56 protein-coding genes (1 of these 56 running past the window's edge) are annotated in these 56,174 nt (G+C 63.9%); 42 read left to right on the top strand and 14 right to left on the bottom strand.

Translation table 11 applies throughout. The features are described 5' to 3' along the window. From dapF to NKJ40_RS23535, 3 genes are all read right to left on the bottom strand, one after another. On the bottom strand, positions 1-475 hold the 5' portion of the coding sequence (gene dapF / locus NKJ40_RS23545; RefSeq protein WP_352468099.1) for a diaminopimelate epimerase. 410 nt of this gene lie to the left of the window's left edge; only the first 475 of its 885 coding nucleotides appear in the window; its start codon is at positions 473-475; its stop codon lies off the left edge, out of view. Positions 476-549: 74 nt separating this feature from the next. Further along, positions 550-711: a DUF1328 family protein gene (locus NKJ40_RS23540; protein ID WP_031195454.1), complete on the bottom strand. Its 162-nt coding sequence runs from the start codon at positions 709-711 to the stop codon at positions 550-552. A gap of 69 nt (positions 712-780) precedes the next feature. Continuing rightward, a complete protein-coding gene (locus tag NKJ40_RS23535) occupies positions 781-1,791 on the bottom strand; it encodes an MBL fold metallo-hydrolase (RefSeq protein WP_352468098.1) in 1,011 nt (336 codons plus the stop codon). A 305-nt stretch (positions 1,792-2,096) separates the two neighbouring features. Here NKJ40_RS23535 and NKJ40_RS23530 point away from each other — a divergent pair, with 305 nt between their 5' ends. Next, a complete protein-coding gene (locus tag NKJ40_RS23530) occupies positions 2,097-2,636 on the top strand; it encodes a protease inhibitor Inh/omp19 family protein (protein WP_352450179.1) in 540 nt (179 codons plus the stop codon). A 143-nt stretch (positions 2,637-2,779) separates the two neighbouring features. Next, on the top strand, positions 2,780-3,982 hold the full coding sequence (gene zapE, locus NKJ40_RS23525) for a cell division protein ZapE (RefSeq protein WP_352468096.1): 1,203 nt from the start codon (positions 2,780-2,782) through the stop codon (positions 3,980-3,982). 34 nt (positions 3,983-4,016) lie between these two features. Here zapE and NKJ40_RS23520 read toward each other — a convergent pair whose 3' ends face one another. After that, positions 4,017-4,445: a GNAT family N-acetyltransferase gene (locus NKJ40_RS23520; RefSeq protein WP_352468095.1), complete on the bottom strand. Its 429-nt coding sequence runs from the start codon at positions 4,443-4,445 to the stop codon at positions 4,017-4,019. A gap of 232 nt (positions 4,446-4,677) precedes the next feature. Between NKJ40_RS23520 and mdh the strand changes: the two genes are divergently transcribed. From mdh to lpdA, 9 genes are all read left to right on the top strand, one after another. Next, a complete protein-coding gene (mdh, locus tag NKJ40_RS23515; RefSeq protein WP_352468094.1) occupies positions 4,678-5,646 on the top strand; it encodes a malate dehydrogenase in 969 nt (322 codons plus the stop codon). A gap of 41 nt (positions 5,647-5,687) precedes the next feature. Continuing rightward, positions 5,688-6,881, top strand: coding sequence for an ADP-forming succinate--CoA ligase subunit beta (gene sucC, locus NKJ40_RS23510; RefSeq protein WP_352468093.1), 1,194 nt, complete (start codon positions 5,688-5,690; stop codon positions 6,879-6,881). A 4-nt stretch (positions 6,882-6,885) separates the two neighbouring features. Further along, entirely contained in the window at positions 6,886-7,257 is a 372-nt protein-coding gene (locus NKJ40_RS23505) for a cupin domain-containing protein (protein ID WP_352468092.1), read from the top strand. Positions 7,258-7,321: 64 nt separating this feature from the next. After that, positions 7,322-8,224: a succinate--CoA ligase subunit alpha gene (gene sucD / locus NKJ40_RS23500; RefSeq protein ID WP_352468091.1), complete on the top strand. Its 903-nt coding sequence runs from the start codon at positions 7,322-7,324 to the stop codon at positions 8,222-8,224. A gap of 126 nt (positions 8,225-8,350) precedes the next feature. Further along, complete coding sequence (locus NKJ40_RS23495) at positions 8,351-11,338, top strand: 2-oxoglutarate dehydrogenase E1 component (RefSeq protein ID WP_352468090.1); 2,988 nt, start codon at positions 8,351-8,353, stop codon at positions 11,336-11,338. A gap of 48 nt (positions 11,339-11,386) precedes the next feature. Beyond that, entirely contained in the window at positions 11,387-12,685 is a 1,299-nt protein-coding gene (gene odhB / locus NKJ40_RS23490; protein ID WP_352468089.1) for a 2-oxoglutarate dehydrogenase complex dihydrolipoyllysine-residue succinyltransferase, read from the top strand. 23 nt (positions 12,686-12,708) lie between these two features. Further along, the gene (locus NKJ40_RS23485; RefSeq protein WP_352468088.1) at positions 12,709-13,236 is read left to right on the top strand and encodes a hypothetical protein; all 528 of its coding nucleotides are present in this window, start codon (positions 12,709-12,711) and stop codon (positions 13,234-13,236) included. Next, positions 13,233-13,988: an SDR family oxidoreductase gene (locus tag NKJ40_RS23480; RefSeq protein WP_352468087.1), complete on the top strand. Its 756-nt coding sequence runs from the start codon at positions 13,233-13,235 to the stop codon at positions 13,986-13,988. Before NKJ40_RS23485 ends, NKJ40_RS23480 begins: the two co-directional genes overlap by 4 nt. Positions 13,989-14,006: 18 nt before the next feature. Further along, positions 14,007-15,413, top strand: a complete 1,407-nt coding sequence (gene lpdA / locus NKJ40_RS23475; protein WP_352468086.1) for a dihydrolipoyl dehydrogenase — start codon at positions 14,007-14,009, stop codon at positions 15,411-15,413. Between the two features lie 917 nt (positions 15,414-16,330). Here the strand turns inward: lpdA and NKJ40_RS23470 are convergent. Beyond that, entirely contained in the window at positions 16,331-17,398 is a 1,068-nt protein-coding gene (locus tag NKJ40_RS23470) for a TraB/GumN family protein (protein WP_352468085.1), read from the bottom strand. An 85-nt stretch (positions 17,399-17,483) separates the two neighbouring features. After that, positions 17,484-18,422, bottom strand: a complete 939-nt coding sequence (locus NKJ40_RS23465; protein WP_352468084.1) for a tyrosine recombinase XerC — start codon at positions 18,420-18,422, stop codon at positions 17,484-17,486. 115 nt (positions 18,423-18,537) lie between these two features. Here NKJ40_RS23465 and rimM point away from each other — a divergent pair, with 115 nt between their 5' ends. Beyond that, positions 18,538-19,137 carry a ribosome maturation factor RimM gene (gene rimM, locus NKJ40_RS23460; RefSeq protein WP_352468083.1) on the top strand — a complete coding sequence of 200 codons (600 nt, stop codon included), beginning with the start codon at positions 18,538-18,540 and terminating at the stop codon, positions 19,135-19,137. Then, entirely contained in the window at positions 19,134-19,832 is a 699-nt protein-coding gene (gene trmD, locus NKJ40_RS23455) for a tRNA (guanosine(37)-N1)-methyltransferase TrmD (RefSeq protein ID WP_352468082.1), read from the top strand. Before rimM ends, trmD begins: the two co-directional genes overlap by 4 nt. On the opposite strand, the gene NKJ40_RS23450 is transcribed toward trmD, so the two are convergent. Continuing rightward, positions 19,814-20,566, bottom strand: a complete 753-nt coding sequence (locus NKJ40_RS23450; RefSeq protein WP_352468081.1) for a sulfite exporter TauE/SafE family protein — start codon at positions 20,564-20,566, stop codon at positions 19,814-19,816. The genes trmD and NKJ40_RS23450 overlap by 19 nt on opposite strands. 369 nt (positions 20,567-20,935) lie before the next feature. Between NKJ40_RS23450 and rplS the strand changes: the two genes are divergently transcribed. The 5 genes from rplS (at position 20,936) to leuC (ending at position 25,954) form a co-directional block, all read left to right on the top strand. Continuing rightward, positions 20,936-21,475, top strand: a complete 540-nt coding sequence (rplS, locus tag NKJ40_RS23445; RefSeq protein WP_352468080.1) for a 50S ribosomal protein L19 — start codon at positions 20,936-20,938, stop codon at positions 21,473-21,475. Between the two features lie 265 nt (positions 21,476-21,740). Continuing rightward, positions 21,741-22,538: a transporter substrate-binding domain-containing protein gene (locus NKJ40_RS23440; RefSeq protein ID WP_352468079.1), complete on the top strand. Its 798-nt coding sequence runs from the start codon at positions 21,741-21,743 to the stop codon at positions 22,536-22,538. A gap of 258 nt (positions 22,539-22,796) precedes the next feature. Then, entirely contained in the window at positions 22,797-23,606 is an 810-nt protein-coding gene (locus NKJ40_RS23435) for an amino acid ABC transporter permease (RefSeq protein WP_352468078.1), read from the top strand. A gap of 52 nt (positions 23,607-23,658) precedes the next feature. Beyond that, on the top strand, positions 23,659-24,294 hold the full coding sequence (locus tag NKJ40_RS23430) for a class I SAM-dependent DNA methyltransferase (protein WP_352468077.1): 636 nt from the start codon (positions 23,659-23,661) through the stop codon (positions 24,292-24,294). A 250-nt stretch (positions 24,295-24,544) separates the two neighbouring features. Further along, positions 24,545-25,954, top strand: coding sequence for a 3-isopropylmalate dehydratase large subunit (leuC, locus tag NKJ40_RS23425; protein WP_352468076.1), 1,410 nt, complete (start codon positions 24,545-24,547; stop codon positions 25,952-25,954). A gap of 59 nt (positions 25,955-26,013) precedes the next feature. Here the strand turns inward: leuC and NKJ40_RS23420 are convergent, their stop codons facing one another. Further along, a complete protein-coding gene (locus NKJ40_RS23420; protein ID WP_352468075.1) occupies positions 26,014-26,325 on the bottom strand; it encodes a hypothetical protein in 312 nt (103 codons plus the stop codon). A gap of 161 nt (positions 26,326-26,486) precedes the next feature. Here NKJ40_RS23420 and NKJ40_RS23415 point away from each other — a divergent pair, with 161 nt between their 5' ends. Then, positions 26,487-27,683 (top strand): GGDEF domain-containing protein, encoded by a 1,197-nt coding sequence (locus NKJ40_RS23415; protein WP_352468074.1) that lies wholly within the window; start codon positions 26,487-26,489, stop codon positions 27,681-27,683. Positions 27,684-27,759: 76 nt separating this feature from the next. Further along, positions 27,760-28,980 carry a GGDEF domain-containing protein gene (locus tag NKJ40_RS23410; protein ID WP_352468073.1) on the top strand — a complete coding sequence of 407 codons (1,221 nt, stop codon included), beginning with the start codon at positions 27,760-27,762 and terminating at the stop codon, positions 28,978-28,980. Here the strand turns inward: NKJ40_RS23410 and NKJ40_RS23405 are convergent. Continuing rightward, entirely contained in the window at positions 28,964-29,323 is a 360-nt protein-coding gene (locus NKJ40_RS23405) for a hypothetical protein (RefSeq protein WP_352468072.1), read from the bottom strand. The two genes, NKJ40_RS23410 and NKJ40_RS23405, sit on opposite strands and share 17 nt — an antisense overlap. A 252-nt stretch (positions 29,324-29,575) precedes the next feature. Between NKJ40_RS23405 and NKJ40_RS23400 the strand changes: the two genes are divergently transcribed. The 7 genes from NKJ40_RS23400 (at position 29,576) to NKJ40_RS23370 (ending at position 35,285) form a co-directional block, all read left to right on the top strand. Beyond that, positions 29,576-29,956: a hypothetical protein gene (locus tag NKJ40_RS23400; protein ID WP_352468071.1), complete on the top strand. Its 381-nt coding sequence runs from the start codon at positions 29,576-29,578 to the stop codon at positions 29,954-29,956. A gap of 243 nt (positions 29,957-30,199) precedes the next feature. After that, a complete protein-coding gene (gene sdhC / locus NKJ40_RS23395; RefSeq protein WP_292663224.1) occupies positions 30,200-30,619 on the top strand; it encodes a succinate dehydrogenase, cytochrome b556 subunit in 420 nt (139 codons plus the stop codon). Position 30,620: 1 nt separating this feature from the next. After that, entirely contained in the window at positions 30,621-31,016 is a 396-nt protein-coding gene (sdhD, locus tag NKJ40_RS23390) for a succinate dehydrogenase, hydrophobic membrane anchor protein (RefSeq protein ID WP_352468070.1), read from the top strand. Between the two features lie 3 nt (positions 31,017-31,019). Next, positions 31,020-32,858 (top strand): succinate dehydrogenase flavoprotein subunit, encoded by a 1,839-nt coding sequence (gene sdhA / locus NKJ40_RS23385; protein ID WP_352468069.1) that lies wholly within the window; start codon positions 31,020-31,022, stop codon positions 32,856-32,858. Further along, positions 32,858-33,619: a suppressor of fused domain protein gene (locus NKJ40_RS23380; RefSeq protein ID WP_352468068.1), complete on the top strand. Its 762-nt coding sequence runs from the start codon at positions 32,858-32,860 to the stop codon at positions 33,617-33,619. The genes sdhA and NKJ40_RS23380 overlap by 1 nt, the downstream gene beginning before the upstream one ends. A 9-nt stretch (positions 33,620-33,628) precedes the next feature. Next, complete coding sequence (locus tag NKJ40_RS23375) at positions 33,629-34,408, top strand: succinate dehydrogenase iron-sulfur subunit (protein ID WP_352468067.1); 780 nt, start codon at positions 33,629-33,631, stop codon at positions 34,406-34,408. Positions 34,409-34,646: 238 nt separating this feature from the next. Then, entirely contained in the window at positions 34,647-35,285 is a 639-nt protein-coding gene (locus tag NKJ40_RS23370) for a YceH family protein (protein WP_352468066.1), read from the top strand. 211 nt (positions 35,286-35,496) lie between these two features. On the opposite strand, the gene NKJ40_RS23365 is transcribed toward NKJ40_RS23370, so the two are convergent. Continuing rightward, entirely contained in the window at positions 35,497-35,922 is a 426-nt protein-coding gene (locus NKJ40_RS23365) for an OsmC family protein (RefSeq protein ID WP_352468065.1), read from the bottom strand. 102 nt (positions 35,923-36,024) lie between these two features. Between NKJ40_RS23365 and NKJ40_RS23360 the strand changes: the two genes are divergently transcribed. The 4 genes from NKJ40_RS23360 to NKJ40_RS23345 all read left to right on the top strand — a co-directional run bounded on the left by NKJ40_RS23360 (position 36,025) and on the right by NKJ40_RS23345 (position 37,637). Further along, positions 36,025-36,378, top strand: coding sequence for a hypothetical protein (locus NKJ40_RS23360; RefSeq protein ID WP_352468064.1), 354 nt, complete (start codon positions 36,025-36,027; stop codon positions 36,376-36,378). Between the two features lie 2 nt (positions 36,379-36,380). Beyond that, positions 36,381-36,737 (top strand): YciI family protein, encoded by a 357-nt coding sequence (locus NKJ40_RS23355; protein WP_352468063.1) that lies wholly within the window; start codon positions 36,381-36,383, stop codon positions 36,735-36,737. Between the two features lie 128 nt (positions 36,738-36,865). Continuing rightward, on the top strand, positions 36,866-37,393 hold the full coding sequence (locus NKJ40_RS23350) for a hypothetical protein (RefSeq protein ID WP_352468062.1): 528 nt from the start codon (positions 36,866-36,868) through the stop codon (positions 37,391-37,393). Between the two features lie 76 nt (positions 37,394-37,469). After that, the gene (locus NKJ40_RS23345; protein ID WP_352468061.1) at positions 37,470-37,637 is read left to right on the top strand and encodes a hypothetical protein; all 168 of its coding nucleotides are present in this window, start codon (positions 37,470-37,472) and stop codon (positions 37,635-37,637) included. On the opposite strand, the gene NKJ40_RS23340 is transcribed toward NKJ40_RS23345, so the two are convergent. Continuing rightward, positions 37,614-38,858, bottom strand: a complete 1,245-nt coding sequence (locus NKJ40_RS23340; protein WP_352468103.1) for a ubiquinone biosynthesis hydroxylase — start codon at positions 38,856-38,858, stop codon at positions 37,614-37,616. The genes NKJ40_RS23345 and NKJ40_RS23340 overlap by 24 nt on opposite strands. Before the next feature lie 100 nt (positions 38,859-38,958). Between NKJ40_RS23340 and tesB the strand changes: the two genes are divergently transcribed. From tesB to NKJ40_RS23310, 6 genes are all read left to right on the top strand, one after another. After that, positions 38,959-39,834, top strand: a complete 876-nt coding sequence (gene tesB / locus NKJ40_RS23335; RefSeq protein WP_031212697.1) for an acyl-CoA thioesterase II — start codon at positions 38,959-38,961, stop codon at positions 39,832-39,834. A 219-nt stretch (positions 39,835-40,053) separates the two neighbouring features. Beyond that, entirely contained in the window at positions 40,054-40,392 is a 339-nt protein-coding gene (locus NKJ40_RS23330; protein ID WP_292664109.1) for a P-II family nitrogen regulator, read from the top strand. A 49-nt stretch (positions 40,393-40,441) separates the two neighbouring features. Beyond that, positions 40,442-41,764, top strand: a complete 1,323-nt coding sequence (locus tag NKJ40_RS23325) for an ammonium transporter (protein ID WP_292664120.1) — start codon at positions 40,442-40,444, stop codon at positions 41,762-41,764. Between the two features lie 508 nt (positions 41,765-42,272). Then, the gene (locus tag NKJ40_RS23320) at positions 42,273-44,921 is read left to right on the top strand and encodes an FtsK/SpoIIIE family DNA translocase (protein WP_352468060.1); all 2,649 of its coding nucleotides are present in this window, start codon (positions 42,273-42,275) and stop codon (positions 44,919-44,921) included. A gap of 130 nt (positions 44,922-45,051) precedes the next feature. Then, positions 45,052-45,735 carry an outer membrane lipoprotein carrier protein LolA gene (locus NKJ40_RS23315; protein ID WP_352468059.1) on the top strand — a complete coding sequence of 228 codons (684 nt, stop codon included), beginning with the start codon at positions 45,052-45,054 and terminating at the stop codon, positions 45,733-45,735. 322 nt (positions 45,736-46,057) lie between these two features. Next, positions 46,058-46,864, top strand: a complete 807-nt coding sequence (locus NKJ40_RS23310; RefSeq protein ID WP_352468058.1) for an exodeoxyribonuclease III — start codon at positions 46,058-46,060, stop codon at positions 46,862-46,864. 20 nt (positions 46,865-46,884) lie between these two features. Here the strand turns inward: NKJ40_RS23310 and NKJ40_RS23305 are convergent, their stop codons facing one another. The 3 genes from NKJ40_RS23305 to NKJ40_RS23295 are packed head-to-tail and all read right to left on the bottom strand — an operon-like array spanning position 46,885 to position 50,079. Next, positions 46,885-47,736, bottom strand: a complete 852-nt coding sequence (locus NKJ40_RS23305; RefSeq protein ID WP_352468057.1) for a TIGR01459 family HAD-type hydrolase — start codon at positions 47,734-47,736, stop codon at positions 46,885-46,887. Next, a complete protein-coding gene (locus NKJ40_RS23300; RefSeq protein ID WP_352468056.1) occupies positions 47,733-49,034 on the bottom strand; it encodes an FGGY-family carbohydrate kinase in 1,302 nt (433 codons plus the stop codon). Before NKJ40_RS23300 ends, NKJ40_RS23305 begins: the two co-directional genes overlap by 4 nt. 1 nt (position 49,035) lies before the next feature. Next, on the bottom strand, positions 49,036-50,079 hold the full coding sequence (locus NKJ40_RS23295; RefSeq protein WP_352468055.1) for a class II aldolase/adducin family protein: 1,044 nt from the start codon (positions 50,077-50,079) through the stop codon (positions 49,036-49,038). 228 nt (positions 50,080-50,307) lie between these two features. Here NKJ40_RS23295 and NKJ40_RS23290 point away from each other — a divergent pair, with 228 nt between their 5' ends. From NKJ40_RS23290 to NKJ40_RS23270, 5 genes are all read left to right on the top strand, one after another. Next, a complete protein-coding gene (locus tag NKJ40_RS23290; RefSeq protein ID WP_292663773.1) occupies positions 50,308-51,090 on the top strand; it encodes a DeoR/GlpR family DNA-binding transcription regulator in 783 nt (260 codons plus the stop codon). Further along, on the top strand, positions 51,087-52,466 hold the full coding sequence (locus tag NKJ40_RS23285; RefSeq protein ID WP_352468054.1) for an FGGY-family carbohydrate kinase: 1,380 nt from the start codon (positions 51,087-51,089) through the stop codon (positions 52,464-52,466). The genes NKJ40_RS23290 and NKJ40_RS23285 overlap by 4 nt, the downstream gene beginning before the upstream one ends. After that, positions 52,463-54,007, top strand: coding sequence for a sugar ABC transporter ATP-binding protein (locus tag NKJ40_RS23280; RefSeq protein ID WP_352468053.1), 1,545 nt, complete (start codon positions 52,463-52,465; stop codon positions 54,005-54,007). The genes NKJ40_RS23285 and NKJ40_RS23280 overlap by 4 nt, the downstream gene beginning before the upstream one ends. A gap of 20 nt (positions 54,008-54,027) precedes the next feature. Further along, a complete protein-coding gene (locus tag NKJ40_RS23275; protein WP_376705997.1) occupies positions 54,028-55,005 on the top strand; it encodes an ABC transporter permease subunit in 978 nt (325 codons plus the stop codon). 86 nt (positions 55,006-55,091) lie between these two features. Continuing rightward, positions 55,092-56,030, top strand: coding sequence for an ABC transporter substrate-binding protein (locus NKJ40_RS23270; RefSeq protein ID WP_352468051.1), 939 nt, complete (start codon positions 55,092-55,094; stop codon positions 56,028-56,030). The last annotated feature ends 144 nt before the right edge of the window (positions 56,031-56,174 follow it).

The following is a 56,174-nucleotide window of genomic DNA, read 5'->3' as shown; positions in this document are numbered from 1 at the left end:
CAACGGAAGGCGAATGCAGTACCGGCGCATCGATCGGGCCGATCTGCAGCTCGATCATGCGGGTGTCGCGAAACTCCTCGGCCAGCGGGATGTCCTGCCAGCCAAAGCGCGGCTTGCCCATGTCGACCGAGATCATTCCGTCGGCATGTTCCTCGGCATTGAGGATGCCGGCGACTGTTTCAAAGGCAAATGTCTTCTGGCCGGTCTCGGCCGCGAGCGCCCGGACGACGCAGCGCATGCCGTTGCCGCAGGCTTGCGCACTGGTTCCGTCGGAATTCAAGATGTCGATGAAAAAGGCGGTGCCCGGCGTCCTGGGGTCGTGGATCGCCATGATCTGGTCGAACCTGGTCGCCGCATCGGCATTAAGCGCGACGGCTGCCGCAGGCGTCACGCGATCGGCACGCCCACGCATATCGGCAACGATGATTTCGTTGCCGATGCCGTTCATCTTGGCGAAAGGGGCCGCGCTTGCCATCGATCGAAAGGTCTCTTGCCGGTTTGGCGCCTATATGGCGGATAGCGGCAGAAATTACCAGCGCGGCGTGATTTTCAAGTCACCGCGAAGACGCCAAGCACGATCAGCAGGAAGATGATCAGCACGATCCCGATGAGGATGCGCGCGCCGGTGGCGGCGGCTCCGGCCAGTGCCGGCATGCCGAGCAGGCTCGCCGCGGCCGCGATAATCAAAAGAATGATGATCCACCTGATCATGAGAGACACCTCGCAGCCGACAGGTTTGAACACCTACAAACGTCTATGTGACGCCTTAGGTTCCGCCGGCTAGACCGCCGGCACGTCCCAGACTTCGCCCGGCCGCAAGGCGCGAAAACGTTGCCGCGGCAGGCCGGCAGCATCGAGCGCTTCGCCGAGCTTTCTGGGCGGCTCGTCGATCGACTCGTTGGTGAGCCGGAACGTGCCCCAGTGACAGCCGGCGGCATAGGCGGCGTTGCACAAAAGCATGCCTTGCACCGCCTCTTCCGGATCCTGGTGATGAGGCGCCATGAACCAGCGCGGCTCGTAGGCGCCGATCGGCAGGATGGCGAGGCGGAAGCCGCCGTGCTTTTGCGCCATCAGCCGGTAATTGATGCCGCCGTGGAAGCCGGTGTCGCCAGCGAAATAGATCTTTGCGTCGGGTGTCTCGACGACGAAACCCGCCCACAGCGCCATGCGCCGGTCGCGAGTACCGCGGGCCGACCAGTGGTGCACCGGCTCGACATAGACGGTGACGCCATCGCCGATATCGACCCGGTCGCCCCAGTCATGCGCGGAAAGCCGCATATGGGGCACGGCAGAGCCGATGATCGTGTCGTTGCCGAGCGGCGTCAGCAGCAGCGGGTCGTGTCTTGTCTTCAGGCGCTTCAGCGTGGCGAGGTCGAGATGGTCGTAATGGTTGTGGCTGACCAGCACGAGGTCGATCGGCGGCAAATGCGAAAAGGCGATGCCCGGCGGATTGACGCGTTTCGGACCGGCGAAGGAGAGCGGCGAGACGCGTCGCGACCAGACCGGGTCGGTCAGGATGTTCAGGCCGGCTGTCTGGACGAGCAGCGAGGAATGACCGACCATGGTGAGGCGCAGCGCAGAACCATCAATGCGCTCGACCGGTCTTGCCGGTGGAAACGGGCTCGGATCCGCCGCCGGCCATTTCGAGCGCTCGCGGCTCAATTGCCATTTCAACAGATCGGCAAAGCGACCCGGCGGCCGTCCGTCGGGATTGAAGAACAAGGTGCCGTCGAAATGATCGCTGGGCGGCCCGCTGTAATAGCGGTTGGCGGCTCTCTTTCTCGCGGCCAAGAAATCGGCTCCCTGCAGTTTGCTGATCGCCAAGAGATAATGCCGGAGCCGGCCCGCGCAAGCATTTGAGGTGAACGCCAAGGTTTTGGCGCCGGTGCGCCGTATCGTATCGACCCGGAGGTGCCGGCCAACGGCCAAGGCGTAACGCAATTCAGGCAATGTGCATTTTGCGACAAATTTGCAACATTAGCGGCGCAAACCGTATTTTAACCATATCGGGTTGAAATTTCGCCACCTTCTCCATCTTGGTGAGGGGGACATTGCGCGGACGGCACCCCCCAGCCGGATCCGACGGAGGTTGAAGAATGAAATTTTCGAAAACCGGCCTGCTGGCCGTATCGCTGGCCGCGCTCGTTGCGAGCGGCTGTTCAACCTCACGGTTCACATCGATGGACGAGCAGCAGCCGGCGCCGCTGGAAGCTGCGCCCGCCGGCAAGGTGACCGCAAACCAGCTGCCGCCGCCGGCGACACCCGGCCCGGCCGATCCGTCGAAGTTCCCGACCGCGCCGCAGAACACCCAGGTCGCCTCGCTGCCGCCCGATGGGACGGCGCCGGCCGGTGCGGCCGACCTCACCGCCTCAAGCGTCGCCGGTGTGTGGAAGGCAAGCGTATCCGGCCAGAGCTGTCAGGTGGCGACGCCGCAGACCAAATTCGGATCGGGCTACCGCGCCGGACCGCTGCATTGCCCGGCGCCGCTCGACGGCATCAAATCTTGGAACGTCGCCGGCAAACAGCTGACGCTCTTTGACGAGAACGGCGGCACGCTGGCACGGCTCTATTCCTCGGGCGGCGAGAAATTCGACGGCCAGACTTCCAACGGCCTGCCGATCTCGCTTACAAGGTAAGAGAACGGCCCCCATTGTTACGCAATTCCGGACAGAAAACCGCTACACACTTTTCTTGGAATTGCTCTCTTTTGTTTTTTACGCAATTCCGGACAGAAAACCGCTACACACTTTTCTTGGAATTGCTCCGGACGACGTGACCGATGCATCTGCGTGACGGCCTCCAGACCCATGCGACCGTCAAGCAGCGCTACGACCATCTGGTCGAGACGGGCGCCATCGGGCGCGACCCGGCGCAGGAGCGGATCGCCGCTGCGCTCGACCGGCTGATCGACGAAATATCGGCCAAGCGGCTGGCGCATAAATCAAGCGCGCTGGGGTGGCTGTTCGCCCGCAAGCGCGAGGTGCACCAGGCGGTCAGGGGCCTCTATATCCATGGCGGCGTCGGCCGCGGCAAGACCATGCTGATGGACATGTTCTTCGAGCTGCTGCCGGCGCGGCGCAAGCGCCGGGTGCATTTCAACGACTTCATGGCCGACGTGCAGGACCGCATCCAGAAGCACCGGCAGGCTCGCAAGAACGGCACGGCCAAGGAGGACGACCCGATCCCGCCGGTGGCGCGCGCGCTGGCCGAGCAAGCCTGGGTGCTGTGCTTCGACGAGTTCTCCGTCACCGACATCGCCGATGCGATGATCTTGTCCAGGTTGTTTTCGGCGTTGTTTGCCAATGGCGTGGTGCTGGTCGCCACCTCCAATGTCGCGCCGCAGGATCTCTACCGCGACGGCCTGAACCGTCAGCTGTTTTTGCCGTTTGTCGCTATGCTGCAGCGCCACGCGCAGGTGCTGGCGCTTGACGCCGACAAGGATTACCGCCTCGACAAGCTCAGCCACATGCCGGTCTACATCACCCCCGCCGATGCCGCCGCTGACCATGCGCTCGACGACGCGTGGGCTGTGATGACGCATGGCAGGCCGACGGCCGAGACGATGCTGACGGTTAAGGGCCGGCACGTCGTAGTGCCGCGTGCTGCCGGCGAGGCGGCGCGGTTTTCCTTCGCCGATCTCTGCGAGAGGCCGCTCGGCGCCCGCGACTATCTTGCCATTGCCAGCCGCTTCTCGACCATCTTCATCGATCATGTGCCAGTGCTCGGCGAGGGCAAGCGCAACGAAGCCAAGCGCTTCATCCTGCTGGTCGATACGCTCTACGATCATCATGTACGGCTGGTGATGAGCGCCGCGGCACCGCCGGCGCAGCTCTATACGGCCAAGCGCGGCAACGAGGTCTTCGAGTTCGAGCGCACCGCATCGCGGCTGATCGAGATGCAGAGCCACGACTGGCTGGAGGACTGGGCGGAGAGGCAGAGGGCGCAGGGATCATCGACGGAGGCACGGCAGGCTCAGGCGTGAGGGATAGTACAGAAGGGGCCGCTGCCGCCGGCGCCTATAATCGATAAACATACATGACGAACCCCTCCGACGGCCCATGCGGCTCTTTTCGCGACTCGTAAAATTCGCGAGCGGCAACATTGTCCGGCTCGGTGCCGACCCACGCCTCCTCACAGCCATGCTCGCGACCGAGTGCGAACATGGCGCCGAGCATCCTCGTCGCAATGCCCTGGCGTTGAAAGGCCGGCGCCACGCCGATCTCGTCTATGTAGAGTTCGCTCACCTTGTCCGGGTGGCGGTGGACGACGGCTGCGCATTGGCCAACGACGATGCCGTCGGCGAGGGCTACGACCATGAAATGACCGGGCTCCGCGAGATAGGCGGAGAGCCGATCCGGCCTGACCGGCTCGTCGAAGACTTCGTCGGCAACCCGCATCACAAGGGCGTCATCGCCAAGAAACAGCCTTCTGATTTCCAGTGCCATTGTGTAGAATTCCTCTAGTCGGCTTCAGAACTTTTACATTTACGTAAGTCCCATTGTTTCTAACCGATTGAAATTACTCACTCCAAAATAATCGTTTGAATTTTTATGCGGCCGGGGCTATTGCGTGCGGCGAATTTCGCGGTTCCGCAGCATTCCGGCCTCTTCCTCCGACGCCGTCATCAAATCGTCAAGGATTTGGGCGCCGTCATAGTCAAAGGGAAAACATCCTGACATGGCACGCAACAAGATAGCGCTCATCGGCTCGGGCATGATCGGCGGCACCCTCGCCCACATGGTCGGCCTCAAGGATCTCGGCGACGTCGTGCTGTTCGATATCGCCGAAGGCATCCCGCAAGGCAAGGGGCTGGACATCGCGCAGTCGTCGCCGGTCGATGGGTTCGACTCCAGGCTGACCGGCGTCAACGACTATGCCGGCATCGAGGGCGCCGACGTCTGCATCGTCACCGCCGGCGTGCCGCGCAAGCCCGGCATGAGCCGCGACGATCTTCTGGGCATCAATCTGAAGGTGATGGAGCAGGTCGGCGCCGGCCTCAAGAAATACGCGCCGAAAGCCTTCGTCATCTGCATCACCAATCCGCTCGATGCCATGGTCTGGGCGCTGCAGAAGTTTTCCGGCCTGCCGAAGAGCCATGTCGTCGGCATGGCCGGCGTGCTCGACAGTTCGCGCTTTCGCTATTTCCTGGCCGAGGAATTCAAGGTCTCGGTCGAGGACGTCACCGCCTTCGTGCTCGGCGGCCACGGCGATTCCATGGTGCCGATGATCCGCTATTCGACGGTTGCCGGCATCCCGCTGCCCGACCTGATCAAGATGGGCTGGACCTCAAAGGAGCGGCTCGACCAGATCGTGCAGCGCACCCGCGACGGCGGCGCCGAGATCGTCGGCCTGCTCAAGACCGGCTCGGCCTTTTACGCGCCGGCCGCTTCGGCCATCGCCATGGCCGAAGCCTATCTCAAGGACAAGAAGCGGGTGCTGCCCTGTGCGGCGTATCTTTCGGGCCAATATGGCGTCAAGAACACCTATGTCGGCGTTCCCGTGGTGATCGGCGCCGGCGGCGTCGAGCGTATCATCGAGATCGAACTCGCGAAGAGCGAGCAGAAGATGTTCGACAGTTCGGTCGCAGCGGTGCAAGGCCTGTGCGATGCCTGCGTCAAGATCGCTCCGCATCTCGCCACCAAATAAGCCGGCAACCAAGCCCGCCAAGCAAGCTGGAGACATAGCGCATGAACATCCATGAATACCAGGGCAAGGCGCTGCTGAAGGGCTTTGGCGCACCGGTGGCCGAGGGCGTGCCGGTGTTCAAGGCGAGCGAGGCGGAAGCCGCCGCCAAGGCGCTGCCCGGCCCGCTCTATGTGGTCAAGAGCCAGATCCATGCCGGCGGCCGCGGCAAGGGCAAGTTCAGGGAGCTCGGCCCCGATGCCAAGGGCGGCGTCAGGCTGGCGAAGTCGGTGGCCGAGGTCGTCGCCAACGCCAAGGAGATGCTCGGCTATACGCTGGTCACAAAGCAGACCGGCCCGGCCGGCAAGCAGGTCAACCGGCTCTATATCGAGGACGGCGCCGACATCGAGCGCGAGCTCTATCTGTCGATCCTGGTCGACCGCTCGGTCGGGCGCGTCGCCTTCGTCGTCTCGACCGAGGGCGGCATGGACATCGAGGCGGTCGCCCACGACACGCCGGAAAAGATCGTTACCGTCGCCATCGACCCGGAAAAGGGCGTGACGGCCGACGATGTGAAGACGCTCAACGCCGCACTGAGGCTCGACGGCGACGCCGCCAAGGATGGCGCGACCCTGTTTCCGATCCTCTACAAGGCATTTGTCGAGAAGGACATGAGCCTGCTCGAGGTCAACCCGCTGATCGTCATGAAGAGCGGCCGGCTGCGCGTGCTCGACGCAAAAGTGTCGTTCGACAACAACGCGCTGTTCCGCCACCCGGACGTGCTCGAATTGCGCGACACCACCGAAGAGGACGAGAAGGAGATCGAGGCGTCGAAATACGACCTCGCCTATGTCGCGCTCGACGGCAATATCGGCTGCATGGTCAACGGCGCCGGCCTTGCCATGGCGACGATGGATATCATCAAGCTCTACGGCGCCGAGCCCGCCAACTTCCTCGATGTCGGCGGCGGCGCGTCCAAGGAAAAAGTGACGGCGGCGTTCAAGATCATCACCAAGGATCCGGCGGTCAAGGGCATTCTGATCAACATCTTCGGCGGCATCATGAAGTGCGATATCATCGCCGAGGGCGTTATCGCAGCGGTCAAGGAGGTCGGCCTGCAGGTGCCGCTGGTGGTGCGGCTGGAAGGCACCAATGCCGAGCTCGGCAAGAAGATCATCAACGACAGCGGGCTGAACGTCGTGTCGGCCGATGACCTCGATGATGCGGCTAAGAAGATCGTGGCGGCGGTGAAGGGCTGAGCCTGTGCCTCCGCATAAGATAAACCTCGTCGAGGCGGCCGATGCGAAGATCAAGAAGGTGTTCGATCCGCATATTGCCGGCGACGTCAACGATTCCCAGGTCAAGATCGCCAAGTTCGGCGACGTCTTCGACTGGCATGCGCACGACAATGAAGACGAGGCCTTCCTGGTGCTGCGCGGCCGCATCGCCATCGATTTCCGCGACGGCACGGTGGAGCTTTCCAGCGGCGAGTTCATCGTCGTGCCGCGCGCCGTCGAGCACCGGCCGCGCTCGCTGAGCGAAGAACCTGTGGTGTTGATGTTCGAGCCGGCGACGACGCTCAACACCGGCAATGCCAACAGCGACCTCACGGTCGCCGACCTCAAGCGATTGTGACCACGGCGGCTATGACCAAGAGCGCGCGGCCTTCCCCGATCAACGGTTTTTGAAAAGGACCACCATGTCCATTCTCGTCGACAAGAACACCAAGGTGCTGGTGCAGGGCCTGACCGGCAAGACCGGCACGTTCCATACCGAACAGGCGCTGGCCTACCACGGCACCAAGATGGTCGGCGGCATCCATCCCAAGAAGGGCGGGGAGACGTGGACCGGCGTCAAAGGCGAGAGCCTGCCGATCTTCGCGACGGTTGCCGAAGGCAAGGCAAAAACCGGCGCCAATGCTTCCGTCGTCTACGTGCCGCCGGCGGGTGCTGCCGAAGCGATCCTGGAAGCGATCGAGGCCGAGATCCCGCTGATCGTCTGCATCACCGAGGGCATACCGGTGATGGACATGATCAAGGTCAAGGCGAGGCTCGACCGCTCGAAATCGCGGCTGATCGGACCGAACTGCCCCGGCGTGCTGACCCCCGACGAATGCAAGATCGGCATCATGCCCGGCAACATCTTCCGCAAGGGCTCGGTCGGCGTTGTTTCGCGCTCGGGAACGCTTACCTATGAGGCGGTGTTCCAGACCACCAATGTCGGCCTCGGCCAGACCACCGCCGTCGGCATCGGCGGCGACCCGGTCAAAGGCACGGAGTTCATCGACGTGCTGGAGATGTTCCTCGCCGACGACGAGACCAAGTCGATCATCATGATCGGCGAGATCGGCGGATCGGCCGAGGAAGACGCCGCGCAGTTCCTCAAGGACGAGGCAAAGCGCGGCCGCAGCAAGCCGATGGCCGGCTTCATCGCCGGGCGCACCGCGCCGGCGGGCCGCACCATGGGCCATGCGGGCGCAGTCATCTCCGGCGGCAAGGGCGGCGCGGAAGACAAGATCGCGGCGATGGAATCGGCCGGCATCAAGGTTTCACCATCGCCGGCCCGGCTGGGTACGACCCTGGTCGAGGCGATCAAAGGTTAGGGGAGTAAGGGAGTACGGGAATAGGGGAGTCGGGAACAAGACGAGGGCATTTGCCCTACTCCCTTACTCCCCTATTCCCGTACTCCCCTCCAACAAAGGAGACGAAGCAAAGGCTTCGACAGTGACATGGCAAGACAAGATCAGGCCAACGACCAGTTTTCGCTTACCTCTTTCCTCTATGGCGGCAATGCCGATTATATCGACGCGCTCTATGCCGCCTATGAGGACGATCCCGCGTCGGTCGATCCCGAATGGCAGGACTTCTTCGCGGCACTGAAGGACGACGCCGGCGACGTGCGCAAGAATGCCAAGGGCGCGTCATGGGCCAAGCCCTCCTGGCCGATGCAGGCCAATGGCGAGCTTGTCTCGGCGCTGGACGGCAATTGGGGCCTGGTCGAAAAGCACATCGAAAAGAAGGTCAAGGACAGGGCGGTCGGCAACGGCGCAGCGCTTTCCGACGCCGACGTACATCAGGCGACGCGCGATTCCGTCCGCGCCATCATGATGATCCGCGCCTTCCGCATGCGCGGCCACCTGCACGCCAATCTCGATCCGCTCGGCATTGCCAAGCCGCTCGAGGATTATAACGAGCTGTCGCCGGAGAATTACGGCTTCACCGAAGCCGACTACGACCGGCCGATCTTCCTCGACAATGTGCTCGGGCTGGAATTCGGCACCATCCGGCAAATGCTCGACATCCTGACCCGGACCTATTGCTCGACGCTCGGCGTCGAATTCATGCATATTTCCGACCCAGAGGAGAAGGCCTGGATCCAGGCGCGCATCGAGGGCACCGACAAGGAGATCTCCTTCACCGCAGTCGGCAAGAAGGCGATCCTGCAGAAGCTGGTCGAGGCGGAAGGCTTCGAGCAGTTCATCGACGTCAAGTATAAGGGCACCAAGCGCTTCGGCCTCGATGGCGGCGAGTCGCTGATCCCGGCGCTGGAGCAGATCATCAAGCGCGGCGGCCAGCTGGGCATGAAGGAGATCGTGCTCGGCATGGCGCATCGCGGCCGGCTGAACGTGCTGTCGCAGGTGATGGCCAAGCCGCACCGTGCCATTTTCCATGAGTTCAAGGGCGGCTCGGCCGCGCCCGACGAGGTCGAAGGCTCGGGCGACGTGAAGTACCATCTCGGTGCCTCGTCGGATCGCGAGTTCGACGGCAACAAGGTGCATCTGTCGCTGACCGCCAATCCCTCGCATCTGGAAATCGTCGATCCGGTGGTGATGGGCAAGGCGCGCGCCAAGCAGGACTATCTGTTCGGCCGCAGCCGCGAAGAGATCGTGCCGCTGGAAGAGCGCGCCAAGGTGCTGCCGCTGCTGTTGCATGGCGACGCCGCCTTTGCCGGCCAGGGCGTGATTGCCGAAATCCTCGGCCTGTCGGGCCTGCGCGGCCACCGCGTCGCCGGCACGCTGCATTTCATCATCAACAACCAGATCGGCTTCACCACCAACCCGCGCTTTTCGCGCTCGTCGCCCTATCCGTCCGATGTGGCCAAGATGATCGAGGCGCCTATCTTTCACGTCAATGGCGACGATCCGGAAGCTGTGGTCCATGCGACCAAGGTGGCGATCGAATTCCGCATGAAGTTCCACAAGCCTGTCGTGGTGGACATGTTCTGTTACCGCCGCTTCGGCCACAATGAGGGCGACGAGCCTGCCTTCACCCAGCCGATCATGTATCGCAAGATCCGCAACCAGAAGACGACGGTGCAGATCTATGCCGACCGGCTGATTTCCGAAAGCCACATCACCCAGGTCGAGTTCGAAAAGATGAAGGCCGATTGGCGGGCGCATCTCGAGCAGGAATTCGAGGTCGGCCAGCATTACAAGCCGAACAAGGCGGATTGGCTGGACGGCGCGTGGTCCGGCCTGCGCTCGGCCGACAACCAGGACGAACAGCGGCGCGGCAAGACCGCCGTGCCGGTCAAGACGCTGAAGGAGATCGGCAAGAAACTGACCGAGGTGCCGAAGGATTTCGAGGCGCACAGGACGATCATCCGCTTCCTCGACAACCGCCGCCAGGCGATCGAGTCCGGCGAAGGCATCGATTGGTCGACGGCCGAGGCGCTGGCCTTTGGCGCTATCCTGCTCGACGGCAATCCGATCCGGCTGTCCGGACAGGATTCGGAGCGCGGCACCTTCTCGCAGCGCCATTCCGTGCTCTATGACCAGCGCGACGAGACACGCTACATCCCGCTCAACAATCTGTCGGCGGCGCAGGCCGGTTTCGAGGTCATCAACTCGATGCTGTCGGAAGAGGCCGTGCTCGGCTTCGAATATGGCTACTCGCTGGCCGAGCCGAAGGCGCTGACGCTGTGGGAAGCGCAGTTCGGCGACTTCGCCAACGGCGCCCAGGTGGTGTTCGACCAGTTCATCTCGTCGGGCGAGCGCAAATGGCTCAGAATGTCGGGCCTGGTCTGCCTGCTGCCGCACGGCTATGAAGGCCAGGGGCCTGAGCATTCGTCGGCCCGGCTCGAGCGCTTCCTGCAGCTTTGCGCCGAAGACAACATGCAGGTCGCCAACGTCACGACGCCGGCCAATTACTTCCACATCTTGCGCCGGCAATTGAAGCGGGACTTCCGTAAGCCGCTGATCCTGATGACGCCGAAGTCGCTGCTGCGCCACAAACGGGCGGTATCGACGCTGCCGGAGATGTCGGGCGAAAGTGCCTTTCACCGGCTGTTGTGGGACGATGCCCAGCTATTGTCTGGACAGGCCATCAAGCTCACCAAGGATTCGAAGATCCGCCGTGTCGTGCTCTGTTCGGGCAAGGTCTATTACGACCTCTACGAGGAGCGCGAGAAGCGCGGCATCAACGACATCTATTTGCTGCGCGTCGAGCAGCTCTATCCGTTCCCGGCCAAGGCGCTGATCACCGAACTGTCGCGCTTCCGCAATGCCGAGATGGTGTGGTGCCAGGAGGAGCCCAAGAACATGGGCGCCTGGTCGTTCATCGATCCGTATCTCGAATGGGTGCTGGCGCATATCGACGCCAAGCATCAGCGGGTGCGCTATACCGGCCGGCCGGCTGCCGCTTCGCCGGCGACCGGATTGATGTCGAAGCATCTCGCCCAGCTTGCCGCCTTGCTCGACGACGCGCTCGGTGAATAAAACAGAACTGGGCGGATAAAACAGAACCGAAAGAAACGGACAGGCACAATGGCAACCGAAATCCGCGTCCCGACACTTGGTGAATCCGTCACCGAGGCGACCATCGGCAAATGGTTCAAGAAGGTCGGCGATGCGATCGCCGCCGATGAGCCGCTGGTCGAGCTGGAAACCGACAAGGTGACGGTGGAAGTGCCGGCCGCCGCCGCGGGCACGCTCGCCGAGATCGCCGTCAAGGAAGGCGAGACAGTCGGCGTCGGCGCGTTGCTCGGCACGATTTCGGCAGGCGCCGGCGCAGCAGCCAATGCCGCCGCTCCGGCGGAGAAACAGGATGCGGTGTCGCAGGCCTCGGCTCCGACGGCGGCCTCGAGCGTCAAGCAGGCCGCGGCCGAGACGGCCAAGATCGCCGGCGACGCCGGCGCGATCGAGACACGCACCATGCCGCCGGCGCCGTCGGCAGCAAAGCTGCTGGCCGAGCACAATCTCGCGGTCGACCAGGTGTCGGGCTCGGGCAAGCGCGGCCAGGTGCTGAAAGGCGACGTGCTCGACCTGATCGCCAGGGGCGCGCCGTCGCAGCCGGCAGAAATGCCGAAGGCCGCCCCTGTACCGGCACCCGTTGCCGCGCGTGCACCGTCCCCGGCCGACGATGCATCGCGCGAGGAGCGCGTGCGCATGACCAAGCTGCGCCAGACCATCGCGCGCCGCCTCAAGGAAGCGCAATCGACTGCCGCCATGCTGACCACCTTCAACGAGGTCGACATGAGCGCGGTGATGGCGCTGAGGAGCAAATACAAGGACGTGTTCGAGAAGAAGCACGGCGTGAAGCTAGGCTTCATGGGCTTCTTCACCAAGGCGGTCACCCATGCGCTGAAGGAGATACCGTCGGTCAATGCCGAGATCGACGGCACCGACATCATCTTCAAGAACTACGCTCATATCGGCGTTGCCGTCGGCACCGAGAAAGGCCTCGTCGTGCCGGTTGTGCGCAATGCCGACCAGATGTCCATCGCCGAAATCGAGAAGGACATCGGCAGGCTGGGGCTTGCGGCGCGCGACGGCAAGCTGTCGGTTGCGGATATGCAAGGCGGCACGTTCACGATTTCCAACGGTGGCGTTTACGGGTCGCTGATGTCGACGCCGATCCTCAATGCGCCGCAGTCGGGCATTTTGGGCATGCACAAGATCCAGGAGCGGCCGATGGTGGTCGGCGGCCAGATCGTCATCCGGCCGATGATGTATCTGGCGCTGTCCTACGACCACCGCATCGTCGACGGCAAGGAAGCGGTGACCTTCCTGGTGCGGGTCAAGGAAAGCCTGGAGGATCCTGAGCGGCTGGTGCTCGACCTCTAGGGGCGGCCGACGTGAGCCGGAGCATGGATCTGCGCCGTCGGATGAATTCCTCTCGTTTCCGGTCCGGTTTGTTTGTCACAATCTGCGCACTCGGCGTGCAGACGGTCTCCGCGGCCCTCGCCGCCTGCCCGCTCGAGCTCGCCGTCTATGGCGATCCTGAGAACGCCGCCGAGATCGATTTCAGGCCGACCATGGAGTCGGCCGCCGTCACCAACACCTTCAAGATGGTGCTCGACAAGGGCGTCGTGCTCGACGGCATCGTCATGTGGACGGAGGGCGTGGCGCGGCCGCATGGCTCGCTGATGTACAAATGCCCGGCTGGCGACGTCACCGGCGACGAGCTCGCCGCCTGCACCGTGTGGGAGGGCGTCATCTACACTGCCGACGACCAGGGCGATATCGCGTTGCTGCCGGGCGAAGGAAAGGATGCGCCGAAGAAGCTGATCCTTCCCGACTTGGGAGCGTCGTTGCAGATGTCGGCGGCCTATGGCGCCAACGGCTTTTCCAAGGTGCCCTGGGACGTCTTTGCCCTGAAGGGATGTCAGGAATGAGCGCAAGCGGAAAAATCCTGCTGGTGACCGGCGGCAGCCGCGGCATCGGCGCCGCTACATGCAGGCTTGCCGCCAAGCGCGGCTACCGCATTGCGGTCAATTACGCGTCGAATGCAAAAGCAGCCGAAACGGTGGTCGCCGACATCGAGGCCGCTGGCGGAGAAGCCTTCGCAGTCAAGGCCGATGTCGGCAGCGAGACGGACGTGTTGGCCATGTTCGAGGCTGTCGATGCCCGTTTCGGTCGGCTCGACGCGCTGGTCAACAATGCCGGCGTGGTCGACCAGAGCGCGCGTGTCGACGAGCTTAGCGCTGCAAGGCTGGAGCGGATGATGCGCATCAATGTGATCGCGCCGATGCTTTGCGCCCGCGAGGCGGTGAAGCGCATGTCGACCAGGCATGGCGGCAAGGGCGGCGCGATCGTCAATGTTTCTTCGATCGCGGCAAGGCTTGGCGGGCCGGGTCAATATGTCGACTACGCCGCCACGAAGGGCGCGGTCGATTCCTTCACCATCGGGCTTGCCCGCGAAGTGGCCGGCGAAGGCATTCGTGTCAACGCGGTCAGCCCGGGCATCATCGACACAGAAATTCATGCCTCCGGCGGGCAGCCGGATCGCGCCGAGAGAATGCGCAAGGTGGTGCCCATGCAGCGCGTCGGCACGGCCGAGGAAGTCGCAGCGGCAATTCTCTGGCTGCTGTCGGACGAGGCGTCCTACACAACAGGCGCCAATCTGGAAATCGGCGGCGGCCGGTAAAGCAAAAGGGACATTATCATGGCCTATGACGTCGTTATCATCGGATCGGGACCGGGCGGCTATGTCTGCGCCATCAAGGCGGCGCAGCTCGGTCTGAAGACGGCGGTGATCGAAAAGAACCCGACCTTCGGCGGTACCTGCCTCAACATCGGCTGCATCCCGTCGAAGGCGCTGCTGCATGCGTCCGAGATGTTTGCCGAGGCCGGCCATTCCTTCGACGCGCTCGGCGTCGAGATCGGTGCGCCCAAGCTCAACCTTGGGAAGATGATGGCGCACAAGGATGCGACGGTGACGGCCAACGTCAATGGCGTCGCCTTCCTGTTCAAGAAGAACAAGATCGACAGTTTTCGTGGCACCGGCAAGGTGGTTGCGGCCGGCAAGGTGTCGGTGACCTCCGATGACGGCAAGGTCGAGGAGATCGAGACCAAGAACATCGTCATCGCCACCGGCTCCGACGTCGCCGGCATTCCCGGCGTCAAGGTCGATTTCGACGAGAAGGTGATCATCTCGTCGACCGGCGCGCTGTCGCTGGACAAGGTGCCGGGCCATCTGGTGGTGGTCGGCGGTGGTGTCATCGGTCTGGAGCTCGGCTCGGTATGGGCGCGGCTCGGCGCCAAGGTCACCGTGGTCGAGTTCCTCGACACCATCCTGGGCGGCATGGATGGCGAGGTCTCCAAGCAGTTCCAGCGCCTGCTGTCGAAGCAGGGCTTTGAGTTCAGGCTGGGCGCCAAGGTGACCGGCGTCGCCAAGGCCAAGAAGGGGGCGACGGTCACCTTCGAGCCGGTCAAAGGCGGAGCGGCCGAGACGATCGAGGCGGACGCGGTGCTGATTGCGACGGGACGACGGGCCTATTCGGACACTCTCGGGCTGAAGGAGGCCGGCGTCGACGTCGATGAGCGCGGCCGGGTCAAGACCGACGGCCATCTCAGAACCAACGTGCCCGGCATCTACGCCATCGGCGATGTCATCGCCGGGCCGATGCTTGCCCACAAGGCCGAAGACGAGGGCGTGGCGGTGGCCGAAACCATCGCCGGCCAGGCCGGTCATGTGAACTATGAGGTGATTCCGAGCGTCGTCTACACCACGCCGGAAATCGCCTCGGTCGGCAAGACAGAAGAAGAATTGAAGAAGGCCGGCATCGACTACAAGGCCGGAAAATTTCCGTTCAGCGCCAATGGCCGGGCGCGCGCCATGCTGCACACCGACGGCTTTGTGAAAATCCTGGCCGACAAGGCCAGCGACCGCGTGCTCGGCGTCCACATCGTCGGCTTCGGCGCCGGCGAGATGATCCACGAGGCGGCCGTGCTGATGGAATTTGGCGGCTCGTCGGAAGACCTAGCCCGCACCTGTCACGCCCATCCGACAATGTCGGAGGCGGTAAAGGAGGCGGCACTGGCGACGTTCTTCAAGCCCATCCATATCTGAGCAAACGCGGTGAATCGCAAACCTTAGAGATTGGCTGAAACATCCGCGCTTCGTCATCCCAGGGCGGAGCAGGAGCGAAGCGACGTCGCGGAGACCCTGGGATCCATGCCGTTACCTAGCGCCAGTGTTCCGGCGAACCAGAATCGAGTGCCTCTTCACATCGGCTGGTAACCGTTCCGCCCCGGGATGACGAAGCCATCGACGGCTGCTCCCAAAAACAAAACGGCCCGCCTTTCAGCGGGCCGTTCATATATTAAATCAGCAGTCTGATTACTGAGGGGCCGGTGCTGGTGCCGGGGCCGGGGCCGGTGCTGGTGCCGGGGCCGGGGCCGGCGCTGGCGCAGGGGCCGGAGCGGGTGCAGGTTCTGCCGGAGCGGGAGCCGGAGCGGGTGTTGCCGGAGCTGGCGCAGGAGCCGGTTCGGCTGGCTTCATCGGCTCGGCAGGTGCTGGAGCCGGAGCCGGTGTGCTGGCTGCGGGCGGTTCGGCAGGCGCAGGTGCCTCGCTACGTCTTCCAAAAACATAATAGGCGACAATTGCCAGGATAACGACGACCAGGGCAATCAGCCAGCCGCTGCCGCCGCCGCGTGGCCGTGCGGTACCCGGTGAGGTGAATGGGTCGTTCGGATTGGGTGTGTTCGCCATAAAAGTGTCCTCCGTGGATGAAAAACATCAAGTAATAGCCATCAACGTACAATCGTTGAATCGGTTTCACATTAGGCGTTGAAAACGCCGAAAACAGGGCAATTCTGATCCGGAATCGCTTGCAGGCATGCATTTCCACCGCAAAATGGGTTCGATCGAGCCAAACCGAACCTTTTTCAGTTTCTTGGACGAAGCGCGGCCGGTCCGCCGTCGCGCCACGGGTAAGGGCTGATCCCGCCTTGGCAATGATTCGGTGTCCAACTCCGCCGTGTTGTTCAGTTGACGACGGTCACGGTATAGCCGGCCTTGCGGAAACCCTCGACCAAGCCTTGCGCGCCGGGAAGGTGCATGGCGCCGACCGCCATGAAGACATTGCCGTGGGCGAGGATCGGCGCGGCACGATCGACCATCACCTTGTTGCGGCTGGTGATCATGGTCTGCTCGAATTCGGCGTAACCCGATTGGTCGTCGACCTGTTCGGGAATGACGGTCCGAAACAGCGGTACGTACATGCCAGTGTCGCCACGCCGGTAAAGCACGATCATGGTTTCGTTGACGTCGTTCACCTTGTCGCCAAGCTTCAGCGTATCGACCAGCCCCTTCAGGTGAAAGGCGATCGGCAGCGAAGCCATCGCGCGCAGCTGGTCGGCGATTGTCTCCAGCCCCTCGACTGATTTGCCCGAAGCCTCGGCGTCCTTGGCAAGCTTGACGTCGAGCACCGGCGCGCCGCCAGCCTGGCGGGCGACTTCGCATGCAGGCAGCGCCACCATCGCCGACAGCAACCAGGGTTTCATCTTGGCGACGGTCGCTGGCGGGATGCCACGCGCATCGAGCGCCTTGTTGACCACCGCCGCATCGTCCGGCGACAGCAGCGACGAAAGCGTCGTCTTGTCGGTGAACATCATCAGATCCGGCTCTTTCAGCAGTGCGGCCATCATCTTCTGCTTGTCGAGCACTTCGGTGGTCTCGATGACGACGGTTCCAGCTGCATCGAATGCCTTTTGTGCGGCGGGCGGCAGCGTGGTGACGCGCGGGTCGGTAACGTGCATGGTGCCGAACAGGAAGGACGGTTTTTCGCCCGATTTTTCGAGCTTCCACAGCAGGCCCTTGCCGTTCGGCGTCGCTGCCGCGTCTGCCTCGATCTTGCGGTAGGCAGCCGGGTCGTCCTTGAGCAGCGCGCTCAGCATATCGCTACCGGCGCAGGCCGGGGTCTCGGCGCGTGCCTTGCCCGCGGCGAGCAGCGCGACGATGAGGAAAGAGAGAAAAAACAGGGCGTTGAGCGCGACGAGCAGCTTCAGCGACACATGGGTTGCGCGGTCGGCGATGGCGATGAGGCGTTTCATGCTGCGGTTCTAGGCGCAAAAAGCGGCAAAACGGTTAATCGGCGCATCAAAATTGTTGCGAGATGGTCACCGATTCAAGCGTCCATCACGCGCGAGGATGAGCTGCTTCGTAAATCTCGAGCAGCCTCGCGGTGTCGACGCCGGTGTATATCTGGGTTGTCGACAGGCTGGCGTGGCCGAGCAGCTCCTGGATGGTGCGCAGGTCGCCGCCGCGCCCAAGCAGATGCGTGGCGAAGGAATGGCGCAGCGCATGCGGCGTCGCCGTGTCGGGCAGGTTGAGCGCCGAGCGCAGCTTGGCCATGTCGCGCTGGACGATCGCCGGGTTGAGCGGACCGCCGCGGGCACCGCGAAACAGCAGGCCCTTGGGATCGAGATGATAGGGACACAAGCGGCGATATTCGGCAATCGCCCGCAGCGCCACCGGCAGCACTGGCACCAGCCGCGTCTTGTCGCCCTTGCCGGTGACGCGCAGCACGGTCTCACCAGGCGAGGACAGATCGGCGCCCGACAGCCCGAGCGCCTCGGAAATGCGCAGGCCCGACCCATAGAGCAGGGTCAGCACGGCGGCGTTGCGGGCGGCGATCCACGGCTCCTCCGCCAGCTGGCCTTCTACCGAGACAACGTGTTTTGCATCGCTTGCGGTCAGCGGCTTGGGCAGCGATTTCGGCTGCCGCGACGCGCGCAAGGCTGCCGCACCCGCCGCATTGGCGAGGCCGCGCCGTTCCAGGAAACGCAGCAGCGAGCGGATGCCAGCCAGCCCGCGTCCGAGCGTGCGGGCGCCGGCGCCCTCGGCACGGCGGGCAGCGAGAAAGCCGCGCAAATCGGCCGGGCGCAGATCGGCGATGTCGGAAATGCCGGGCGAGCCGCCGCAATGGCCGGTCAGGAAATGCAGGAACTGGCGCGTGTCGCGTTCATAAGCCTCGACGGTTTCGGGCGACAGCCGGCGTTCTCGCGCCAGCATCTTCAGCCAGGCCTCGCGCGCCGCCTGAAGATCGGGTTTCGCCGGTATGAGGAATTCCTGCATTGCGCTCTTCCAGTTCCCCGCCATCTTCCGGCACGCGGGTTAGGAAGCGGTGAAGAGCGGCGTCATTGAAATGACGACGGGCTGGGGTTAGAGCAAGGCAAAGGATTTTCCGCAGATGAGCAAGCCGCAAAACCCCGTCCAGATGGCCGTGATCGGTGCCGCGCACGGCATCAAGGGCGAATTGCGCGTCAAGAGCTTTACCGGCGACCCGCTGGCTCTGGCCGATTACGGTCCGCTCTACGCCAGGGATGGCCGCGCCTTCCAGATCGTCGACATCAGGCCTGCCAACACCGTCGTGGTGGTGCGGTTCAAAGGCGTCAACGACCGCAATGCCGCGGAGGCGCTCGCCGGCACCGAATTGTTCGTCGATCGTTCGGTGTTGCCCGATGAGGGCGAAGAGGATGAATTCTACCATGCCGACCTCGTCGGGCTGGAGGTCAAGGATGATACCGGCGCGGTCATCGGCAAGGTCGTCGCCGTGCACAATTTCGGCGGCGGCGACATTCTCGACGTGACGCTTGCCGGGCGCAAAGGCGTGCTCATTCCGTTCACGCAGGCCGCTGTTCCGGAAGTGTCGATCGCCGGCGGCTTTGTCCGCGTTGATCCAGCCGCCGCAGGGTTGGTCGAGGACGAGGACGGCGAGCCTGCCGGTGACGACGGTTTCGACCCCAAGGGCAGGCCGCGCGGGCCGAGGGACGCCGGAGGCAACCGGTGAGTTTTTCGGCGTCGGTGCTGACGCTCTACCCCGAGATGTTTCCCGGCGCGCTTGGCCTGTCGCTGGCCGGCCGCGCGCTCGAGACGGGCATCTGGTCACTCGAAACAATCCAGATCCGCGACTTCGCCAGCGATCGTCACCGTACCGTCGATGACACACCGGCCGGCGGCGGCGCCGGCATGGTAATGCGGGCAGACGTGCTGGCCAGTGCCATCGACCATGCCTCGCCGCCAGGCGATCCGCGTCCGCGCCTGCTGATGAGCCCGCGCGGCCGGCCGCTGAACCAGGCACGGGTGCGCGAGCTCGCCGCCGGGCCGGGTGCGGTGATCGTCTGCGGCCGCTTCGAAGGCGTCGACCAGCGGGTCATCGAGGCGCGCGGCCTCGAGGAAGTTTCGATCGGCGACTTCATCCTGTCCGGCGGCGAGCCGGCGGCACTCGTGCTGCTCGATGCCGTGATGCGCCTGCTGCCCGGCGTGATGGGCAATGCGGTATCGGGCGAGGAAGAGAGCTTTGAAAACGGCCTGCTCGAACATCCGCATTATACGCGGCCGCAGGAGTTCGAGGGCCGGCCGATTCCCGAAGTGCTGATTTCGGGCAATCACAAGAAGATCGCGGCGTGGCGGCGGGCCGAAGCGGAGAGGCTGACGAAAGAGCGAAGGCCGGATCTTTTAGCCGCTCAGCCCTTGTCGAAATAGTAAAAAGCCAGGAACAGGCCGACGGCGATGACGAAGCCGCGCACCGCGTTCTGCGGCACGCGCCTGGCGATCCAGACGCCGGCATAGCCGCCGAGCGCGCCGCCCGGAATCATGATGATCGCCTGCAGCCAGGCGATGACGCCGCCCGAGACAAAGACCAGGATGGCGACCGCAGCGATGACCACGGCCAGCATGTTCTTCAGTGCGTTCAGCCGGTGATAGTCGCCGGACTGGGTGAGACCGAGCGTCGCCAGCATCATGACGCCCATGCCGGCGCCGAAGAAGCCGCCATAGACGGCGGTGGCGAACTGCGCCAGCGACCCGATCAGCGAACCCACCGCGGCCTCATGCTCCGGCTTGGGCGCCGGCTTCAGCCATGGCCCGGCAGCGAACAATGCGGTTGCCGCCAGCAGCAGCCACGGCACCAAGGCGCGGAACGACGGGTTGTCGAGCCCTAGAAGGATGAGCGCGCCAGACAGCGCACCGAGAGCCGAAATGAGGCTGAGCAGCAGCGCGCCGCGCCAGAAATGCTTGATGTCGTGCCAGTAGGCGAGCGTCGAGGTGATGTAGCCAGGAAATTGCGTCACCGACGATGTCGCATTGGCGACGATCGGCGGCAGGCCGGCCAGGGTCATGGCGCCAAAGGTTATGAACGTGCCGCCGCCGGCAACGGCGTTGACCGCGCCTGATAGAAAGCCGGCGAGAAAGAGCAGGACCGCGTCCAAGATTGGCATGAGGGGTGTCGTCGCTGGAGGAAAATGCTTATCTTCCGGCTTAGAAAGCTTGACGCGCGGGCGCAACCCCCTGGACCACAAGCGATCACGGGATTGCCACAGCGGGCGCCAGCCAAAAAGAAGCAGCGCCAAAAAAGAAACAGCGAAGACGTGACAAAGCGCCGAAATAGCTGTATGTGCGCGCCGAACCGGAAGAAAAATCTGCCAAGAGCGATCTTCTGGCCCGTCAACAATGACGGTGTAGTCGCCCCTGCCCGATGTTCTCGAACAGACGTTCTCGAACGAAGGGCATAGCCGAGCGGTCGATGGGACTGCAAGGCGAGTGTCGGACGCTCTGACTGTCGGAAGAACAAGAAGTGGATTTATGAGATGGACATCCTCCGTCAGCTCGAGGCCGAGCAGGCCGCCAAGATCGAAGCCAAGCGCAAGCTCCCCGAATTCCAGCCCGGCGACACCGTGCGCGTCCAGGTCCGCGTGACCGAAGGCACCCGCACCCGCGTCCAGGCGTATGAGGGCGTCGTCATCGCCCGCGCCGGCGCCGGTTTCCAGGAGAGCTTCACCGTCCGCAAGATCTCCTACGGCGAAGGCGTGGAGCGTGTGTTCCCGGTCTATTCGCCGATGGTCGAGGGCGTCGAGATCGTGCGCCGCGGCAAGGTGCGTCGCGCCAAGCTGTACTATTTGCGTGACCGTCGCGGCAAGTCGGCGCGTATTTCGGAAAACACCGGCGTGCGCGCCCGCAAGCTGAACGACGAAGAGCGCGATGCGCTGAACGCCGAGAAGGCGCGCATCGAGGCCGAGAAAGTGGCCGCCGCCCAGGCGCTGGCCGCCGAGAAGGCGGCGCAGGACGCCGCCGAGAAGAAGGCCGCCGACGAGGCCGCCAAGGCCGCGGAAGCAGCTGCCGCCGAATAAGGCTCTTCAAGACCGTATTTTCGGAAAGGCGGCTTCGGCCGCCTTTTTGTTTCGCGAGGTGGATTCCATTTTTGCCGGGCCGCCTCGGTCCCGCTATCGAAACGGATCGTTCCGTAATCCCTTCGTTGAAAGCATTGGAATCCATTTTCGTGCCGAACGCCGCATCGGAGCGGCTTGCAAGGCGCCTGCGGAAAGCTAAAGTCGGCGCCGGATTTCCTGCATGCCTCGGCCGATCGAGGCGGTTCAGTTCCTGGGGAGCATCGTCATGATCAATTCGAAACTGCTGCTGGCCGGCCTGCTGGCTTGCCTTCTCGTGCCCGTCGCGGCTCTGGCGCAGGCGCTGCCCGACCTCGGCGGCAAGAAGGTGGTGGTGGTCACCGAAAATGCCTATCCGCCGCTGCAGTTCATCGATGCCAAGACCGGCAAGCAGATCGGTTGGGAATATGACGCGATGAACGAGATCGCCAAACGGCTGAATTTCAAGGTCGAGTACCAGAATACCTCCTGGGACGCGATGATCCAGGCGGTTTCGGACAACCAGTACAACATCGGCATGACCGGCATCACCATCAAGGACGACCGCAAGCAGAAGGTCGACTTCTCCGACCCCTATATGCGTTCGGAGCAGTTCATGCTGGTGCGCGGCGACGAGAAGCGCTTCAGCGATGCCAAGACGTTCGCCGCCTTCAAGGACGGGCTGATCGGCGCGCAGGCCGGCACTACGCCCTTCTACACCGCCGTCTACAGCGTGCTCGACGGCAATGAGCAGAACCCGCGCATAAAGCTGTTCGAGACGTTCGGCGCGACGGTGCAGGCGCTGAAGGCCGGCGACGTCGACGTCGTGCTCACCGACGGCACTGCCGGCAAGGGCTATGTCGATGCGTCCAATGGCGGGCTGAAGCTGATCGGCGGGCCGCTCGGCACCGAGGACTTCGGCTTCATCTTCCCCAAGGGCTCCGACCTGGTGAAGCCGGTCAACGCGGCAATCGCCGCGCTCAAGGCCGACGGCACGCTCGACGCGCTCAACAAGAAGTGGTTCCTCGACTACAAGATGGGGCAGTGAGCTCGTCTTGCATGACGATTGCGCGCTAGAACGCTCACCGACTTTGCTCTACGAGACCCCCCTCTGCCCTGCCGGGCATCTCCCCCTCAAGGGGGGAGATTGGATGTCACCTCAGCTTTCGCCAATCTCCAAGGGCGGCAAGTGGGCGCTATCCGCGAAGCAGCCAATCTCCCCCCTTGAGGGGGAGATGTCCGGCAGGACAGAGGGGGGTGCCTTGGCACCATGCCTTTGCGATGTCTGCTTTGCCGGCGTCGCCTGATGCCGCCCCCATCCACCACCAAATCCGACTTCCCCTGGTGGCTTGCCGTGGCCGTGGCGATCGCCTTGGCCGCCGCCATCTTCATCGCGGCCAGCGACCTCTATGCCCAGGTCTTCGCTACCGTCGCCAAGGGCATCGGCGTTACCATCTTCGTCACTGTGGTCGCCTTCGCGCTGGCTTGCGCGATCGGGCTCGGCGTCGCGCTGATGGGCCTGTCGGGCTCACGCTGGCTCAGCCAGATCGGCCGCTTCTACGTCGAGATCATCCGCGGCGTGCCGATGCTGGTGCTGTTGTTCTGGATCGCCTTTGCCGGCGCGCCGGCCTTCGTCGCGGCATGGAACGCGCTGACGGCGCCGCTGCAAAGCGCCGGCCTCTTCGGTGAGCTGCTGGTACGCGACGTCTCGCTTTTATGGCGCGCCGTCATGGCGCTGACCATCGGCTATTCCGCCTTCATCTCGGAGGTCTTCCGCGCCGGTATCCAGGCGGTCGAGAAGGGCCAGATCGAGGCGGCGAAGGCGCTCGGGCTGACGCGCACGCAGCGCTTCCGGCTGGTCGTCTTTCCGCAGGCGATCCGCACCATCCTGCCGCCGCTCGGTAATGATTTCGTCGCCATGGTCAAGGATTCCTCGCTGGTCTCGGTGCTCGGCGTCGCCGACATCACCCAGATGGGCAAGATCTACGCCGCCGGCTCGTTCCGCTTCTTCGAAACCTATTCGATCGTCGCCTATATCTATCTCATCCTGACCGTCGGCCTGTCGCTGGCCTTGCGGGCGCTGGAGAAGCGGCTGCGCCACCAGCATGAGGAATAGAAGGCAGGCGAAAACGGCGATACCATCGAGCGGACGCGACCGGGGAGGACCCATGATCATCGACAAGGCCAATGCGGCGCTGGAGGCAGTCTACACGGCCGACACACCTGAGGCGCTCGCCAAGGCCTATGCGCAATGGGCCGCGACCTATGACGGCGAAACCGCGGCGCTCGGCTATCTCCTGCCGTTCCTGATCACCGCCTGGGTGGCGCGCCACGTGCCGTCGGGCGAAGGGCCGCTGCTCGACGCCGGCTGCGGCACCGGCCTGTCGGGGCCGTCGCTCAAGGCACTCGGCTACCACGACATTGCCGGGCTCGACCTGTCGCAGGACATGCTGAAAATCGCCGGCAGCCGGCAGGCCTACAGCGAGCTGAAACAGGCGATGCTCGGCGGGCCATTGCCCTGGCCGGACGGATATTTCCGCGCCTTCTTCTCGACCGGCGTGTTCACCATCAGCCACGCGCCGGCGTCGGGCCTGCATGAGCTGGTGCGCATCACCAGGACGGGCGGCCACGCCATCTTCACAGTTCGCGACCAGGTTTTTGAAAGCGGCGGATTTCAAGCCGTGTTTGACGAACTGGAGCAGGCGAAAAAATGGCGGCCGGTCGAGGAGAGCCCGTGGTTCCGCTGCTACGCAATCGCCGAGCCCGACGCGCTGGTGAAGACCTTCGTGTTCGAGGTGCTGTGAAGCGCCTGCGAAGGCAGACGCGATTGCTGAAAAGCCAAAACATTGATATGAGCAGCGCCATGGAAGAGCTTTTTGGCGATCCGGCCTATAAGGGTTTCGTGCTGCAGGACAGAAAACGCCTGCCGTCGCGATTTTCCGCGCGCGTCTGCGGGGCGCTGACCAGCCGACTTAGCTAGGTCGGACTCGCCAGGCTGTTTCGCCGGTCCGACCGGTGTCCTTTTCCCTTTTTAAAATCGACGGATTTACGCACATGAGCGCACCGCGCACCCTCTACGACAAGATTTTCGACGACCATGTCGTCGACCGCCAGGATGACGGCACCTGCCTGCTCTACATCGACCGCCACCTCGTCCACGAAGTGACCAGCCCGCAGGCTTTCGAAGGCCTGCGCATGACCGGCCGCAAGGTTCGGCATCCGGAAAAGACGCTGGCCGTGGTCGATCACAATGTGTCGACCTCGCCGGAGCGCAAGTTCGGCATCAAGAACGAGGAAAGCCGCATCCAGGTCGAGGCGCTGGCCAAGAACGCCAAGGATTTTGGCGTCGAGTATTATTCCGAGAAGGACATCCGCCAGGGCATCGTCCACATCATCGGTCCCGAGCAAGGCTTTACGCTGCCCGGCATGACCATCGTCTGCGGCGACAGCCACACCTCGACGCATGGCGCGTTCGGCGCGCTGGCGCATGGCATCGGCACCTCGGAAGTCGAGCATGTGCTGGCGACGCAGACGCTGATCCAGCGCAAGGCCAAGAACATGCTGGTGCGCGTCGACGGCGCACTGCCGGAAGGCGTCACCGCCAAGGACATCATCCTCGCCATCATCGGCGAGATCGGCACGGCCGGCGGCACCGGCTATGTCATCGAATATGCCGGCGAGGCAATCCGTGCGCTGTCGATGGAAGGCCGCATGACGATCTGCAACATGTCGATCGAAGCCGGCGCGCGCGCCGGCCTGATCGCGCCCGACGAGACCACCTTCGCCTATGTCAAGGACAAGCCGCGCGCCCCCAAGGGCGAAGCCTGGGATGCCGCGCTCGCCTACTGGAAGACGCTGCAGTCCGACGAAGGCGCGCATTTCGACAAGGTGGTCGTGCTCGACGCGGCAAAACTGCCGCCGATCGTCTCCTGGGGCTCCTCGCCCGAAGACGTTGTCTCGGTGCAAGGCATCGTGCCGAACCCGGACGACATCACTGATGAGAACAAGCGCACGTCCAAGCAACGCGCACTCGACTATATGGGCCTGACGCCGGGCACCAAGATCACCGATATCGAACTTGACCGCGTCTTCATCGGCTCCTGCACCAATGGCCGCATCGAGGATCTGCGCGCCGCCGCCAAGGTGATCGAAGGCAAGAAGGTCAATCCGCGGGTCAGTGCGATGATCGTGCCGGGCTCCGGTCTGGTCAAGGAACAGGCCGAGGCCGAAGGCCTCGACAAGATCTTTGTCGCCGCCGGGTTTGACTGGCGCGAGCCGGGCTGCTCGATGTGCCTTGCCATGAACGACGACCGGCTGAAGCCGCATGAACGCTGCGCCTCGACCTCGAACCGCAATTTCGAAGGGCGCCAGGGCTTCAAGGGCCGCACTCATCTGGTGTCGCCGGCAATGGCGGCGGCGGCGGCGATTGCCGGCCATTTCGTCGACATCCGCGAGTGGAAATAGCGCAGGGCGCGCGCAGTCGGATGTGAGGTGCCCGAGCCGCAATGCGGTTCGGGCATTCTTCAGCCGGGCCGTCTGACGAATTCGTGAAATCCCTCACGGCGGCCGGGTTGATCCTTTGCGACGACCAGCGCCAGTTGGCGCTCGTCGAAGAGCTTGAACCATTCGTCCCATTCGACCAGTTCGTAGCCGCCGGCATTGACCGGGCGTTCGGCCTCATCCTGGTCCTGATAGGCATGCTGGCCGAAGACCAGCCTCAGCATGGGCTGCGTTCCGGCTTCCGGCGACACGTCGACGATCGCCGGAAAGCCTGCGCGCGCCGCGGCCCATGAGCGAATTGCATCGTGATCGGTCAGCATGATCGTGTCGGCCATCGGAGTGTCTCCTGGTTGCCGTCGTGAAACGCCGCTCGCCGTTCGCGGTTCCGCCCAGCGGCTTTGTCGACGCATTGGTCGTATATTCGCTTTCGCTTAACCGCTTGTTTGGGCTTCAGCTCTAAGGTCCTCCAAGGGGAAGCGAGGGGAACTCACAGCGCTTGGACACCGGCCTGCTCATAGCGCTGCTCAATCCAGGCATCGCGCTCACACTCGGCGCGGCATTTCTCGTGCTGTGGTTCTATCAGCGCCACCGTCCCTATCTGGCCGTGCTGGCGGCGGGCTACTCGACCTCGGCCGCAGGCTTCCTGCTCCAGTATTTCACGTTGCCGGTCGGTATGGCGCCCACCAAGCTCATCTCGATCCTGTGCTTCACCTTTGCCACCTGCTGTCTCGCCGGCGCGGTCATTGCGCGCTATGGGCGGCGTGTGCCTTACCCGGCGGTCGGCATTCTGGCCTGCGGCGGCCTGGCCGCGTTCTCATGGTTTCTTTTTGCCCGGCCGGATCTCACCTGGCGCATCCTTGCCATCAATTTCAGCTTCGGCGGCATCAGCCTGGTTGTCGCCGCCGAGTTGCGCGTGGTGCGCAACAACGGCCCGACAGAAATGATCCTGTTCGTGCTGTCGCTGCTTTCCGGCCTGAACTTCCTGGTGCGGACCCTTGCCGTCGTCATCGCGCATGGGCCGTTCACCAGCTATGAAGGGCTTTACACCTCGTCTTACTGGACGACGGCGCTGCTGTCGCACGCACTGCTGTCGCTGCTTATTGCGCTTTGCCTGTTCGGCGCCGCGGCGCTCGATGTGATGAAGGCCCTGAAGACCGAAACCCTGACAGACCCGCTGTCGGGCCTGCTCAACCGCCGCGGTTTCGAGGAGCGTGCCACGCTGGTCCTGCAGCACTGTGCCACGGCGCGGTTGCCGGTTGCGCTGGTGCTGGCCGATCTCGATCATTTCAAGGCACTCAACGATCAGCATGGCCACGCAGCCGGGGATCGCGTCATCGCCGACTTCGCTGCCAAGCTTCTATCGGCTGCAGGCACGGGCGGCGTTGCCGGCCGCATCGGCGGCGAAGAGTTCGCCGTGCTGTTGCCGCTCAGCGACCTCGGCGCGGCAAGACTGTTTGCCGAAGCCATTCGCACGCTCTATTCGGCGGGCAGAATCGACGGGCTTCCGCCCGACACAAGAGTGACCGCGAGCTTCGGCGTGGCCGCCCGCACCAGCGACGAAGCGCTGGACCCGCTGATGCGTCGCGCCGACGAAGCGCTCTATAAAGCCAAAAGGAGTGGCCGCGACAGCGTATGCCTGTCCTATCAGCGGCCTGAAACGGTCGTCCTTCCCAATCGGACCAGTGCCGGCTGAGCGTCAGCGGCGGCTTCGAATTAACGTCTTTTTCGCGCGTCGGTGATTTGCTGTTCGGGGGGAGTGCCAAAACGCCATGGGCAGCGCTAGTTTTATCCTGGTGATCAACCTGTTCGTCGCCGGGCTGCTGGCGGCGGCGTTCATGACGATAGCGGTCTATGACGCCGGACGTGTATCGGCGCGCTGGCTGGCGTTCGGCTATGCGCTAGGCATGGCCTATTTCGCGATTGAGTTCAGCATCCCTGCCTTCGACAATGCGCGCCCCGTGGTTGTCGCCGCCTTTGCCGCTTTCCTTGGCGCTACCGTCGCCTTCAATGGCGGGCTTGCCCTTAAATACGGCGTCACGCCGCCTTGGCCTCCGATGCTATTGTTCCTGGTCTTCGCCACCGTGGCGGTCTACTTCGTGCAGGACCTGCCACGTCAGTCCTTTGTGCGAATGGCAGCCTACCAGCTTCCCTATGCGGCCATGCAATTCACCGGGCTGGCGATCGTCTTGTCGTCCAGGCAAAGACGCGAGCGGCTCGACTATATGCTGATGGCTGTCCTGGCGGCCAGCACCTTGCAATTCGCCAGCAAACCCTTCATCGCCCATGCGCTCGGCGGCTGGGGTGCCAATCCGCAATCTTATGCGCAGACCAGCTACGCCTTGGTGTCGCAGTCGATCGGCACCGTGTTCGGCCTGGCGCTTGCGCTGGTGACATTGGCTATCCTGGTCCGCGACGTGCTCGCCGAAGCGACATCGAAGTCGGAAACCGATACGCTTTCGCGGCTGCTCAACCGTGGCGGCTTCGAGCGCCATGCCGAGATCGCACTGCGCGACGCCATGCGGCGGGCCGCTCCAGCGGCACTGGTCATTGCCGATCTCGACCATTTCAAGCGCATCAACGATACTTACGGCCACGCGTCCGGCGATCGGGTCATCGAGACCTTTGCCGGTTTTCTCCGCGATGCAGCGGCCGACCATTACGTCGCCGGCCGTATCGGCGGCGAAGAATTCGCTATTTTCCTGCCGGGGACCAATCTAGCCGCCGCCCGGCTCTTTGCCGAGGGCACGCGTAGCGCCTTCGGTGCCACGCCGATCGACTGCCTGCCGGCGGATCATCGCTGCAGCGCCAGCTTCGGCGTTGCCGAGCTTGGTCCGGGCGAAAGCTTTTCCGACCTGCTGCGGCGCGCCGACAAAGCGCTCTATCAGGCGAAGGGCAGCGGCCGCGATTGCGTGCGTGTCTCGGTGGGGTCGGCTGTTGCCCTGCCGGCGCCGTCGACAAAGGGCGGCGTGGCCGTCAGCGGCAGGGGCTGAGCTCCGGCATTTCGCCGTCGGAGAGGCCGTACATATAGCTGCGGCCCTTGACGAAAACCGGCGGCCTGTAGCAGTCGCCGCCGCGGACATCGTCCGATTCATTTTCGTAGATCACGTCGGGCTGGCCGGCGCTGGTGTAGTCGGATAATTCCTTGGCCAGCTTGCCCTCGCCAACGAGGATACGCTTGTAGCCGGCGGCGCTGTCGATGACGAGATTGCCGAAGGAATCGGCATAGACGCGGTCGTGATGGCGCGTCCCGGCGGATGCCGGTGCGGCGATGCCGAGGGCGAGCGCCGCCACAAGGAACCAGGGAAGGCGCGATCCTGCTGAATTCGAATGCATGGCGTGCTGCTCCTTTGCTGAGAGGCAAGCCTCCTCGAATCAGAAATTAACCTTTTATTAACCTTTGTTAAGAGGGCAACCGCAGCCGGGGCGAGGTCTCGGAAAACATGGTTAATTTCGAGCACCCACCGGCCATCATTCGGCCATGCCGTGTTCCCACCATCGCCGGCATCGAGCGCGACTCAAAAAGCATGAAAATCCGGGGGCTTGCCGGAGCATCGCGGCGGGTTCGATGCGCGGGAGAAAAGCAGCATGAGATTACGCCGCACGTTTCGGATGGCGCTGGCCATTCCGCCGCTGCTAGCCGCCGCCGCCTGCGCGCCGCAGACCAGCGCGCCCAAGCTCGGTAATACGCCCGCCGCTTCCGTGTCGCTTGCTCCCGCCGCTAGCGAACCGGCGGCACGGCAGCCGCGCACCGCAACCTACAAATGCGCCGACGGTAGCGTGATGACCATCGAGAACCTCGGCACGTCGGTGCGCGTGCTCGGCCCCGACGGCACCAGCGCCGAGCTGCCGGCCTCACCGGCCAATCAGACAAGCCGCTACGGCGAGGCGCATGACGCAATCGTGATCGATGGGCGTGATGCGCTGGTGATGAAGGGCGGTGCATCACCGCTGGCCTGCAAGCGCTGATCCGCCCCTTGCGCCAGCCATATTTTCGCAGTGCAGCGACATTGTGCCGGCTCAAGGCCACAGCCCTAATCGATTGAAGCTGAAAGCCTCGCTTTCGTCAGACTAAATTACGTTTTCGAAACGATTTTCCGGCTTTGACGCGGTGCAAAAAGAGCATTAGAAACCGGCTGTCCGAAGTCGCAACCGGAAGCGGCAATGCCGCATTTCCACCTGAGGCTCCAGAGACGCCGAACTGGGGGAGCCATGAGCAAATCACCAGCCACCCGCGAATTTGCCAGACGCGAACGGCCGCTTTCGCCGCACCTGACCGTCTATCGGCCGCCGATCACCATGACGATGTCGATCGTCCACCGGATCACCGGCGGAGCGCTCTATTTCGGCACGCTGCTGGTCGCGCTGTGGTTGATGGCGGCGGCGAGCTCGGAAGCGACCTTCAATGCCGTCAACTGGGCCTTCGGCTCGTGGCTGGGACGGCTGGTGCTGTTCGGCTACAGCTGGGCGCTGATGCACCACATGCTGGGCGGTGTCCGCCATCTGATCTGGGACACTGGGGCAGGGCTGGAAAAGCATACCGCCTCGAGGATCGCCTGGGCGACGCTGGCCGGCTCGGTCACGCTGACGCTGCTGATCTGGATCGCCGGCTACATGGCGCGGGGAGCCTGACATGAACGGCAAGAACACCGACATGCGCACGCCGCTGGCCAAGGTCCGCGGCCTCGGTTCCGCCCGCGAGGGCACCGGCCATTTCTGGCGCCAGCGGCTGACGGCGATTTCCAATATCCCGTTGGTCCTGTTCTTCGTCGGCTTCCTGATCGCACTCAATGGCGCCAGCTATCTCGAGGTGCGCGCCGCACTTGCCAATCCGTTCGTGGCACTGGTGCTGGCGCTGGTGCTGTTGTCGGTGCTCTACCACATGCGGCTCGGCATGCAGGCAATCATCGAAGACTATGTGCATGGCGAAGGCGCCAGGCTGGCGCTGCTCGCCCTCAACACATTCTTTCCCGTAGTCGTCGGCGTCGCCTCGGTCTTCGCCCTGCTTAAACTGGCATTTGGAGGCTGAGTTTTGGCCAAGGACGCGAAGAACGCCAACACGGCTTCCGCCTATAGCTATGTCGACCACAAATTCGACGTCGTGGTCGTCGGCGCCGGCGGCGCCGGCCTGCGCGCCACGCTCGGCATGGCCGAGCAGGGCCTGCGCACCGCCTGCATCACCAAGGTGTTCCCGACGCGCTCGCACACGGTGGCGGCGCAGGGCGGCATTGCCGCCTCGCTCGCCAATATGGGGCCAGACAACTGGCAGTGGCATCTCTTCGACACGGTCAAGGGCTCGGATTGGCTGGGCGACACCGACGCGCAGGAATACATGGTGCGCGAAGCGCCGGCGGCGGTCTACGAGCTCGAGCACTACGGCGTTCCCTTCAGCCGCACCGAGGACGGGAAAATCTACCAGCGGCCGTTCGGCGGCATGATGATGAATTTCGGCGAGGGGCCGCCAGTGCAGCGCACCTGTGCGGCCGCCGACCGCACCGGCCACGCCATGCTGCACACGCTCTACGGCCAGTCGCTGAAGCACAATGCGCAGTTCTTCATCGAGTATTTTGCCCTCGACCTGATCATGGAGCCGGACGGAACCTGCACCGGCGTCGTCGCCTGGAACCTCGACGACGGCACCATCCACCGCTTTTCGGCCAAGATGGTGGTGCTGGCGACAGGCGGCTATGGCCGCGCCTATTTCTCGGCCACTTCGGCGCACACCTGCACCGGCGATGGCGGCGGCATGGCCGCACGCGCAGGCCTGCCGCTGCAGGACATGGAGTTCGTGCAGTTCCACCCGACCGGCATCTACGGCGCCGGCTGCCTGATCACCGAGGGCGCGCGCGGCGAGGGCGGCTATCTCGTCAATTCCGAGGGCGAGCGCTTCATGGAGCGCTACGCGCCGTCGGCCAAGGACCTTGCTTCCCGAGACGTGGTCTCGCGCTGTATGACGCTGGAGATCCGCGAGGGCCGCGGCGTCGGCCCGAAGAAGGATCACATCTTCCTGCATCTCGACCATCTCGACCCGGCCGTTCTGCACGAGAGGCTTCCCGGTATTTCGGAATCGGCAAAGATCTTTGCCGGCGTCGACCTGACCAAGGAACCGATCCCGGTGCTGCCGACGGTCCACTACAATATGGGCGGCGTGCCGACCAATTACTGGGGTGAGGTGCTGAACCCGACGGCGTCGAATCCGGACCAGGTGTCACCCGGGCTGATGGCGGTCGGCGAGGCCGGCTGCGCCTCGGTGCACGGCGCCAACCGGCTGGGCTCCAACTCGCTGATCGACCTGGTGGTGTTCGGCCGTGCGGCGGCGATCCGGGCCGGCCAGGTGATCGACCGCACATCGGCGATTCCCTCGCCCAACGAAGCCGCCGTCGAAAAGATCATGGACCGCTTCGACCGGCTGCGTCACGCCAACGGCTCGACGCCGACAGCGGTTTTGCGCGAGAAGATGCAGAAGGCTATGCAGGAGGACGCAGCGGTGTTCCGCACCCAGGAATCGCTGGAAAGCGGCTGCAAGCGCATTTCGCAGCTTTGGGGCGAGCTCAAGGACGTAAAAGTGTTCGATCGCTCGATGATCTGGAACTCCGATCTGGTCGAGACGCTGGAGCTGGAAAACCTGATGGCCAACGCCATCACCACCGTCTACGGCGCCGAGGCGCGCAAGGAAAGCCGCGGCGCGCACGCGCGGGAGGACTTTTCGGCCCGCGACGACGCGAACTGGCGCAAGCATACGCTGGCCCGGCTCAACGAGGACGGCGAGGTGGCGCTCACCTACCGGCCGGTGCACACCGAGACGCTGCTCAAGGAGGCAGACGGCGGCATCAACCCGGCCAAGATCGCGCCAAAGGCCAGGGTGTATTGATGGGTGAGCAGTTGCCCAGCGGCGCCCCCATTTACAGGCACAAGGCCGACGATGCCGGTGATTGGCATGCGCCTCTTTACGCTGGTCGGTACATCGAAGAGATCGAGCCGTTTCTGGGAGGCTTCCTGGGTCAGCAAGCCGGGGTATTCCACGAGATATTGTCGGATAAGATTCATCTCGATATCTTGATTTTTCCTCCGAACGACAAACGCAACAACTGGACTTTCATTACCAGCGGCATGAGCGATCTGCCGATGAATGTTCCCGAGGGCCTTCACCCGCGATCTGACTTCGAGTTCGCCGAACTGTTCATCGTGCTGCCAGCCGATTGGTTTAAAGCATCCGAAGATGGCATGGTTCCGGAAGACCAGCTGAAGGAGGAGGCGAAATATTGGCCGATCGGCCTTCTCAAGTTCCTGGCTCGTCTGCCGCATGAGTATGGCTCATGGGTTTGGGCGTCGCATACATTCGTGTCGGCAGAGCCGCCGGAACCGTACCATTCCAGCACCAGGCTTTGCGCGTCTTTGCTAGTTGACGCAAACATCTGCTGGATTTCCGGATCGAACACCCTTCGGACAAAGGACGGCAACAAGATCAACTTCTTTTGCATCCTGCCGCTCTACGCGGACGAACTTACGATTGCTCTGAACAAGGGAGTGGATTCGCTTGCTCCGCTTCTTGATCGCGCTGGTGTGAACGAAGTCATTGCGCCAAATCGTTCTAGCGTCGTTCCGCGCAAGAGATTTCTCGGGCGTTTCTAGAGGTCCCCAATGGTCGAACTCACGCTTCCCAAGAACTCGCAGATCAGGCAGGGCAAAACCTGGCCGAAGCCGGAGGGTGCGACCAATCTGCGCGAATACCGCATCTACCGCTGGTCGCCGGACGATGACGAGAACCCGCGCATGGATACGTATTTCGTCGACACGGACGATTGCGGGCCGATGGTGCTCGACGCGCTGCTCTGGATCAAGAACAAGATCGATCCGACGCTGACGCTGCGGCGCTCCTGCCGCGAAGGCATTTGCGGCTCCTGCGCCATGAACATCGATGGGTCGAACACGCTCGCCTGCACCAAGGGCTGCGACGACATTTCCGGCGCGATCAAGGTCTATCCGCTGCCGCACATGGCCGTGGTCAAGGACCTAGTGCCCGACCTCACCAATTTCTACGCCCAGCACGCCTCGATCGAGCCGTGGCTGAAGACGGTGTCGCCCGAGCCGGCCAAGGAATGGCTGCAGAGCCATGAGGACCGCGAAAAGCTCGACGGGCTCTACGAGTGCATACTGTGCGCCTGCTGCTCGACCTCCTGCCCGAGCTACTGGTGGAACGGCGAGCGCTATCTCGGTCCGGCGACGCTGCTGCAGGCCTATCGCTGGCTGATCGATTCCAGGGACGAGGCGACGGGCGAGCGGCTCGACAATCTCGAAGACCCGTTCCGGCTCTATCGCTGCCACACCATCATGAACTGCGCCCAGACCTGCCCCAAGGGGCTCAACCCGGCCAAGGCGATCGCCGAGATCAAGAAGATGATGGTGGAGCGGCGGGTTTAGGCGGCGGGCGGGTTGCAGCCGAATGTCTCGTAGGTAGCGATCCTTCGCGCCCCCCTCTGTCCTGCCGGACATCTCCCCCACAAGTGGGGAGATTGGCGGTCATTTGCGGCTTTCGCCAATCTTTGAGGTTGAAGGATGAGGCGGTGTCCCCGAAGCTGCCGATCTCCCCCCAAGTGGGGGAGATGTCCGGCAGGACAGAGGGGGGCGCTGTCCCGCCAGCCTTAGAAAGGATTGCCCAATGAGCGATGACCTTCCCATCCTCTCCCCCGTCGAGGCGCGCGTGCTCGGTTGCCTGATCGAGAAGAAGGAGCTGACGCCGGACGTCTATCCGCTGACGCTCAATGCGGCACTTGCGGCGGCCAACCAGAAGACGGCGCGCGAGCCGGTGATGTCGGTCGAACTCGCTGAGGTCAGAAGAGCGCTTGGCCAGCTCGAGCAGAAGGGCCTCGTCAGGCAGGTGTTCGCGTCGCGCGTCGAGCGCTACGAGCATGTCGTGGCGCAGCGCTTTTCCCTGACCTCGGCGCAGATCGCGCTGCTCGGCCTGTTGCTGCTGCGCGGCCCGCAGACGGCCTATGAATTGCTGGCACGAAGCGAGCGCATGGCGCGGCTGCCGTCGATCGACGAGCTTCGCGGCAGCCTCGATCTGCTGATCGGCCGCCGGCCACCGCTGGTGCAGCAGATCGATCGCGGCCCAGGCCAGCGCGAGGATCGCTATGTCCATCTGCTCAGCGGGCCGCCGCAGCTGTCGGCTGCCGCGGCGCCCCTGCAATCGTCCTCGCCGGCCTCGGATCTTGAAATACGCGTGCAGGCCCTTGAGGAAGAAATTGCCGAGCTGCGCGCCCGCCTCGACGCGCTGACCGGCGACGGCACTACATAGTCACTCGAATGCCGGCGGGACAGCGCCCCCCTCTGTCCTGCCGGACATCTCCCCCTCAAGGGGGGAGATTGCGCTGTCATCTCCACTTTCGCCAATCACCAAGGTTGAAGGACGAGAGCCGTCGCCAAAACTGCCAATCTCCCCACTTGAGGGGGAGATGCCCGGCAGGGCAGAGGGGGGCGCGAAGGATCGCCGACGTTCGTTTGGCGGCTCACCCGAGCCTGGCGTCGAGCGATACTTTGATGGCGCCGAGCGCTTTCGAGACCGGGCATTCGGCCTTGGCCTTCTCGGCCAATTCCTTGAACTTGGTGGCATCGATGCCCGGTACCTTGCCGACCAGCGTGATCGCGCTGCCGGTGATGCCGGTGCCGGGGACCAGCGTTACCACGGCCTTGGCGTCGAGCTCGGCGGCCGGAGTGCCGTTCTCGGCGAGGAAATGCGAAAGCTGCATGGCGTAGCAGCCGGCATGGGCGGCGGCGATCAGCTCTTCCGGGTTGGTGCCGGATTTGCCGCTCTCGTCCTCGAAACGCATCTTGGCCGAATAGGGCGTGCCCTTCAGCACCCCGCTCTGGGTTTCGAGTGTGCCTTTGCCTTCCTTGAAACTGCCTTTCCAAACGGCGTTGGCGGTGCGGTCCATCAATTCCTCCTTGATTGTCGTGGCTGAGCCCGTGATCGGCATCCAGTCGACTATAGCGCGCGCGGGAGCGAAGGCCACCCGCGCTTTCGTATTGGCGGCCGCGTGACACATCATGGTCAGGCAAAAAAATCGCTCGGGAAAAAATCGCGAAAAAATATGCGTGCAAAAATGTCGGCTTCCATCTGTCCGGGCCGTCCTGGGGGCGGCCATGGAATTGGTGGCTGGATGGAGGACCACATGAACAATCTGTTTTCGGCTCACCGGACAAGCACCAGCCACAGGGCCGGTGAACAACAAGCCGACTGGTCGAGCGTGCCGCCTTCCGGCTTCGGCCGGCTGCTTGCGGCGATTGCCATTATCGGGATTGCGGTGTCCTTTCTGGATTATGCAGTGGCCAAAGGCCCAGCCAATGTTTCCGTAGCCTCGTCCGACGGTCCAACCCAGGAATGGAGGTAAAGATGAAATACGTTTGCCTGGTCTACGGTGAAGAAAAAGATCTCTACGCAATGACGCCTGCGAGACTGGCCAAGCTCGACGCCGATTCGCTGGCCTATGACAGGTCGGTAGCGCAAAGCGGCCGGCTGATCATCGCGCAGGCGCTGCAATCGGTGCAGACGTCGAAGACCGTGCGCCGGCGTCAGGGCAAGCGGCTGGTCACCGACGGCCCCTTCGCCGAAACCAAGGAGCAGTTGCTCGGCTTCCTGATGATCGAAGCCGGGGATATCGACGAGGCACTGGAGATCGCCGGCGGCATTCCGCTGGCCGAAATCGGCACGATCGAGGTGCGGGCGATCTACAACGTGCCGGGGTCATGAAGGTGTCTCGGCAGTTGGCGGCCAACGGCGCGCGCGGACCGTCGTTTTCTTGGTTGCACGCAACTTTTGCGTGTTGAAGCGAAGCAATACTTCTCCTATCGTCGCCTGAGATTGGGGGATCTTGGGGCATGCATATATTGATTGCTGCGATCGGCCTGCTGGGGGCAGCGGCGTTCTGGTGGTATCGGATGAAGGCCATGAACGACGCGGCGCGTGAGGTCGCGGACGTCGTCGGGCGTGTGCAAGGGAACATCCGGCGCAAGAAACTGCGCAAGCAGGCGGCGCTCTCGCCGCTGACGGCGATCGACGATCCGGTCGTGGCCGCCGCGACGCTGATCACCGCGATCATTTCGGAACACGGCCCTGTTCTGCCGCAACGCGAAGCTGCCATTCGATCGGTGATCTCGGAGATTGCCGACAAAAAGCAGACCGATGAAGCGGTGATCTACGCCAAATGGGCGGCATCGCAAATCGACGACGCCACGGTCGTCATCGACAAGCTGGCGCCGTTCCTGCGCGAACGGCTCGACGCGGCCGAAAGGAGCGATCTGCTGCAGATGGTCAGCCGGGCGGCGGAAGCCGACGGGCAAAGCCTGCAGATTTCCGACCAGCGAATGCTGCGGCTGCGCCAGAAGCTGGGCTTCGAGGTCAACTAAGCCAATGCAGTCCACCTTTGAATGAAAGAGAGCCGTACCTACATCAAGACCAGTACGTCAAAGATCCAGGGTGCAAATGGAAGCAGTGGCCTATGTGGTGGCGCAAGTAGCTGATCTGATCGGCGTGCTCTTTGAAGACCGGTTGAGGAAATCCAGAGCCGGGCGGTTCATGTTCGGCATCCTGATTGCTGTTGTGGTTTTCTACTACCTTTTGTGGGCGCTAGATCGCCTCGCCTTTCAATAGTTTCGGCGTGTCACCGGACAGGCCTGACGCCTGGCGGATGAAGAACCCCTTCAGGCGCGGCATGCGTTCGACAAGGCCGAGGCCGACGTCGCGCAAAGTGCGCAGCGGGCCGAAATCGTTGGAAAACATCCGGTTCAGCACATCGGTGGTGATGCCCATCTGCACCGTGTCGAAACGCCGCCATTGCTGGTAGCGCTCGAGCACGTCGAGCGCGCCGATGTCCTGGCCAAGCCGGTCGGCCTCGACCACCACTTCGGCCAGCGCCGCCACGTCCTTGAAGCCGAGATTGAGACCCTGGCCGGCGATCGGGTGGATGCCGTGGGCGGCGTCGCCGGCCAAGGCGATGCGCGGCGCGACGAAGGCGCGCGCAATGATCAGCCCGAGCGGCCAGGCACGCGGCTTGTCGGCGATATGGATTTCGCCGAGTTTCAGGCCAAAGCGGTGCTCGAGCTCATATTCCAGGACCAGGGTGTCGCCACTGACCAGTTTTTCGGCATCCTGCGACCGTTCGACCCAGACGATCGACGAGCGGTTGGTGCCGTCCTTGCCCGGCTTGAGTGGCAGCGTGGCAAACGGGCCTGCGGGAAGGAAATGCTCTTCGGCGCGGCCGTTGTGCGGCCGCTCATGCGCCACCGTGCAGACGATGCCGGACTGGCCATACTCCCATTTCACCGTCTTGATGCCGGCCATGTCGCGCAGCTTCGAATTGACGCCGTCGGCGGCAACCAGCAGCCGCGCCTTCAGCGTCGCGCCGTCGGCAAGATGCACGGTGGTGCCGGCACCGTTGGTATCGAAGGCGCTGACCGCCACGCCTTCGATGATGCCGATGCCGAGTTGTTCGGCACGCCGGCGCAAGGCGCCGTTCAAATCCTTGTTCGCGACCATATGCGCGAAGGGTTCGCCGGGCGCGACCTCGCCGTCGAAGGTGAGGAACACGGGGCGGACCGGATCGGATGTGCGCGAATCTGTGACGATCATTTCGGTGATCGCCTGCGCCTCCGGCGCGATCTCGTTCCAGACGCCGAGCTGGTCGAGCATGCGGCACGCGGCGGCGGCAATCGCCGAGGCGCGGCCGTCCTTCCGCCAGACGCCGGCCGGTGCGGCATCTACGACGGCGACCGCAAGGCTCGGCCGCGCCTGCTTCAGCGACACGGCGACGGCCAAGCCGACATAACCGGCGCCGGCGACCAGAACGTCGAGCGAATTCTTGCTGTCGACCATGGCAATTCCTTTCGCAGCCTGACTGTCGCCGGGCATTCCGCCCTTGACTGCCCGCTGTTCCTGTCGGAAACCGCCATGGTAATTTTGCGGCGAGGTCAAGATGACGGCAGCCATGGACGAGCTTCTCGGCATTCTCGACCTCGAGCAGCTGGAACACAACCTGTATCGTGGTCGCAGCCCCAAGCTCGACTGGCAGCGCATCTTCGGCGGCCAGACCATCGCCCAGGCGCTGGTCGCCGCGCAGCGAACGGTCGAGCCCGAGCGCCACGTGCATTCGCTGCATGGCTATTTCATGCGGCCGGGCGACACCAAGGTGCCGATCATCTACGAGGTCGACCGCATCCGCGACGGCGGCTCCTTTACTACGCGCCGCGTCGTGGCGATCCAGCACGGCCAGGCGATCTTTTCGCTGGAAGCCTCGTTCCAGCAGGATGAGGTCGGCCTGGAACATCAGGTGCCGATGCCGCAGGACGTGCCGGCGCCCGACACATTGCTGTCGCAGCGCGAATTGCTGGGCAAGTTCGGCGAAGCTGTGCCCGACGGCATCAAGCGCTATTGGGAGCGCGACCGGCCGATCGAGATGAAGCCGGTGATGCTGAAGCATTATACCAGCCGGGAAAAGCTCGAGCCGAAGCAGAACATCTGGATCCGCACCACCGGCCCGGTGCCGGCCGACCGCGCCACGCAGGCGGCCGTGCTCGCTTACCTCTCCGACATGACGCTGCTCGACACCTCGACCTTTGCCCATGGCCGCGCCATTTTCGATCGTGATATCCAGGCGGCGAGCCTCGACCACGCCATGTGGTTCCATCGCAGCCATCCGCTCGACGACTGGATGCTGTACACGCAAGACAGCCCGTCGACGCAAGGATCGCGAGGCTTTACCCGCGGCTCGCTATTTGCCCGCGACGGCACGTTGATCGCCTCGGTTGCCCAAGAAGGACTCATCCGGCTGAAGCGGCCGCCTGCGGAGTAGGCATTTTTCGAAATTTGCCTATTTTTTAATCATATGCACTGCCGCGCCTGTGAACAGGCAGTCGGCAAACCTTCCCGATTTCGTTGTTTAACAATAGCTTAACACCCTGCTTCGGCAATTGGCACGGAGCTTGAATCCTAGCGGGCACTCTCCGGCTCTCATGGGGATCGGCGAAGTCGTGCAAACGCGGGGACCCGCAACAGCAAAGGGTGAAACCTTATGAAGATCGTGATGGCAATCATAAAGCCGTTCAAGCTCGACGAGGTGCGCGAGGCGCTCACCGCAGTCGGCATCCAGGGCCTGACCGTCACCGAAGTAAAAGGCTACGGACGTCAGAAGGGGCACACGGAAATCTATCGCGGGGCGGAATACGCGGTCAGCTTCCTGCCGAAGATCAAGATCGAAGTCGCGGTCGCTGTCGACATGGTCGACAAGGCCGTCGACGCCATCACCGCGGCGGCCAAGACCGGCCAGATCGGCGACGGCAAGATCTTCGTTTTCGGCATCGACCAGGCAGTGCGCATTCGCACCGGCGAAACAGACACCGACGCGCTTTGAGCTGCGGATACGTATTCCAATGGAGAGTTCAATGAATATTCCTTCCACCTTGAAGATAACGGGACGCGCGGCCGTTTTGGGCTCGCTCGCTCTCGCTGCACTGGGCACGGTTGCTGCGTTCGCGCAGGAAGCGGCTCCGGCAGCACCGGCTGCCCCTGCGCCCGCGCTCGACACCGGCAACACCGCCTGGATGCTGACCTCGACGGCGCTGGTGCTGATGATGACCATACCGGGCCTGGCGCTGTTTTATGGCGGCATGGTGCGCAAGAAGAACGTGCTCGCCACGATCATGCAGAGCTTTGCCATCACCTGCCTGGTGACGGTGCTGTGGTTCATGTTCGGCTATTCGCTGGCCTTCTCGGATGGCGGCGGCATGAATGCCTATCTCGGCGGCTTCTCGAAGTTCTTCCACAACGGCATCACCACCTCGTCGCTGTGGCTGCCGGGGGTGGCGAACATCCCTGAGTTCGTCTTCTCGATGTTCCAGATGACCTTCGCCATCATTACTCCGGCGCTGATTGCCGGGGCCTTCGCCGAACGCATGAAGTTCTCGGCGCTGCTCATCTTCATGGGAGCGTGGCTGCTGGTGGTCTATGCCCCGATCGCGCACTGGGTGTGGGGCGGCGGCTTCCTCGGCACAGCCGGCGTTCTCGATTTCGCCGGCGGCACGGTCGTTCACATCAATGCCGGTGTTGCCGGCCTGGTCTGCGCGCTGGTTCTCGGCAAGCGTGAAGGCTACGGCACCACCAACATGGCGCCGCACAACCTCGTCTACTCCGTCATCGGCGCTTCGCTGCTGTGGGTCGGCTGGTTCGGCTTCAACGCCGGCTCGGAACTGGCCGCCGACGGCCTTGCCGGTGCTGCGATGCTGAACACCCAGGTTGCCGCTGCCGCTGCGGCGCTCGCCTGGATGTTCGCCGAATGGATCGTCGCCAAGAAGCCGAGCATTCTCGGCATCATCTCGGGCGCCGTCGCCGGCCTGGTTGCGGTGACACCGGCTTCCGGCTTCGTCAATCCGACCGGCGCCTTCATCGTCGGCATCGTCGCCGGCGTGCTGTGCTACGTCTCGGCCGTCAAGCTCAAGCACGCGTTCGGCTATGACGACTCGCTCGATGCATTCGGTGTGCACGGCATCGGCGGCATCATCGGCGCATTGCTCACCGGCGTGCTCGCCGATCCGGCCATCAACAGCCTCGGCTCGGGTGCTTCTGTCGGCAAGCAGCTCTACGGTATCGTCTTCACCATCCTGTGGACGGCGATCGCGAGCTTCGTGATCCTCTACATCGTCAAGGCGCTGGTCGGCCTGCGTCCTTCCACCCAGGAAGAGGTCGAAGGGCTCGACATCAGCCAGCACGGCGAAGTGGTGCCGTAAGGTTTATTGGCTGGCACCGGCGTTTTGCCGGTGCCGGGAATATCCCGTCGTGATGCTCCCGAAAGGGCTCACGCTTTGAGGCCCGGAAGATCTCCGGGCCTCTTTTTTGTGTGCAGGCGGCCGTTATGGCTCGATCACAATCGCTTGATCAAGGTGCAACGATGCGGCGATGAGCAAGCCGCATGCCGAATTCTGCGCCAATGTGCAGGCGCTCGGCGGCGCCAACTGACAATCCCGATCAGGCTGCAGCCTGATGTTCGTCACCACGATGCAGATAATGGCGGACACGCGTGCCCGGCATTACCGCCGAGCCGGGCGGCATCCAATGCCTGTCGTGGGGTCGACGCCGTGTTCGGCGAGGAAGTCCGGCATGACATCTTGCGCCCGTTCCGGCGACGCAGATTGCCCATGGTTAATGCGCCCTTAACCTTCCCGCCGCTAGTCTCACAGCCGAATCTGCCGTGTTGCGCGTCCGCGCCCGGCCGGGCAACGACAGACGAGGAAGAGCATGCGTTCAGGGGCTTCAGCACCGCTTGCGCTGGCCGATACCGGGCACGGCATCCGGTCGTTCGCGAGGCGCCAGGTCGGGCGGCTGGTTGGTGCCGGGCTGTTTGCTCTGGTTGGCTTCGGCGTCGCCGCCCTTGCCACCTGGAACGTCGCCGATCCGAGCTTTTCGCACGCCACCGACAATATCGTCACCAATGCAATGGGTTATGCCGGCGCCGTCTTTTCCGACATTGCCATGCAGTTCTTCGGACTTGCCGCCGTTGCGGCGCTGGTGCCGGCGGTGATCTGGGGATTTCTGCTGTTTACCGCGCGCGGCGTCGACCGCCTGCCGAAACGGGCGCTGGCCTGGTTCGGGTTTTCGCTGCTTGGCGCCGCAATTGCCGGCTGCGTGGTGCCGCCCAAGACCTGGCCGCTGCCGACCGGCCTCGGCGGCGTGTTCGGCGACATGGTGCTCAACATTCCCGGCCTGGTCATCGGCGGCTATCCGACCGGCCTCGTCGCCAGCGTGCTCGCCGTGCTCCTGGCAGCGCCGGCGCTGTGGGTATTCTTGTATGGCTCGGCGCTGATCTCACGCAAGAACGGCTTCGCCGTCCTCGAACAGCCTGCCGTGCCCGATCCGCAGGACGACCTGCTTTTCGACAATGAAGAGGACGAGGGCGACGAAGGCATATTGGCGCTTGGCGCCATCACCCATTGGTGGCTGTCGTTGCGGGCCTATTTGCGCCGCCGCGCCGCGCGCCGGCGCGAGCGCGACGATTTCGAGCCGGAGATGGAGCCGCGCCCCAGCGCCTGGCGGCGGGCGGCCGAAAGGGTCGAATCGGCCGAGTTCGCCGAGGCGCGGATGAGCCCGGGCGGGCGCGCTCGCGTCGAGCCGGAATTCTTCGCCGCCATGGTCAATGACCGCAGTGCCTCGATCGACCCCGACGATGCCGACGTCTTCGACGATGACGATGACATGGATTTTGCACCGGAGCCCGTGGGCCAACGGCGCAGCGCCCCGACAGCGCAGGTTCAGAATTTCCGATCCGATGCGGCCACGCGCGTCGCAGCGCCGGCACCCCGCCCGGCTCCGGGCGCCCGCGTCCAGCGCGAAGCGCAGACCACACTGATCGGCTCGGAAAGGTTTGAAATGCCGTCGCTGCATTTCCTGTCCGAGCCGAAGAATGTCGTGCGCGATGCCAGCCTGTCCAAGGACGCGCTGGAGCAGAATGCCCGCCTGCTCGAGGGCGTGCTGGAGGATTTCGGCGTCAAGGGCGAGATCATCCATGTGCGTCCCGGCCCGGTCGTCACGCTTTATGAACTGGAGCCGGCGCCCGGCATCAAATCGTCGCGGGTCATCGGCCTTTCCGACGACATCGCCCGCTCGATGAGCGCGATCGCCTGCCGTGTCGCCGTGGTGCCAGGCCGCAACGCCATCGGCATCGAGCTGCCGAACGCCAAACGCGAGACCGTCTATCTCAGGGAGATACTCGCCAGCCGCGATTTCGAAACGACAAAGTCCAAGCTAGCGCTGGCGCTCGGCAAGACCATCAATGGCGAGGCGGTGATCGTCGACATCGCCAAAATGCCGCACGTGCTGGTCGCCGGCACCACCGGCTCGGGCAAGTCCGTCGCCATCAACACCATGATCCTGTCGCTGCTCTACCGGCTGACGCCGCAGGACTGCCGGCTGATCATGATCGATCCAAAGATGCTGGAGCTCTCGGTCTATGACGGCATTCCGCATCTTCTGACGCCGGTGGTCACCGATCCGAAGAAGGCGGTGGTGGCGCTGAAATGGACCGTGCGCGAGATGGAGGATCGCTACCGCAAGATGTCCAAGGTCGGCGTCCGCAATATCGACGGCTTCAATGCGCGCGTGCAGCAGGCCGAGAAAAAAGGCGAAAGGATCTCGCGCACCGTGCAGACCGGCTTCGACCGCCAGACCGGCGAAGCGATCTACGAGACGGAGAACCTCGACCTCGAGCCGATGCCCTACATCGTCGTCATCATCGACGAGATGGCCGATTTGATGATGGTCGCCGGCAAGGACATCGAAGGCGCGGTGCAACGCCTGGCGCAGATGGCGCGCGCCGCCGGCATCCATGTCATCATGGCGACGCAGCGGCCGTCGGTCGACGTCATCACCGGCACCATCAAGGCGAATTTCCCGACCCGTATCTCGTTCCAGGTGACATCGAAGATCGACAGCCGCACCATCCTGGGCGAGCAGGGCGCCGAACAGCTGCTCGGCATGGGCGATATGCTCTACATGGCCGGCGGCGGCCGCATCCAGCGCGTACACGGTCCCTTCGTCTCCGACGACGAGGTGGAGAAGATCGTCGCGCATCTGAAGCTGCAGGGCGTGCCGGAATATCTCGACGCCATCACCGAGGACGACGACAGGGATGACGATGAGCCGACGGGCAAAGGCGGTGGCGGCGGCGACGGCGGCAATTTCGAGGATTCCGACGACCCCTACGACCAGGCGGTCGCGGTGGTGCTGCGCGACGGCAAGGCCTCGACCAGCTACATCCAGCGCCGGCTCGGCATCGGCTACAACCGCGCCGCCTCGATCATCGAGAAGATGGAGAAGGAAGGCATTGTCGGCCCGGCCAATCATGCCGGAAAACGCGAAATCCTGGTGCCGACGGAGGACGACAAGTTCTAGAGCCCGCGCCGGCAACTTTGAACCTTTTGGCGCGTTGCAACGGATGAGCGCCGTGCGGCCCGCCAAACTTAAGCCCAACTGGGGGGCCAGACCAACATAACGAGCAAGCAATCAGATGATGGTGACCGGCATGAAAAACGCAACTTTCGCCCCAAGCAGGGATTTCGCCCCAACCCGCCGGCAGGTGCTCGGCCTCGGCCTTGTCCTGGCCGGTGCGGCGGCCGCCAACCTCGTGCCCGGCTTCCAGCTGCTGGCGTCGGCGCAAGCAGCGGTTCCGGCGACGGCGCAGAAAATCGCCGATCATTTCTCCTCGGTCAAATCGATGAGCGGCGAGTTCGTGCAGTTCGGACCCAAGGGCGAGCAGACCGGCGGCAAGTTCTTTCTGGAACGGCCGGGCAAGATCCGCTTCAATTACGACGGCGCCTCGAATTTCAGGGTGATTTCCGACGGCAAGTCGGTGGTCATCCTCAACAAGAAGCTGCGGACCTCCGATCTCTACCCGCTGTCGAAGACGCCGCTGAAGCTGCTGCTCGACGACAAGATCGATCTCTCGGGCGGACGCGTCAGAAGCGTCAAGGAAGAAAACGATCTCACCACTATCCAGCTTGCCGACAAATCGGTGTTCGGCAATTCGAAGATCACCATGATGTTCGATCCGAAATCCTATGAATTGCGGCAGTGGACCATCACCGATGCGCAAGGCAAGGACACAACGGTGATGATCTTCAACACCAAGGAGGGCGTCAGTTTCGCCCCCGACACCTTCGCCATCGACTATACGGCGAACCGCGAGCTGAATACCAAGACGCGGTAGATTCTCTTCGGGCGTCAGCGCCGCCCCTCACCTGCCTGCCGGCATCCTCTCCCCGTATGGTGACGGGGAGAGGGGCGCTCTCATCGTCGGTTTCGCCAATCACCACCGTCGCAAAAACAGCACCGGCGTTGCGGCCAGCCCCTTCTCCCCGTCACTATACGGGGAGAAGGTGTCGGCAGACGGATGAGGGGCAGCACCGGACTCAACCATGACAGGCTCGGCCAAGCGCCGCCTTGTCTTTGCGGTGCGCGGCTGGCAGTAGTTTCCGCGATTGACTTCCGTCGGAGCCATCCGGCGGATCTTGCGTTGTCCGGAACCCCACATGCCGTTTTCCGTCGCTACCTGGAACATCAACTCCGTTCGGCTGCGCATGCCGATCGTCGAACGCCTGCTGGCCGAGCAGGCGCCGGACGTGCTCTGCCTGCAGGAAACCAAGGTTCCGGATGAATTGTTTCCGGAGAAGGCGTTCCGCAAGCTCGGCTACGAGCACATCGCCTTCCATGGCCAGAAGGGCTATCACGGCGTTGCGACCATAGCGCGCCGTCCGATCGAGATCGTCGAAAAGCGCCGCTTCTGCGACATCGACGACAGCCGGCATCTGTCGGTCACCGTCAACGTCGGCGGCAAGACGATCCTGCTGCATAATTTCTACGTTCCGGCCGGCGGCGACGAGCCCGACCCGGCCGTCAACCGCAAGTTCAAGCACAAGCTCGATTTCGTTGCCGAGATGAACGCCGTCCGCGCCGAGCATGACGAGCATTCCGGCTCGATCCTGGTCGGCGATCTCAACATCGCGCCGCTCGAGCACGATGTCTGGTCGCACAAGCAGCTCCTCAACGTCGTCAGCCATACGCCGGTCGAGACGGAAAATTTCGAGGCGATGCGGCTCTCCGGCGATTGGATCGACCTGATGCGGCTCAATGTGCCGTACGAGGAGAAACTCTACACCTGGTGGAGCTATCGCGCCCAGGATTGGCAGGCCTCAAATCGCGGCCGCCGCCTCGACCATATCTGGTCGTCGCCAAACCTGGTGCCGCATTTTGCCGGCTATGAAATCCTGCGGCCGGCGCGCGGCTGGGAACGGCCCTCGGACCATGTGCCGGTGATCGGGCGTTTCAACCTCGATTAGCTTTGTCTCGCCTTAACAACTCAGCGAAACCTGAAGCTATCCGCGATGTAGTCGGGACGGGCGTTCAGCGTGGCGAAAACGTCCTCCAGGTCAGGCGCCCCCGCCAATATGCCCGACAGGACCAACGTCGTCGCGACGCCGACGCCGTTGCCGCCGGCGATGTCGTGCTCGACGCTATCGCCGACGCAGACCACGCTGTCGCGCTCCGGGTGACCCGCCAGTGCCAGCGCTGCCTCGAATATCTGCGGATTGGGCTTGCCAATGCGCGCCACGCTGCCGCCGAGGCTCTCATAGAGATCGGCGAGCCGGCCGGCGCCGAAGCGAGGGCCGACGGCAGTCAGCATGATCTTGTCGGGATTGGTGCAGAAGCATGGCACCCGCCGCGCCGCCGCCGGACCAAGAAGCCGGCGATAATGGTCGAGGTCGTAACGATCGCCCTCGCTGGCGGAAATCAGCACCAGTTCTGCATCGTCGCCGTCCCTGGCCAGGACGAAGGGCAGGCCGTCGACAGCCGAACGGTCATTGTCGCGGCGGATCAGCAGGCATTTTGTCTGCGGGCGCAGGGCTCCGGAGGCCGCCATTTGGTGGAAGGAGCGCCACGCCACCTCGCCGGAGGAGACAAAGTGGTCCCAGCTTCCCGGTTCGAAGCCGAGCTTCAGCAGGCGGCGCTCATTGGGTTGCGCCCGCTTGCCGGAATTCGAGATCAGCACGATGGTCTTGCCGGCGCGCTTGAGCGCCGACAAGGCTTCGACAGCACCTGGATAGGCGCTGGTGCCGTCGTGCAGCACACCAAACTGGTCGAGCAGGAACACCTGATAGCGGTCGATCAGCGCGGCGATGCCATCGAGGTGTTGAATTGCCTTGGTCGTCATAAAAGCCCCGCTGCGCTTGCGCCCATCAGCGCCAGCCGCGCCGTGCCGGCAGCGGCCTCCTCCGAAAGAGCCGGTACGAGAGCGACGCCAAGCTTGCGCTGCCGGATCGCTGTCCAGGCCGGATTGGCCGCACCGCCGCCGACGCTCCTGACCGATGTCAGCCGGGGTGCGCCGAGTTCGGCAAGCCGGCGATAGCCGAGCGCTTCTATCGCCGCAATACCCTCGAACATCGCTTTCAGATAATCGGCGTCGTCGGCGGGCCGCGGCTCGAGGCGGGGCGGCAGCGCCGGATCGGCTATGGGGAAGCGTTCGCCCGGCGCCGGAAGCGGGTAATAATCGAGGCCGGTCTCGGTTGCCGGGTCGATCTTTTTACTGAGTTCGACAATGCGGGCGACGGGGAAATGCTGGGCCAGCACCTTGCCGCCGGAATTCGAGGCGCCGCCCGCCAGGTAGGTGTCTCCCAGCCTGTGGCTGTAGATGCCGAATTGCGGCGCCGAGATCGGCCGGTCGGAGAGGATCTTGATGGTCAGCGACGAGCCGAGCGCGGTAACGCCGTCGCCCGCGGCACTCGCACCGGTCGCCAGGAACGATGCACAGCCATCGGTGGTGCCGGCGACGACAACCACGTCATGCGGCAGGCCGAACATTTTCGCGGCGCTGGCGGTGAGCGTGCCCGTGACATCGCCCGGCCGCACGACTCGGGGCAGAAGATCCACACGCATGCCGGTCGCCGCGATCCAGTCCGGCCAACGCCGGGCCTCGACGTCGTAGCCGGTTTTCAGGGCGTTGTTCTCGTCGCTGACATCGAAGCGGCCGGAAAACTGTCCGGCGATCCAGTCGGCCTGGTGCAGCACAGTGGCGACGCCGGGCAGGTGCTGGAAAGACAGCGTCTTGGCGAGACCGGACGTCGCCCCGAGTGCAGCGCTCGTTGCCGGTGCCACGCCGGCTATTGCAGTCAGAAGAGTGTCGTCAGCGACCTTGTCGTTGTACATCAGCGGTTCGGCCAGCGGCCGCCCGGCGCCGTCGACCGGCAGCAGCGTGCCCGACGTACCGTCGACGGCGATCGAGCGCACTGCCGCGCGATCGATGCATTTGAGCAGTTCCGCCAACGTCGCGCCGACCGCCTCCCACCATATGGCGGGGTCGCGGCCGTTCAGCCCAAATCGCTCGAGGGCAATAGCGGACTGCGCGGCAATGGAAAAGTCCGGGCGCATGGCGACGGCGCGCGCGCCGGATGTGCCGATGTCAATGCCGATGGCAAGCGGGCCAGTTGATAGCGGGCTTGGCGAACGCGGCATGTCAGCTGCCCCCGGCATTGAGTTTCTGGCGATATTTTTCGGCGTCCCAGTTGATCAGTTCGTCATTCTCCGCCGCTGTCAGATAATTCAGCTTGGCCGCGACATCGACCCGCGCCGTCACGTCGGCGAGGCAGCGCTGCATTGCGTCGGCACCGGCGCCGGCGTCGCCGCGCATCAGCACGCCGAGGCCGGGAAACAGGATCGCCACGGGTGCGGCGCCGCAGCGCTCGATGACGCGCTTCACATCCTCGCCCGGTCTCGCCACGACCGAGCCTTCGCCGAGAAAGATGACGTGGTCGGGGTAGAGGCTGCCACCCGAAGCCATGCGGCAGCTTTCGGGGTCGATCGCCACCGCATGCGCCTCGACGTCGGCCGGCAATCTGTAGTCACTGTCGCCCGCGCGCGCCATCAATGCCGTGGTGTCCGGCTCCGCCATCTGGCGTGGCGGCCGCGCCAAGAGCCGTGTCACGCTCCGCAGCAGCATGTCGGCCTCGGCGACGGTCTCGGCTGCAACGACCAGACCGTGATTGCCGAGGATCAGGACATCCACGCCTGGCCGCAGGCGCTCAGCGATGCCCTGGGCGAGCGGCAGTCCCGGCCGGCGATAGGGAACATACGCCCATTGGTGGCCGTCAAGCCGCCTGGCGGCCTCGGCCTCGCAGTCGGCCTGCACGGCCAGCGAAATGGTCTCGACGCAGTGGACATGCAGAACGATGCGCTGCGGCATCAGCGCATGCACGGTGGTTTCGATCGAGGGGCGCAAGCCGCGCGCGTTGAGGGCGCCGACAGTGAAGGCCTGCGGCTGTTCGGCGGCCGGGTCGCGCCGTTCGATGGCGTCGAGCAATGGCGGGATGCTGACCGGCACCATGATGTCCGCGGTAAGCGCGTCCTTCAGCCAGGTGCCGGAGGCCTTGATCCAGAGCGTGTCGCCGGCTTTCAGCGAGGTGTTGCCGCCGGCGGCCTGGGTCAGATGCGGGTCGCTGCCGATCTCGGCCGAAAGCGACCGCAGCGCTGCCAGTTCCTGCGCATCCGCGCTGATCGTCATCGAAATTCCTCCACAAACCGGCCGCGTGGCCACGGCTTTGGACGTCCCTTGCCGGGACGAAGGCCGACGCTGGTATCGCAGATGCGAGTAAGTTACGTCAACAGTGATGTTATCGCGTCAAATCAGGCTTGCAATCCGAGGCACGTTGAGTAAGTTGCACCAATTGCCGTGCAAAATGGCAATGCCGTGCAAAACGGCTTGGGAGGCAAGCGCATTGGGAGGTAAGGGTTGAGCGACTCCGGCCGCCAGCGTCAGATCGTCGAGCTTTTGCGGGACCGGCCTTTCGCATCGGTGCGCGAGCTGCAGGAGCGGCTTGGCGTGTCGGCGGCGACGGTGCGGCGCGACATCGACAAGATCGACGAGGCCGGCGAAGCGCGCAAGGTCTATGGCGGCATCTCGGCGCTCGATGGCGCTTCGCAAGCCGGCGTCGCCTATGCCAGGCCCTATGACGAGAACCGCGACCTCGCCGTCGAGGCCAAGCGGCAGATCGCCGCCCTCGCCGCCACCATGGTGCGCGACGGCGACGCGGTCATCGTGCATGGCGGCTCGACCTGCTTCCATCTCGGCGTCAAGCTCGCCGACCGCAACATCCGGCTCTACACCAACTCGATGCCGCTCGCGGCCTATCTCAGCGACCACGGCCATTGCAGCCTCACCGTCGCCGGCGGCGAACTGCACCGCGAGCCGGGCATCATCCATTCGCTGACGCAGACAGTGCCGTTCTACGCCTCGAAGTTTTTTCTCGGCGCGCAAGGCATCGGCCAGGAAGGCCTTCTGGAATCGCATCCGCTGCTGGTCCGCTCGATCGTCGAGCTCAGCCTCTGCGCCGACCAGATCGTCGTGCTGGCCGACAGCCGCAAACTCTCGATCCACGCGCGCAACGTGGCGCTGCCGCTGTCGCGGATCGGCACGCTGGTCACCGATGACGGCCTGTCCGACGCCGATGCGCGCATGCTCGAAGATGCCGGCGTCATGGTGCGGATCGCCGCTTCCTCGGGAGGCGCCCAGTGAACATCGCCGTCCTCGATTTCGGCAAGACCAATTCGAAGCTGTTCGTCTTCGGCCAAGACGGACAGATTCTCGACGAGCGCCGCACCCAACCAAGCTGGATCCGCAAAGGCGGCTTCAGCGTGCTCGACGAGCCAGCGCTGCACGACTGGGCGGCTCGCGCCATCGATGACGCCGTCGACAGGCATGGCATTGAAGGGCTGATGGTATCCGGCCATGGCTGCACTTTCGCGCTGGTCGATGACGCCGCGCTGACGCATCCGATCCTCGACTACGAGCAGGAACCGCCAGCCGAAATCGCCGCGCAGATCGACCGCCGCATTCCGGATTTTGCCGAGACCTTCTCACCGCGCCTGCCGCTTGGCTTCAACTACGGCCGCCACATGTTGTGGCTGAAGGAGGTGGAGCCTGGGGCTTTCGCCGCAGCGGAATCGATCCTTGGGTACCCCCAATATTGGAGCTGGCGGTTTGGCGGGCGGCCGGTGTCGGAAGTTTCGTATCTCGGCTGCCATTCGCATCTGTGGGCGCCGCGCAAACGCGATTTCAGCTCGCTGGTCGATGCCGAGGGCTGGCGCGGCCAGATGCCCGCCTTCGAGCGTGCCGGCGCGGTGATCGGCGAGCAGCGCTTCGGCCAGGCCGCGAAGCCGGTCGCCATCCATAATGGCGTCCACGACAGCAATGCCGCGCTCCATGCCTACCGCCGGCAGCAGCTCGGGCCGGTGACCGTGGTCTCGACCGGCACCTGGGTGGTCGTGCTCAATCCGGACTGTCCGCTCGATGCACTCGATGGCGAGCGCGACATGCTGGTCAATGTCGATGTCGACGGCGGCCCGGTGCCGACCATCCGCTTCATGGGCGGCCGCGAATTCGCCACGATTAGCGCCGGCTGGCAGGGCGCAATTGCGCCGTCATTGATACAGCGGGTGATCGACGCCGGCATCATGGCGCTGCCGAGCTTCGCGCCCGGCGGGCCGATGGCACACCGGCGCGGCGAGCTGGTCGGGCGCACGCCCAACCCCGACGAACGCGCGGCCATGGCGCTGCTCTATGTCGCGCTCATGCTCGATCTGTGCCTCGAGCTGATCCATTCGGACAATACGGTGATCGTCGACGGCGGCCTGAACAACGGCGGGCTGCTTGCCGCGTTGCTGGCGCAATTGCGGCCCGGGCAGGCCTTCCTGCAGGGCGCAACGCTGGAGGGCAGCGCCACCGGTGCCGCCGCACTTGCCTTCGAAAGCGTCGGACGCGAGTTTGCCACCGAGGCGCCGGAGGCGGTGCATGCGGCAAGTTTCAGCGGCCTTGCCGGCTATCGCAATGATTGGCGCGGCCTTGCCGCCGACCGGGGTGTGGCCAGGGCAGGTGCGGGAGGTGCGCGATGAGCGCCGCCGCCCGGAGCGAGACGGCCCGCCAGCCCGTGCTGGAGATGCGCCACATCTCGAAGACATTCGGTGCGATCCGCGCATTGCACGATGTGTCGCTGACCGTCCATGCCGGCGAGCTGCACGCGCTGATGGGCGAGAACGGTGCCGGCAAGTCGACGCTGATGAAGGTGCTGTCCGGCGCCTACCGGCCGGACCCCGGCGGCGAAATACTGATCGACGGCGCGCAGGCCGCCACCGGCGACCCGATCAAGGCGCGCGCCGCCGGCATTGCGGTCATCTATCAGGAGCTGTCGCTGGCGCCTAATCTGTCGGTGGCGCAGAACATTTTTCTCGGCAACGAGCCGCGACGGTTCGGCGTCGTCGATCGCGAGCAGTGCAACCGTCGCGCCAGCGAGATTATCGCGCGGCTCGGCGTGACCTTTTCGGCGCGCACTCCGGTCGCCAGCCTGTCGCTCGGCGAACGCCAGCTGGTGGAAATCGCCCGCGCGCTGTCGACCAATGCGCGCATCATCGTCATGGACGAGCCGACGACGTCACTGACCTCGCGTGAGACCGACCGGCTGTTCGAGGTGATCGCGACGCTGAAGTCGCACGGCATCGCCATCATCTACATCAGCCACCGCATGGAAGAGGTCTACCAGCTCGCCGACCGCGTCAGTGTGCTGCGCGACAGCGGCTATGTCGGCACGCTCGACCGCGCCGACCTGAACGCCTCGCGCCTAGTATCGATGATGGTCGGGCGCGATCTGTCGACCTTCTACAAGAAGGATCACCGCCCGCCGGACAGCAAGCGCGCCGTCGCGCTGTCGGTGCGCGGCATGTCGGACGGCAACCTCATAAAGAATTGTTCCTTCGACCTCCACAAGGGCGAGGTGCTGGCACTGGCCGGCCTGGTCGGCTCGGGCCGCACCGAACTGGCACGGCTGATCTTCGGCGCCGACAGGCACACATGGGGCACGCTGGAGCTCGGCGGCAAACCGATATCCATCGGTTCGCCAAGCGAGGCGCTCGATGCCGGCATCGCCTACCTGACCGAGGACCGCAAGCAACTTGGCCTGTTTCTCGACATGTCGATCTCCGACAACATCAGCATGGGTGTGCTGGCAAGGGACGCGAAGGCCGGCGGTCTGCGCGACTTCACGGCTGCCGAAAAGCGCGCCGCCAAGGCGGTGTCAGACCTCTCCATCCGCACCAGCTCGGTGCAGGCCAATGCCGGCTCGCTGTCGGGCGGCAACCAGCAGAAGGTGCTGCTCGCCCGCCTGCTGGAAACAGAGCCGCAGGTCGTCATCCTCGACGAGCCGACCCGCGGCGTCGATGTCGGGGCGAAGTCGGAAATCTATCGGCTGATCGACAATCTGGCCAAGAAAGGCATCGCCATCCTGATGATCTCCAGCGAACTGCCGGAGGTGATCGGCATCGCCGACCGCGTGCTGGTGATGCGCGACGGCACCATTGCCGGCGAGGTGACGGCGTCGGAGGGCGAGCCGCTGCGGCAGGAAGCGATCATGGAACTTGCAACGGGAGCGGCTCAGCGATGACCGACAAGGTGGCCGACACGATGAAAGCGGACGACCGGGCGATCGGCAGAAGTACGAGGTGGCGCACCGCCATCGCCGCACTCGGCATGCTGCCGATCCTGATCCTGCTGGCGGTCGGTTTCCAGTTCATCAATCCGCGCTTTTTCACCCAGACCAATCTGCTGATCGTCATGCAGCAATCGTCGATCAATATCGTGCTGGCCGCCGGCATGACCTTCGTCATCCTGACCGGCGGCATCGACCTGTCCGTCGGCTCGATCCTTGCCGCCTCGGCGATGGTGGCGGTGATGGTGTCGCTGGTGCCCGATTGGGGACTGCTGGGCGTGCCGGCGGCCATTCTCGTCGGCCTCGGTTTCGGCGTCATCAACGGGCTGCTGATCGCCTATATCAGACTGCCGCCCTTCATCGTCACGCTGGGGTCGCTGACCGCCGTGCGCGGCGTCGCCCGCCTGCTTGGCCAGGACACCACGGTGTTCAACGCGGACCTGCCGTTCGACTTCATCGGCAACGGTTCGCTGTTCGGCATTCCCTGGCTGGTCATCATTGCGCTGGCGGTCGTCGTTCTGTCCTGGCTGGTGCTCAAGCGCACCGTGCTCGGCACCTGGATCTACGCCGTCGGCGGTAACGCCGAGGCCGCCAGGCTGACCGGCATCAAGGTGCCGCTGGTGCTGCTCTTCGTCTACGGCGTTTCCGGCCTTCTGGCTGGCCTTGGCGGCGCCATGTCGGCGGCCCGGCTCTATGCCGCCAACGGGCTGCAGCTCGGCCAGTCCTACGAACTCGACGCTATTGCCGCGGTCATCCTCGGCGGCACCAGCTTCGTCGGCGGCGTCGGCTCGATCTGGGGCACGCTGATCGGCGGCCTGATCATCGCCGTGCTGTCCAACGGGCTCATCCTCGCCGGTGTTTCGGACATCTGGCAGTACATCATCAAGGGATTGGTCATCATCGTGGCGGTCGCCCTCGACCGTTACCGGCTCCAGGCAGGAGCAAGAACGTGATGGCCCTTAGTCGCCGGCATCCAACGAGCCGGTTTCATGTGTAACGCACCGTGAGAGGCGCGGGGCATCAGGAGGAAAATAAAACAATGAAGACCATCGCTAAACTGCTCTGCGGCGTTGCCCTTGCGGCCGCCGTCATCGCGCCGGCATCGGCCAAGGATCTGAACAAGGTCGGCATCTCGGTCGGCCTGCTCGGCAACCCGTTCTTCGTCGCCACCATCAAGGGCATCGAGGACGCGGCCAAGAAGATCAACCCGAATGTGCAGGTGACGTCGGTATCGGCCGACTACGACCTCAACAAGCAGGTTTCGCAGGTCGATTCCTTCATCGCCGCCGGCGTCGATGTCATCATGCTCAACGCCGTCGACGCCAAGGCGATCGCGCCGGCAGTGAAGAAGGCGCAGGCGGCCGGCATCGTCGTTGCCGCCTTCGACGTTTCGGCGCCAGGCGCCGACGTCACCGTGATGACCAACAATGTCAAGGCCGGCGAAGAGGCGTGCCAGTATCTGGTGGACCATACCGGCGGCAAGGGCGACTACGTCATCCTCAACGGCCCGGCCTCCTCGTCGATCCTGGAGCGGGTCAAGGGCTGCAAGGACGTGCTGGCAAAACACCCCGACATCAAGATCCTTTCCGACGACCAGAACGCCGAAGGCTCACGTGACGGCGGCCTGAAAGTGTTCCAGTCGCTGCTGACCCGTTTCGATAAGATCGACGCGGTCTTCGCCATCAACGATCCGACGGCGATTGGCGCCCAGCTTGCGGCCAAGCAGCTCAACCGCTCGGAGTTCCTCTTCACCGCGGTCGACGGCGCGCCGGATATCGAGAAGGAACTCGCTTCCGGCACGTCGATGATCAAGGCCTCGGCCTCGCAGGATCCCTATGTGATGGCCGGCCAGTCGCTGACGATGGCGGCTGACCTGCTTGCCGGCAAGAAGCCGGCTGAGCCGACGGTGCTGCTCGACCCGAAGCTGATCACGGCCGACAATTTGAAGGATTACAAGGGCTGGACCGCAGCTCGCTAAGCCTCCCAAGCCTGGTGGGGGGGGGGGGGGCGGGCCGCGCCGTTTTTTGTGGAGAGGTGTTTTGGGGACAACCGAGTGGGATGGGGGGGGGGGGTATTTAGGTTTCGGGGAAGGTGGGGCGGGGTGTTCAGGGTTTGTTATGTT

This window comes from Mesorhizobium sp. M0119, assembly GCF_040322615.1.
GTDB lineage: Bacteria > Pseudomonadota > Alphaproteobacteria > Rhizobiales > Rhizobiaceae > Mesorhizobium.
The sequence above is the reverse complement of the archived record's forward strand: the minus strand, read 5'-3'. Positions and strand labels throughout refer to the sequence as shown.

Bases quoted from the DNA above. Each gene is read 5' to 3' on its own strand.
- leuC (WP_352468076.1), top strand. From the start codon at position 24,545: ATGAGCGCACCGCGCACCCTCTACGACAAGATTTTCGACGACCATGTC.
- sdhD (WP_352468070.1), top strand. From the start codon at position 30,621: ATGAACGGCAAGAACACCGACATGCGCACGCCGCTGGCCAAGGTCCGC.
- NKJ40_RS23350 (WP_352468062.1), top strand. From the start codon at position 36,866: ATGCATATATTGATTGCTGCGATCGGCCTGCTGGGGGCAGCGGCGTTC.
- NKJ40_RS23370 (WP_352468066.1), top strand. From the start codon at position 34,647: ATGAGCGATGACCTTCCCATCCTCTCCCCCGTCGAGGCGCGCGTGCTC.
- NKJ40_RS23435 (WP_352468078.1), top strand. From the start codon at position 22,797: ATGCCGCCCCCATCCACCACCAAATCCGACTTCCCCTGGTGGCTTGCC.
- rimM (WP_352468083.1), top strand. From the start codon at position 18,538: ATGAGCAAGCCGCAAAACCCCGTCCAGATGGCCGTGATCGGTGCCGCG.
- NKJ40_RS23465 (WP_352468084.1), bottom strand. From the start codon at position 18,422: ATGCAGGAATTCCTCATACCGGCGAAACCCGATCTTCAGGCGGCGCGC.
- zapE (WP_352468096.1), top strand. From the start codon at position 2,780: ATGCATCTGCGTGACGGCCTCCAGACCCATGCGACCGTCAAGCAGCGC.
- NKJ40_RS23540 (WP_031195454.1), bottom strand. From the start codon at position 711: ATGATCAGGTGGATCATCATTCTTTTGATTATCGCGGCCGCGGCGAGC.
- NKJ40_RS23530 (WP_352450179.1), top strand. From the start codon at position 2,097: ATGAAATTTTCGAAAACCGGCCTGCTGGCCGTATCGCTGGCCGCGCTC.
- lpdA (WP_352468086.1), top strand. From the start codon at position 14,007: ATGGCCTATGACGTCGTTATCATCGGATCGGGACCGGGCGGCTATGTC.
- NKJ40_RS23295 (WP_352468055.1), bottom strand. From the start codon at position 50,079: ATGACGATCAGCGCGGATGCGCAGGAACTGGCAGCGCTGCGGTCGCTT.
- NKJ40_RS23400 (WP_352468071.1), top strand. From the start codon at position 29,576: ATGAGATTACGCCGCACGTTTCGGATGGCGCTGGCCATTCCGCCGCTG.
- NKJ40_RS23345 (WP_352468061.1), top strand. From the start codon at position 37,470: ATGGAAGCAGTGGCCTATGTGGTGGCGCAAGTAGCTGATCTGATCGGC.
- NKJ40_RS23495 (WP_352468090.1), top strand. From the start codon at position 8,351: ATGGCAAGACAAGATCAGGCCAACGACCAGTTTTCGCTTACCTCTTTC.
- sucD (WP_352468091.1), top strand. From the start codon at position 7,322: ATGTCCATTCTCGTCGACAAGAACACCAAGGTGCTGGTGCAGGGCCTG.
- NKJ40_RS23355 (WP_352468063.1), top strand. From the start codon at position 36,381: ATGAAATACGTTTGCCTGGTCTACGGTGAAGAAAAAGATCTCTACGCA.
- NKJ40_RS23280 (WP_352468053.1), top strand. From the start codon at position 52,463: ATGAGCGCCGCCGCCCGGAGCGAGACGGCCCGCCAGCCCGTGCTGGAG.
- NKJ40_RS23310 (WP_352468058.1), top strand. From the start codon at position 46,058: ATGCCGTTTTCCGTCGCTACCTGGAACATCAACTCCGTTCGGCTGCGC.
- NKJ40_RS23410 (WP_352468073.1), top strand. From the start codon at position 27,760: ATGGGCAGCGCTAGTTTTATCCTGGTGATCAACCTGTTCGTCGCCGGG.
- NKJ40_RS23480 (WP_352468087.1), top strand. From the start codon at position 13,233: ATGAGCGCAAGCGGAAAAATCCTGCTGGTGACCGGCGGCAGCCGCGGC.
- NKJ40_RS23440 (WP_352468079.1), top strand. From the start codon at position 21,741: ATGATCAATTCGAAACTGCTGCTGGCCGGCCTGCTGGCTTGCCTTCTC.
- NKJ40_RS23365 (WP_352468065.1), bottom strand. From the start codon at position 35,922: ATGGACCGCACCGCCAACGCCGTTTGGAAAGGCAGTTTCAAGGAAGGC.
- mdh (WP_352468094.1), top strand. From the start codon at position 4,678: ATGGCACGCAACAAGATAGCGCTCATCGGCTCGGGCATGATCGGCGGC.
- NKJ40_RS23300 (WP_352468056.1), bottom strand. From the start codon at position 49,034: ATGCCGCGTTCGCCAAGCCCGCTATCAACTGGCCCGCTTGCCATCGGC.
- NKJ40_RS23405 (WP_352468072.1), bottom strand. From the start codon at position 29,323: ATGCATTCGAATTCAGCAGGATCGCGCCTTCCCTGGTTCCTTGTGGCG.
- NKJ40_RS23380 (WP_352468068.1), top strand. From the start codon at position 32,858: ATGGGTGAGCAGTTGCCCAGCGGCGCCCCCATTTACAGGCACAAGGCC.
- odhB (WP_352468089.1), top strand. From the start codon at position 11,387: ATGGCAACCGAAATCCGCGTCCCGACACTTGGTGAATCCGTCACCGAG.
- NKJ40_RS23340 (WP_352468103.1), bottom strand. From the start codon at position 38,858: ATGGTCGACAGCAAGAATTCGCTCGACGTTCTGGTCGCCGGCGCCGGT.
- NKJ40_RS23470 (WP_352468085.1), bottom strand. From the start codon at position 17,398: ATGAAACGCCTCATCGCCATCGCCGACCGCGCAACCCATGTGTCGCTG.
- NKJ40_RS23520 (WP_352468095.1), bottom strand. From the start codon at position 4,445: ATGGCACTGGAAATCAGAAGGCTGTTTCTTGGCGATGACGCCCTTGTG.
- NKJ40_RS23375 (WP_352468067.1), top strand. From the start codon at position 33,629: ATGGTCGAACTCACGCTTCCCAAGAACTCGCAGATCAGGCAGGGCAAA.
- NKJ40_RS23275 (WP_376705997.1), top strand. From the start codon at position 54,028: ATGAAAGCGGACGACCGGGCGATCGGCAGAAGTACGAGGTGGCGCACC.
- NKJ40_RS23430 (WP_352468077.1), top strand. From the start codon at position 23,659: ATGATCATCGACAAGGCCAATGCGGCGCTGGAGGCAGTCTACACGGCC.
- NKJ40_RS23420 (WP_352468075.1), bottom strand. From the start codon at position 26,325: ATGGCCGACACGATCATGCTGACCGATCACGATGCAATTCGCTCATGG.
- NKJ40_RS23315 (WP_352468059.1), top strand. From the start codon at position 45,052: ATGAAAAACGCAACTTTCGCCCCAAGCAGGGATTTCGCCCCAACCCGC.
- NKJ40_RS23305 (WP_352468057.1), bottom strand. From the start codon at position 47,736: ATGACGACCAAGGCAATTCAACACCTCGATGGCATCGCCGCGCTGATC.
- sdhC (WP_292663224.1), top strand. From the start codon at position 30,200: ATGAGCAAATCACCAGCCACCCGCGAATTTGCCAGACGCGAACGGCCG.
- NKJ40_RS23450 (WP_352468081.1), bottom strand. From the start codon at position 20,566: ATGCCAATCTTGGACGCGGTCCTGCTCTTTCTCGCCGGCTTTCTATCA.
- tesB (WP_031212697.1), top strand. From the start codon at position 38,959: ATGACGGCAGCCATGGACGAGCTTCTCGGCATTCTCGACCTCGAGCAG.
- NKJ40_RS23320 (WP_352468060.1), top strand. From the start codon at position 42,273: ATGCGTTCAGGGGCTTCAGCACCGCTTGCGCTGGCCGATACCGGGCAC.
- NKJ40_RS23270 (WP_352468051.1), top strand. From the start codon at position 55,092: ATGAAGACCATCGCTAAACTGCTCTGCGGCGTTGCCCTTGCGGCCGCC.
- NKJ40_RS23485 (WP_352468088.1), top strand. From the start codon at position 12,709: ATGGATCTGCGCCGTCGGATGAATTCCTCTCGTTTCCGGTCCGGTTTG.
- NKJ40_RS23330 (WP_292664109.1), top strand. From the start codon at position 40,054: ATGAAGATCGTGATGGCAATCATAAAGCCGTTCAAGCTCGACGAGGTG.
- rplS (WP_352468080.1), top strand. From the start codon at position 20,936: ATGGACATCCTCCGTCAGCTCGAGGCCGAGCAGGCCGCCAAGATCGAA.
- sucC (WP_352468093.1), top strand. From the start codon at position 5,688: ATGAACATCCATGAATACCAGGGCAAGGCGCTGCTGAAGGGCTTTGGC.